This is a genomic window from Peribacillus saganii (genome assembly GCF_003429095.1).
Taxonomy (GTDB): Bacteria; Bacillota; Bacilli; order Bacillales; family DSM-1321; genus Peribacillus; species Peribacillus saganii.
Genome location: NZ_QVTE01000015.1, coordinates 115,343 through 163,964 on the forward strand (window position 1 = coordinate 115,343; position 48,622 = coordinate 163,964).

Below are 48,622 nucleotides of genomic sequence, written 5' to 3' on the forward strand. Positions count from 1 at the left end.
AGCGTCCTCCAGCTAACATGTTCATCGGTCAACTACTTCCGCTGCGGAACATTCTCCTTGATTTAGCTCTCCCGCCGGTCATTCCTACATTGATAAAAGAAACAGCAGCTCACGTATTATCCAATATTTATTTTGATTGTAGGAATGCCAGCTTCTTGCTCAAAAGCATATCCAAACCGATACAGATTCGCCTCATCCAACTGTTTTCCGATTAATTGAACACCAATTGGCATGCCTGAAGCTGAGAAGCCGCACGGAATTTGCAAACTTGGAAATCCATTTAAATTTGTTGGACCGTTCAGACGGTTCATTGCTGAGCGGGCATGTTCCGGATAGCCATCTACCATTACTTCCCGTTGGTCAATATCGGGAGGCAGCACAGGAACTGTCGGAATTAATATGATATCTACCTGTTCAAGAATTTGGTTAAATTCATGAATAGCTACCTGTTTCATCTGTATGGCTTTAACATAATCCAATGCTATTGGTGTTAAACCGCTTAATAATCGTTCTTTCACTTCCGCATCATACAACTCCGGGGTGTCGGTAAGAGTTGATTCATGAATAGCATAGGCTTCACATCTAACGATCATTTGATGTGCCAAAGATATTTCCTGCAGCTGGGGTATATCTACCGGACGAATTTCAGCACCAAGGCTTTTAAAGACTTCAATCGCATGGTTCACCTGGTTCCTTACTTCCGAGTCCACTCTCTCAAAATAGAATGAGGAAGGAATGCCTATTACACTTCCTTTTATTCCTTTACCTAACAGTCTGGTGAAGTCTTCCTGATCTGTTTTGATAGAATAATAATCTTGACTATCATACCCAGACAAAGCATTTAGGAGTATCGCGTTGTCTTTTACACTTCTTGTCAATGGCCCTATATGATCAAGCGTCCAGCTAGTAGGATATAATCCGTATTTGCTCACCCGTCCAAAAGTTGGTTTCATCCCAACAATCCCGCAAACTGACGCAGGGATTCTCACTGATCCCCCTGTATCCGTACCCAAAGCGCCGTAACATAAGCCAGACGCAACAGCTGCAGCAGACCCGCTGCTTGAGCCGCCAGTCATTTTTGATAGATTGTATGGATTCCTAACTGGACCAAAATGAGAGCGGTCCCCGGTAGGCCCATAGGCAAATTCATGTGTGTTTTGTTTTCCGATGATGGTCGCACCTGCCTGCTTTAGCTTTTCGACAACGGTTGCATTGTAATCCGGGACAAAATCTTTGAACAATTGCGAACCCATCGTTGTGTTAATGTTTTTAGTATAAATAACATCCTTCACACCAAGTGGAATCCCATGAAGGGGTCCTCTCCAGTTTCCATTAGAGATTTCTTGTTCAGCCTGTTCTGCATCCTCTACCGCTTGTTCTGCCAATACCGTTATATAGGCATTTATTTTTGGATTCACCTGTGATATGCGTTCGATTATCTGCCTCGTGACTTCCACAGGCGAGATTTGTTTTTCAGATATGGCATTGGACAATCTGGATAAGTCCCATTGAAGTATTTCATCTTTATAGGATGCTTTCACTTGTCGTTTCCCCTTTCTTATTCCGAGTAATGATCGTGTTTCCTGGCTTTACGAACATCATAGCGACCATGCCTATTACTGTGGCTACAACAGCAGCAGTAAACATCGAAGGATAACCGTAACTGACAACCAAAAAGCCTGTTAAAGTAGGAGCGATTATGGTAGCCAAATTACAAATGAAGTGTGAGATTCCGCCGAAGGTACCGGCAAGGTTTGGTTCAGTATCAAGAATGACAGACCAATATACGGAATTTGGCAAAAAGTTGAATGCGTTTCCAAGACTCATCCAAAACATCACCCCAACTATACTGTCTGCGGTAGGTATTAACAGGAAGCAAACAGCGGTCAGGAATAGGGATACCACCGCCAGTCCGGAACGGGCAATACGCAAATTTCCTGTTTTCCTTCTCAAATAATCTGATAGCTTTCCGCCTAAGATTACAGTAAAACAGGCGCCTATCCATGGGATCATACCTAAATACCATAGAGAACCAAGGGCAAAGTTATGCACATCCTGAAGATATTTCGGTGTCCAGGTCAAAAGAAGGAAGGTAATATATTGCAGAGCAAAATATCCAATCGCGTTACAGACCAAGGTTGGATTATGGAAAAAGTGATACCATTTTTTTGTGTTTACCGAACCTTCCTGCACCAATTTTTCATTAGGAAGCAGGTCATCTTTTGAACGGATAAGTTTCAATTCTTCCTTTGATACCCTTGGATTATCTTCAGGCAGGTTAGTAAAAACTTTTGACCAGATTATTACCCATATAAGTCCAATTGCACCTAAAATAATAAACATCATCCGCCAATTTGTGATGGATAATAATCCTACCGCTATAGGGGCTGTCAACAATGCACCCAAAGGACTGCCTAACAGACCCAAAGAGGCTGAAAACCCTCGCTCTTTCGTTGCTGCCCAATTGGCATTTGTACGATTAATCGTGGAAAATGTCGGCCCTTCCGCCAAACCGAATAAGATACGAAATACTGCGAAACCGGCCAAAGCCGAACCCCCAAAAAGCATCATTCCGATTTCACCCGCAAAGGCAGTGGCAATTTCAAAAATCGACCATGCTGTTCCTATAATGATCCATACAAACTTTGGTCCTTTTAAATCTGCTAACAGGCCGCCAAAAAAAGAACCAAACAGATAGCCATAGCCAAAAAAGCCAAGTACCGCTCCCCAGGAAACAGCATCAAATCCAAATTCTGCGATCATTTCCTGCTGGGCGTAAGACAGGGCCCCGCGGTCAACATAATTAATAACCGTCATAAACACAATCATTCCCATGATAAAGAAACGATAATTCTTCATTGCTATCTTCCTCCCCCGAATTACTTCGACTAGTAAAATTATTGTGATATGGCTCTAATTTTTCTAGGAAAGTCATAGCAAACAAGTTCAAACACTCACAAATTTCTCATTAACAATAAGTTTCTTTCAGTTTGACGGTCTCCTATTCCCTGAAAGTAAGCTTATAAATAGAAGTAATCCCCTTTATTTTGCTGTTTGCAATCATAATTTGAACTGGGGTATACGGAACTGTACTATCTTGGTGTGAGAGTCGGGGGGATTTCTTCCCCCCTTCTTCACGACTTATATAGAATACATCTTAACTATTCAATACTTTCGAACCTTCCCTTAGTTGCTTAGTTGCTTTTTCGTCAATTGTTAAATCATCACGAATAACGACTTTGTATATTTCCTCAGCTTTTTCTTTAGAAGTAAAGTCATCCAGGACATCTTCCAGGACGTCTTGAGGATCTCTTTCATGCGGGTTTCCATAACCGCCGGCACAAGGAGTTCGAATTTCCAGAACATCACCTTTCCGGATTTTAAAATTTGTAAGTTTAGCATGTAGGTTTTGTTCAGCATCAGTATTAGGATTCAATGTCATAGATCCGGTTAAGCCGTCCTGTCCTCCATAAACACCTCGTGGCGGATCTGTATGTCTATCACCTTCACCTGTGAACAAGCTATCTGTTATGAACTCCCACGTTCTAACAATGCCAATTCCCCCACGCCATTTTCCTGCTGAAGCACCCTCTTCCCGGAGCTCATATCTGTTACATCTCATCGGAAGTCTCATTTCCAATTCTTCAATGGGGTTATTTCTAGTGTTTGCCACAAGATTATCGACACTATCTAACCCATCTTTTCCGTAGCGTCCTCCATAGGAACCTTCATTTACTTCGATATACACCCAATAATCTCCAGAGTCTTCTTTTATACCGGCATATGAATTAAAGTGAACATGAGCTGCATTACCGGCAGTAGTCTTATCCGGCAGGACCTCAGAGAGAGCTAAATTTATTTGATCTGCCAGCCGCTGAACTTGATTAATACGAGCTGTACAGGCTGCAGGAGCTTTTGGATTCCACATGCTTCCAAGCGGTGCTTCCACTTTTATAGGTTTAAATATCCCGCTGTTTTGTGGAATAAATACTTCTGAAACTGCTTCATCCAGCAAAATGGCGCGTACAATTGTATAAGTTGCCGGTAGTGTCGAACCTGAGAAAGGAACATTATAAGCGGTTTCGACTTGATCCGAACTTCCCGTTAGGTCAACGATTAAATCACTTCCATTAATTTTCACACTTGTTTCAATCCGTAACCGTTCCCCGTAATTTCTGCCATCATCATCGAGCCATCCTGTAGGGGCTTTATACTCACCATCTGGAATCTTTGAAATTTCTTTTCTGATCATTTCTTCCGAATAATCCATCCACCGTTTTTGAGCGGCCAATACAGTTTGTAAACCATACCGTTCAATCAGCTCGAGGTACCGTCTTTTACCTAATTTGGCGGATGCAATCATGGCTTCGACGTCACCTTTATTTTCCTTTGGTGTCCGTACATTTTCAAAAATATGCCGCCAGATTTCCTCGTTTTTTTCGCCTTTGTTATATAATTTAATAGCATTATAGTGCTTTCCTTCTGCATAAACATCGACCACATCGACCATTAAACCTGGAGACATACCGCCAGCATCAAGGACATGTCCGGTATTAGCCGCAAATGCCACAAGCTCACCGTCATAAAAAATAGGGATAATAATAGCCAGATCTGGAGTATGTGATGCTCCATAATAAGGGTTATTGTGGAGAATGATATCTCCATCGTTGATATTATCGCCTAAAAAGTGGCGGACCCCATCAATATATCCTGGCAGAGATCCGATATGCATAGGGGTAGAATCACTTTCACATATTTCATTTCCATCAACATCAAACAATCCGGCACCGAGATCCTCGGACTCACGAATAATACTGGAATAAGCCATCCGGTAGAGTACTAGCGCCATTTCTTTGGCGATTGAATTAAACGAACCTGCAATAACCCCAAGTGTAACCGGATCAATATTTTCATATGCATTTTTATCAGTCATGTAAATCTCCTTTCTTTTTTAAAAGTGTTGTAGTGTGGTTCATCTCAAATTTAAAATTTTGGATTGGTAATCTTTTTTATTTAGTTATCGATGCTATTAAATCTTTCGAATTTTTTACAGAAAGTGCTTCGGTCATATCGATCACAATGTTTCCGTATTCGTCAAAGGAAGCTGTACAGTCTGGAGGCAGAAGTGTTGTGCTATCCTTCTGCTGAATAACGGCAGGTCCTAAAATATTGGTTCCGACAGGTATATCTTCACGATTGATAAACCTGGTATCCTGTTTTTGAAGCTTATCCTGAACCCAGAAATAAACTGGATATGATGGATAGCTGCTTACAGAAAAATTAGGTTTTCCTTGATCCACAAATGATTGTTCTTTATCGGATTGAACAAGACCGATCCCAATAACACGAACATTAATGGCAACCACTTCCTGATCAGGGAATTGACTTGCATATTCACGCTCATGCACTTGATGAAAACGTTCGATTACTTCCTTTACCCACGCTTCATTGATTTCACCTTTTGGTGCATCAACCCGCAGCTCATATCCCTGCCCTGCATAGCGGCAATCACATACTCGCTGCAGCACGATTTGTTCATCTGAAAGCCCGTCCTCTTTTAACGTTTTCAAAGAATCCTGCTCAAGCTTTTCAATAACATCACGTATCGAAGAGATATCAGGATTTGTCAGGCTTCCCCATAGCGTATGAACCTTTTCATAAGCTATATCAGTGGATAAAAGTCCCGCTGCAGCCGTTATTCCCGGGTATGGAGGAACAACAACATTTGGTATATTTAATTCCATAGCGATATCACAGGCAAATAAAGGACCAGCACCGCCAGCTGCAACCAATGTAAAGTCCCGAGGATCATACCCTTTCCGGACACTATTCATTTCGATTGCGTTGACCATGTTATGTGTCATGATCTTTAGCGCCCCTGCTGCAGCTTCCAAAGCTGTCATATTTAGCTTCGAGGCAATATGTTCATCAAATGCTTTTTCCGATAACTCCGGCTTAATTTGCATGGAACCTGCTAAACGGCTTTCTGGATGAATACGCCCAAGTAGTACATTCGCGTCTGTAGAAGTTGGAACTGTGCCCCCGCGATTGTAACAGGCTGGACCAGGATCAGCTCCTGCACTTTGAGGCCCTACCCGGAAAATACCACCTTCATCGACATAGGCAATGGACCCGCCACCTGCCCCAATTGTATCGATGTCGACCATTGGAACCATGGCATTATATTGGCCAATGCGAGTATCCAATAAATGGCGCATCCTCATTTCCCCATTAGGAGCTACACCGATATCTGCCGATGTTCCGCCAATATCAAGCGTAATGATATTATCAAAGTTCGCATTTTTGGCTGCCTTAATTCCGCCAATCAATCCTGCAACAGGTCCAGACAGCAGCAGGCTTATAGGCTTTTCAGCGGCTACTTGGGCAGTAGCAATACCGCCATTTGACTGCATCAAATTAATACTCGTCTTGATGCCCATCTTTTTTAATACATCTTCTAAGCGATTAATATAGCGGCTTGTTTTAGGTCCGATAAATGCATTCAAAGCGACCGTGCTAAAGCGCTCATACTCTCGGTATTGAGGCAGGATTTCGTTACTGATGGAAAGGTAGGCCTCCGGAAACTCTTCTTGAATAATTTCTTTTACGCGGTTTTCATGTTGGGGGTTTTTAAATGAATATAAAAAGCAGACTGCTATGGCACTAACGTTTGCTTCTTTCAATTTACGCACTTGCTGGCGTGTTGCTTCTTCATCTAATGGGGTAAGTATTTCACCGGCTGCCGAAATTCTTTCAGGCACAACCAAACGATTGCGGCGTCTTACAAGCGGATACTTCTGCCAAGGCAGATCTTGATACAAGGAAAAATTAAAAGGCCGTTTATGACGTGCAATGTGCAATATATCTCTAAAGCCCTCAGTCGTAATCAATCCAACTTCTGCACCGTTATGTTCCAATACAATATTTGTTGCAACAGTGGTACCATGGAAAAACTGATCAATTTCAAAGGGTTTGATACCTGCCATTTCACAGATTTCAGTCACACCATTAATTACTGCTTCTGACGGATCTGAAGGTGTTGAAGGCACCTTATGTATCCAAGACTGATCGCTTTCCTCATTTAATAAAATTAAATCAGTAAATGTTCCTCCAACATCGACACCTAAACGTATCATTTTATTCCTCCTTCACTCTTTGTTTTTTAAACTCACATTTTTATATAATGCAATTCATGTGCCAAATCTGAGGATGTTTCTATTTCTGCAAGAAATTTACTGAGATATCTTTGCTGTATTAGTTGTTAGCGCTATATTTTTTCTTTTTAACTACTAACAATAGTATCTAAGAGTTGCTATTTTAGGTATTTAATTATTACAATAATCATAATTGTTAGTCAATTTGGAATAAAAGGGGCGAAATGAATGTCTTCTATACCAAGTTTAACAGATACTGCACTTAAGGAAGCAACCAGTTCAACCGGTATTTCCTATCAGTTCTATAATGCTGGTAAAGATCCTATCATTGACTCAATCGACGATGAAATTCGTGAATGGTATGAAAATCAAAAGGAAGAAATTAATGATTATTTATACTATGTCTATGAAACAAAAAATTTTTGGCAAGGTATAATCGTTCATAGGAAAAATATTGATATGCAAGTAACCGTTAGAATGATTCCTATTTTTCTTAAGCAAAATTTCGAAGGTCTATTCGTTATCTATTCCAAGTCAGAAAATATCGTTTCTGAAGAATATAAGGATATGGCAACAGACTTAAAGGTATTATTTGATTCTTCCTATGATGTACTTTTTGTTTCAGATGCGAATGGTAATGCTTTAAGGGTAAGTTCCGCATGTGAACGATTATGGGGAAAAAGCAAAGAAGACTTTTTAAGGCAAAATGTTTATGAATTAGAAAACGAGAAAGTCTTTTATCCTTCCATAACAAGGATGGTTCTTCAGGAAAAACGAAAGATATCGGCCATTCAAAAAACTTCAACAGGAAAGACACTCCTAGTAGTTGGAACTCCCGTTAAAGATAAGAATGGAAATGTTGTTCGAGTTGTGAATGCCTCCAGAGATATAACAGAAATCAATAAATTACAAGAAGAGTTAATAGCGGCCCGTGCCATTGCTGAAAGGTATCAAAAGGAACTGGAAGAAGTAAAAAGAGACTATTCAAGTCCGAAAAAGCTTATTTTTTCAAGTAAGACCATGGAAAGAATAGCTGAACAGACGAAAATGGTTGCAAGATATAATAGCTCGGTTCTCATTACAGGCGAATCCGGTGTTGGTAAAGAGATTATTGCTTCCATGATTCATGAATTCAGTAATCGTTCGGAGCAGCCATTTATCAAAATCAATTGCGGTGCTCTCCCTGAAAGTTTATTAGAGTCTGAGCTGTTCGGTTATGTAAAGGGTACCTTCACAGGGGCTGATAAAGATGGCAAAAAGGGCTTATTTCTCGCTGCAAACAAGGGAACGATACTTTTAGATGAAATTACGGAAATGCCTCTCTCTCTTCAGGTAAAGCTGCTGCGTGTATTACAAGAATCAGAGATACGCCCAATTGGCAGTGTGAATTCTAAAAAGATCAACGTTCGAATTATTGCTTCTACTAATCGAAATATTGAAACCCTGATAAAAGAAGGAAATTTTCGGGAGGATTTATACTATCGGTTAAAAGTCATTCCTATTGAAATCCCCCCTCTTCGTGATAGAAAAGAAGACATTCCACTATTGGTAGAATACTTTACACAGGAATTTAATAAAGAATACAAAGTCCGGAAAAAAGTTTCTAAGGAAGCTATACACATAATACGGAAAGAGCCCTGGAAAGGGAATATCCGCGAGTTAAAAAACTTTGTTGAACGCTTGCTTATTATGTCAAAGAATGATGAAGTTGAAAAACAGGATGTTATGGAGATACTAACCGATGATTCACAAGAACAGCTGCCAATCAATATTTACTTTGATGACCAGATCAACCTGTATGAAACATTAGAATCAGTGGAATGCGAAATTCTAAAACGGGCTGCAATGAAATATACTACCACAACAGAAATAGCTGCAGCTCTAAGTGTCAATCAATCAACCATCAGTAAAAAGCTAAGAAAGTATAATATCCAATATAGAAATCAAAAATAGGCTATTTTGAATCCCGTAATGACTAGAGCTGTGATCCGGTAACGTAACGAGGTGGATGGAAGGGTCTATTCCTTTCTTATCCACCTGAATGGTTTATTCTGTTCTTGTTCTCTTAATTGCAGATTCCATTTCATATTTCTCGAAAGAACCTCCACTTTGGACCAGCACAAAAAGAAGAGCCGCCAGATGACAGCTCCAATCTATAACTCTCGTGATTTAATTTAAAACATATATACAACTAACCAATGTTTGTGTAATTACAAATTTTCCAAGTTTTTTACTTTGTTCGGATTATAAGTTTGCAGCCACTTTTCTGCCTGGATAATCATCCAGCTGCCAAATTTATTTAAAAACTCTACTATTTCTTCAGGGTTATCTGTTGGATCAATAGCATATTGAAGTGCTTGCCTCATTTCATGTTCTTTCTCTGGAAAATACTTAGCGAATAATGTATAGGCGGGATACAAGTCCCTTGTATAAAGATTTTCCTCCACGATTACAAGAGCAAGTCCTGCTCTGACCAAAATTTTCATTATCCAAACACAACAATCTTTTATATCTTCACCGTCTTCATTGTCTGCAAGATCTTCCTTTGCTCAATTTGGTTTCTCAGGTGTATTAAATGCTCATTACCAATTGTTTTATCAGCTCTAAAGCCAGGAATCTGCGATATGAGGTCCTCTCCATGTACGCACACACTTTGGGTTTTAATGATAAATGGAATAATTGAAAATGCAGCAGTTTCAATAATATCTTTTATCTGATAGAAACTGAATTCCACACCCTTTACAGCACTGAACTTATTGTTTATTTCTCGTTCTGCTTTATCCGCCCATTTCAAGTCAATATCTTTAGGTTTTTTATTGGTAATGGCTATGGTATCTAAGTCTGAAACACCTTTTATACCTAATCCGCGAGGTACCGAACCCCTAATATAAATACTATGCAAATCTAATCCTAAATGAGTTTGATACATCTCTACTACTTCTTCAATTATCATAAGAAAATCAGATTCGACTTTCGTTAAACTGGCATCATTCAGTATATATGCATTTTTATCTGATTCACAAAAACGGCCAATGTTTTTAATATGTGTCATTGGTTTCCCCCTTTAACTTAAAATCTTATAATCGGTTTATATACTCTTCCCTTGAATAGTTTAAAATGCTGTTTTTTTTAAAGGTATAAATTTCTTTACCTACAGAAACTTCTGGCAGCTAATCATAAACCTAGGACCTGTCGGTGATCCCCTTCGGTATGTCGCTGTGAAGTTCTTTTCTTTCAGCCATCTTGTCTACCGCATTAAAAAAATGGCCTTTTAATATTTTATATAATCCATATTAACTTCAAGAACTAATGTTTTCTTGCAATACTTTAATGTTAAAATATACCCGTTTTTCTTCGCTGCATCACAGGCTTGCTGCCAGAATGGCATGATAAAGATTTCCCCTTTTTCCCATACCCTTTCCCCCTTTTCTGTATGGTAATTGTAAGGTAAAAAAGCTGACCATCACAGATTTTTGTTGAAATTTTACTGGATGTCTATTTGTAAGGCGTCGGCTCCTGAGAGGTTAGCAAAGTCGGCTCATTCACATTTCTTATCCCGCTTATTGCAATCCTATTTAGTTCCATTTTGCTAAAAGAAGATATTACGCTAAACTTATTAGTTGCTCTAATCTTAATAGTAGTAAGTATTTTGTTTGTTAACATTAAACTAAAAACACAGACTGTATCTGACTCAGTTTATAATAATGAAGATTAAAAGATTATATATGATTTATCATCGTAATCGGGTTAGCTGTATCGTCATTCTCACAGTTTAAGAGCGATAATGCCAACCTTTACTGAACCATTTATTAATTTTGCAAGCTAACAAAATAGTGTAATAGTTTGATGAAAGAAGATTGATACCAATATCTGGTACAAGATAAAGACTTCCCCCACATCAAAAAAACGACCGATAATTCAATTTTGAATTTTCGAGTCGTTTTTTTATGTTTATAAGAAAACTTTAAATTGGATTCAGCTGCCCTTTCTTTATCTTTCACAGGCAAAATTGTCTTTGTCCCGGTCCATTTTGGACTGATACGCTGCATGGCTAGCTGGCACACCATCCGGATAAACTTCTCTTAATTCGGTACAGTTTTGGAAGAATTCCGGTGTTGGTTCAGGCTTTGGAGCTGGAGCCGGTGTTGGTTCAGGCTTTGGAGATGGAGCCGGTTTGGTTTCAGGCGTTGGAGCTGGCACCTGGGTTGGTTTAGCTGCTGGAACCGCAACTGCTTTTGGCTCTTCATTATAATGGAAACCATGATCATGATCCACATGTGCATAGCCAGGGATACTCCAGACTCCAATCTTTTTGCTTCTTGCTTTCTCCTGGGCTGCATGGAATTGATCCAGCATCGTTAAATCATTATATAGGTAAGCTGTAGCAGCCAAGCCTTCCTCAAGGACCATTTCCTGATAGGTTTTATCCCCCACCCATACATAAGCCAGAACACGGCCGTATTTGTCTGTTTTCTCTTTTCCGACCTGAATTCCTACGGTTTTATTTTTAAGAGTTTCTGTGGCAAATTGTGACGCTTCCGGTCCAAATTTCTCAACAGGCTTATTTGGATGCTTGGTTTCCGGTGTATCGATCAATAACATACGGATTTCTTTTTGCTCCCCATCCATCATGACTTCAATGGTATCACCATCTATTACGCGAACCACTTTTGCCGGGACTCCGTGTGATACTTGTGAAACGGGGGCAGCAGTTTGTGTTTGCGCTGGTGTTTCCGTGTTAGCTTTCTCATCATTAGCTGGGGCGGATTCCGTTCCTTCAGATACAGATTTTTCATCCTTTTTCTCTTCTTTTTCAGCTTCTTCAGCCTTCTCTTTTATTTCTTCTTTTGTTTCATCGGCCACCTGATCCTCTGGAGGATTCTTAACCCCATCCACCGTGGCCATCACTACAAAAACAATAAAGGACGCAACTGCGATTAAAAAGTCACGTTTTGCTTTTTTCCGTTTGAACAATGAAATGATACCTTTCACTAAAAATACAAGAAACAATAAAAAACCGATGATCCCTAAAAACATAAACATTCTTTTTTTCTCCAATCCCTTATTTCTTACAGGCTGATTAATTGCCACAAATAAGTTATCATTAGCCTATTAAATTGGTTATTTCTTTAACAACAAAACTATGTAGCCAATTAAAGAGTGTAACAAAAAATTAAATCGAAATCCCTGGAAGTTTATGGGAGAAATTTGTTTTTCAATATATTGTAGATAACAAAAATGCCAGGAATCATCCCTTTTCGGGAACGTTCCTGGCATTGCTTTACCATATTTACTTGATTTCCTGCTCGTGATGCAGGTGAGGCAATTTTTTTTCCTCACCTTTTTTCGCCTTTGGTCCCTGGTTTTCAGGGCGGACCAAGTCATATACCGCTGTTCCCACAATCTCGGCAACGTCCTGAAGCTTTTCTTTACTGATTTTATCAATTGTATCATCCGGAGTGTGGTACCAAGGCTCCAGTGGTCTATGGATAAAGGATGCTGCCGGAATTCCAACTTCAGTGAATGACACATGGTCGCTGCTTCCACCCAGTTCAAGAGGCGTTGCTTCACCATTTAAGCGGGCACTTGATTCCTGGGCTGCATCTGACACGATATTAGGATTACCGTCAGCCACGTTGATCACAAGGTCCCCTGCATCCCTGCTGCCCACCATATCGAGATTAAAGTAGCCGACGAAACGATTCTTTTCCTCTTCTGAAAGCTGGCTTGCATAATACTCTGATCCAATCAACCCGAGCTCTTCAGCTCCAAATGTAATGAATCTCAGCTCTGTATTAGTCGGCAAATCCTTCAATACACGGGCAAGCTCGAGTGTCATTGCTGTCCCGGAAGCATCATCATTCGCTCCAGGTGCTCCCTGTACAGAATCATGGTGTGCTCCAATCGCGACAATGCCGTTAGTGGCTTTGTTTTTATTGGTGGGTGCCTTTGTAGCGATAACATTATGGGAAGTCTTCATGCCTCCCTCAGCACCTTCAATATTAATAGTTGCTGTCCGGGATTCTCCTTTGCTTAAAGACTCAGTAAGAGCCTGTCCCACTTCCTGAGTAACACCAACAACAGGAACATAGTCATCATTTGGAACACCCAGTGTACCATTGATTACCCCTTCTGCATTGTTAAAAATGATGACTCCCTTGGCACCTGCTTTGGCAGCATTTAATACCTTATCAGCAAACGATATGGAACCTCGCTGTATAAGAGCAATTTTACCTCTTAAGTCTTTATCAGCAATATCAGCAATATCAGCATCCGTACCTAAACCAACATAAACCAGATCACCGGTAACATTCCCATCCATACCATAAGTAAAAGATCTTGGGTCAAGCTCGCCCGAATAATCGCTTATCTTCAATTCAACAGTTTCTGGTGCAGTATAGCCATAAAACTCGAATTCCTGAAGCTCCGTTTTGTAGCCATACGATTCGAATTGCTCTTTCACAAACTGAATCGCATTTTGCTCTGCCGCTGTTCCTGCTACACGCGGAGTCTGTGAGAGATATTCAATATTGTTATAAATATTATCGACATTGATATTGTTAATGACTTTGTTGTCAAACACTTTAAATGGCTGCGAGTGCTGTGATTCCACAGCCTTTGCATATATAGCTTGTGTCCCTAGAGAACTGAACGCTAATCCTGCAGCTAAGGTGAAGGTTAGTAACGACTTCTTCTTTTTCATCAAATACCTCCTAAAATAGTAAAATAGTTATTACAGTAATAGATTACAAATTTCTGAAAATATAAATAAGTTAATATCTTCCTATTTTAATATAAGAAAATAGAATCATTGTTTGATAATTACCAATCAAAAAAGACCCATCCAATCAGCAGCTGGAGCGGGTCTTCTTTCGATCTGGCTAAGGCACTAGTTGAAACAGATATATCATGGAAGTTTTAACGCACCTTAGGATTTTATCGAGATGATATATTGCTTCTTATCTTCAACAAGTAGACTATCTTGGAAACGCGGGGATTTCAGGATTTCGTTATTTAATTTGTTCAGCAAGGTAAAGATTTTTTCCCGCTCGTTTTCATTTACGGAAAATTCCAATCCGTACTCATAAATATGGTCGGCCCATTCACCTTGCCAAACGATATGCCCTTCCACTTTGAAGGGTTGCCCTAGAATTTCTGTCATGATCTTCAATGTGATATCAGGCTGGACAGGCATTTTGATATGAGAAAGAAAATGAACGCCTCCAGGGCCGATATTATCCACTACTATTTTTGTCTGCCCCAATGAGATGGTTTTCCCCTTGATTTTTGTGATGGTCATATCCGCTAACAAAGGGTGCGGAAGGTTGATCCGAAAAAATCGCCTTCTATTTTCCACTGGCGGTGCAGAGGATTTCGACGTATCAGGATATGCGATGCCTTCGTTTAAAATCCGCTGGAATTCGGACTCACCTACAGGTTTGCTGAATAAATACCCTTGGAGTTCGTCGCAATCCAATTCGCGTAATCGCCTTAGTTGCTCTGTCGTTTCCACCCCCTCGGCAACTACCTTCATTTGTAATCCATGAGCCATTTGGATAATGGACTTCGTCAGGATATCATCCTGTTTGTTTGCCGTTATATTCTGGATGAAGGAACGGTCGATTTTGATGAAATCAAAGTTAAAATGTTTTAAATGGGTGATGGAAGAAAATCCTGTGCCGAAATCGTCCAAAGAAAGTTTGATACCAAGATCCTTGACGAGTTTAGCTGTTTTTTGCACCACCTCTTCATTTTGCATGATTGCGTTTTCGGTGATTTCAAATTCCAGAAGCTTTGGGTCCAAACCGGTTTCTTTCACAATCAGAGTCAGATCAGAAATCCAGTTGCTTTTTAAAAAACTTTTGGAAGATATATTTATTGATATCGGGATGACTCGATTTCTCTCCCACTTTTTCATTTGTTTACACACATTGAGAATAACCCAGTTTCCAATGTCGATGATCAATCCGGATTCCTCTGCTAAAGGGATGAATTCACCGGGAGAAACAAGCCCCCACTCTGGATGCTCCCACCTTATTAAAGCTTCTGCGCTGACTACTTTATTTGTCTTTACATCTACACGCGGCTGATAGTGGATACGGAATTGATCATTCGCCAAGGCGTGCCGTAGGTCTTTTTCAAGCAGGAAGGATTTATAGGTTTCAATATTCTGTGAAGGCAGATAAATTTGATAGTTATCCCTGCCGAGTTCCTTGGCCCGATATAAGGCGGCATCTGCATTTCGTAACAATGTCTCCGCATCGATACCGTCTGACGGATAAGTACTGATGCCAATACTTGTGGTGATGAATAACTCATAATCCTGGATCAAAAACGGCTTTTTCACTTCATTGACGATCCATTTGGCGAAGTGAATCAATTCTTCGACACTGTTATAATTCGTGATGAGCATGGTGAATTCATCTCCGCTCATTCTGTACACGAAGTTTTCGCCCGCAAGCTTCTCAAGCCGTCTTGATATATGTTTCAATAGCTCATCGCCGACGGAATGTCCCAAAGAGTCATTGATGCGTTTAAACCCATCCATATCCAAATACACGACGGAAAATTCGGTTCCATTATCTTTTGACCGTTTGATTAAGGATGATAATTCCAGATCAAATGACCGCCTATTAGGCAAATCGGTGAGGTAATCGTGATGGGCTAAATAAACCATTTTTTCTTCGGCATTTTTTTTATCGGTGACGTCTGTCAAAATACCTGTAAGCCTTATGACTTCGCCTATATCATTTGTAATGGGGATCGTATCCTCATGAATCCAGCGTATGTCTCCATTTTTATGGATAATCCGATATTCGTGGTGCAAGGACTTGCCAGTTATCAGCATGTCCTGCAAGGCATTATACTGCGGTACATCTTCCGGAATGATGATTTGTTCCCACTTCATTCGCTTTTTAATGAACTCTTCCGACGAAAAACCGCAAATCTGTTCTACTCCCGCTGAGATAAATCTGAATTTGCCTGCGATCACGTCTTTTGACCAGACACCGGCATTAATATTACTATAAACGTTTTTAAACTGTTCCTCGCTTTGTTTTAATTGTTCCTCCGCCACTTTTTTGTCTGTGATGTCATGCACAACACCGATTAACCGGCAAGGCTCATTATTTTCATCCAATACGACATCGGCCTTTTCAAGAATGTTACGTTCCCTGCCATCCTGCCTAATCATCCTATACTCGATTTGATAGCTGCTTTTATTTATCAATGCCTGTTTGACCGTTTTATCCATCCGATGTCTATCCTCAGGATGAATCATGGCGATAAATTTGTCATAAGTAGGAACAAAATATCCATCTGAATTATTAATCCCCATAATCCGGTATATCTGTTTGGACCAAAAAATCTTTCCATTCCGAAGGTCCGAATCCCAGCTCCCAATATTGGCGGTCATCTGTGCCAGATTTAGCTCGTTTTTCACATTTTTCAAAGCCGCTTCTTTCAGCTTTAACTCGCTGATGTCCTTTGTAATGGCCAAAGCCCCTATAACCTTATCGGAGGCTTTAATGGGTATGCAGGTGACGCTTGCTTGAACTTCATAACCGTCCTTATGTAAAAGAGCAGCATCGTAAGAGACAGACATTCCATTAAGAGTTTTGTTAAAGTTTTGAGTTGTGACTTTGAGGTCTGCTTCAGTGAAAAAATCATTGAACTTCCCCACTATCTCTTCAGAGTTATACCCAAGCATGCCAGTCATCTTGTTGACAGAAATGACATGGCCGGACACATCGATAATACAAATCATTTCCGGATGATTATCAAATACATGAAGGAAGGTTTCCCGGCTATAAAGTGCTTTCATGATATTTTGGTCCATCTCATAGGCATTTTTTTGTTTTTTTCTTTGATTGACATTGAAAAAAGGCATCAATACACCCCTATCCAACCTATTTAGTCTGGAGAAAATAGGTTAGTTCTTTACTTTTTTATCGTCAGGATGCCATACATTTAAATAAATGCAACGTATAATTGGGCCGAATATACTAAAACAACAGTAGAAGAATGTATTTCTTATGTCCTGTTTATTAACATTTAACATCTGAATTCCTCTGAGATCAGGTTATAAGATTTAAAAAATGGGAGTAAATGTGTCGATATGGAATAACAGCATGTCTGCTGCGTGAGACGATGCTCTGTCAACCGAGTGACTTCATGATTTGCACATGCTGCAGCCCAACTGCAGGCATGGAAGAAAGATGCGTAATTTTATTTAAGAATTTGTTAAACGAGCAAACAAGTTACTAAAATAAGAGAATTAGCGGACAGTTGTGTTTCACAAAAATTCTTTAAAAGCTTGTAACCTTACCTTTGTTACTGGGTTAAATGCATCTTTAATTAAAGAGAGAAGATAAAAAAGAGATGACAGGCTGGAATAAATGAGCATTTATCTTGCTTTATAAATTTCTAAAGGCGTATCATTGTTTGGTATGTATTCAAGGAGGCACATCAATGAAATCACTATCTCGAACAAACACAGCTTTACTTCTCACATTCCTGGTGATCACGTGGGGCATTAATTGGCCATTATCCAAGATGGCACTAAGCTATGCACCACCATTATTATTTGCAGGAATTAGAACTATTTTGGGCGGATTTATATTACTTATTTTTGCTCTTCCAAGATATAAGAGTCTTCGCTTTAAAGAAACATGGCATTTCTACCTAATTTCAGCTATTCTTAACATCATTCTTTTTTACGGTCTTCAAACGGTTGGCCTTGGTTTTGCTCCAGCAGGATTGTTTTCGGCCATTGTATTTATAGAGCCAGTATTACTTGGAATTTTTTGTTGGATCTGGCTGGGAGAATCGATGTATCGGTTAAAAATTATTGGTTTAATCCTCGGTTTCGCAGGCGTAGCCATTATAAGTGCAAGCGGATTTACCGGAGATATATCGGTTATTGGGATTTTATTAGCCCTTGGCTCTGCATTAGCATGGGGATTAGGCACGGTCTATGTAAAGAAGACAGGTGACCGAGTTGATTCGATTTGGATGGTTACAATCCAGCTTCTTATGGGCGGTCTTTTTTTAATAACTGTAGGATCAAGTGTTGAGAGCTGGTCAACTATTCAGTGGGAACTGCCGTTTATTACAAACCTTTTATTCATTTCAACCTTTGTAATAGCCTTTGGATGGCTGGCATTTTTCACCCTTGTCGGATCTGGAGAAGCGAGCAAAGTCGGCTCCTTCACATTTCTTATCCCGCTGATCGCAATCCTATTCAGTTCTATTTTGTTAAAAGAAGCTATTACACTAAATTTAATAGTTGGTCTGATATTTATAGTTATTAGTATATTGTTTGTTAATATTAAACTAAAAACGCAGGCAGTACCTGACTCAGTCAACACTAATGTTTAAAAAACTTCTAATCTCGCCGTGTTAGCAGTATGGTCATTTTCACACTTTTCTAAAGTAAACTACAATAATTAACAAAAAAGAAACCGTTTCTTACCACATCAGCTTTGATGAGGTAAGAAGGTTTCTTTTCTATTTTTATTTATTCATTATCCCGATAATCGTTATGGACATAACTTTCGTCTGGAGCAGCTAGTATACACTAAGGCGAATAAACCATGAAGGTATTATTTCACTTAATGAAACTATAAATTTCCCTATATTTATTTGGGGTAACGCCGACCTCTTTTTTAAAAACTTTGATAAAATACTTCACATCATTAAATCCACAAATGCTGCTGATATCATGAATGGTTTTTTGGGTTTCCAAGAGTGCCTTTTTAGCTGCTTCCAATCTTTTAAGGGTTACAAAATGAATATAATTTATGCCTATTTCGTTTTTAAAAATCACACTTAAATAGGCAGCTGTTATGCCCAATCTTTTTGCCACATCCTGCAATGACAAAAATGAATTGGTATAATCCTGTTCAATAATAGCTACTGCTTTTCTCGTAAGATCGGATACTGTTCCTTGCCAGTCAGCACTTATCATTTCCAGAAGCGGACTGATTATGGTTTCCAGTACAGAATTAAGTTCTTTATCATTTCTTGCCTTTTTTAGCATGTAAAGAGTATTTCCTGAAGTATTCGCTGCGAATTTGCTTAAAAAAAGATAATACTGAAAAACAAGGCCCCATTTCTGTTCAAATGTGGTGTATCCTTGCAGTAGCTGTTTCATCTTATCATACACTGTTTTGACGTTACCCTCTTGCAGCAGCTGAATCCATTGTTTTTCTTGTTCTTTATGTAAAAGAATGGGCTGTATATCATCTTGGTGAAGTGAAAACTCCTGATAACGTTTCTGGAAATTGTATTCTGCTTCTTTATAAGCGTCGTAAAAATGAAATGAAGCTGAGTCATATTTCCAACTCATCCCGATCATTGATTTCGTCTCTAGTTGACTGAATTCATGCTTTAAAAACAAATCAGCAAAAGATTCCGTCTGAAAACCCAACACGTAAATATGATTATTCAAGTAAGAAAGAGCATACCAATCACGTACATATTCTTGAGAAGATAATGTTTCAGCTGGAATCGGGTTTACTGTGAAAAGCACGATAAATTTCGAAAAAGGCAGCTGGATATCCGGGTTTCGATTTTCTTCCATTAACAGATTCTCATATAACGTATTTTCAATTAATATCTTATGGAATTTACGCAGTCCTACTCTTTCATTTTCCAGCTCTTCCAAGAGAGTGCATATAATTCTTTCTAAGTCGGCTGGATCGATTGGTTTTAACAAATAATCAGCGATTCCGTGTCTTATCGCTTGCTGCGCGTAAGTAAATTCGTTATACCCTGTAATAATGATTACCTTGGGCATCTGTTCAATCACTTCAGGCAATTTATGTATAAATTCCATTCCATTCATTACCGGCATCATGATATCTGTAAGTATAATATCAGGCTGACAACTGTCCAATGCCTGCAATGCCTCCAGGCCATTCCCGGCAATCCCAACTATTTCGATATCCAGCTCTTCCCAGGGAAGGATATTTTCCAGGCCTTTTGCGATCCAAGGCTCATCTTCAACAATCATCAACTTATACATTGGAATTCCCTTCCTCCTTAATGAATGGCAATGTCACAATAACGGATAACCCGCTAGGTACATTCGGTCTTAGCTGCAAACCAAACTTTTCGCCAAAAGCCATACGAATCCGCGAATTGACATTGTAAATTCCAATTTTTTGCTTTTTGAGTTCACCTTCTTCTAACGACCAATCCCATGAAGCCATCGCGTTATTGATTTCCGTTAACTTCTCTGCATCCATTCCTCTGCCATTGTCCTTTACTTCAATCACTGCATTGCCATCTTTCCGAGCAGCACGAATGAAAATGATGCCATTGCTGGCCATGTTTTGAAACGCATGTACAAAGCAATTTTCAATAATCGGCTGCAGACTTAGCTTCACCATTTTACAATCCATGATTTCCGGATCATAGTCACTTTGCTTTTGTATGTTCCCATTAAAACGGATAAGCTGTACGTTCAGATAATTTTCAACATGATTGATTTCATCTCGAATATGAACGTATTTATTATCCATATTAGAATTGTACCGAAACATTTTTGATAATGACATGCTTAATTCAGAGATGATCGGCACCTTCTCAACTCTGGCAATTGAATTTATCGTTTCTAACGTATTATATAAAAAATGAGGGTTGATTTGAGATTGTAGAGCAAGGAATTTCGCTTCGTTGGTTTTAATTCGGAATAAATACTCATAATGCATGTGTGATTTCAATTTTTCTACGATCTTATTAAAACTGAGAGTGATTTGCCAGATCTCATCTTTTATGAATACTTTCTTCTGTATTTCAATGTCAAAGTTCCCAATTTCAATTTTTTGCATGGTTCTTGTTAATTTATGTATCGGTGACGTGAGATGATTAGATAGCACAAAAATTAAGAACACAACTAATATAATGCTGACTGTAATAAGAGCGACCATCAGTTTTTCGACGTATTCGATTTTCTTGAATATATTGTCAGTTGGTGTGAAAACCACTAGATACCATTCTGTCATCGGATTAAACGAATAGATTGCCAATCTCTCCACTTGCAAATAACTCGCAAGATAATTTCCACTCCCTGCTTTGCTGTCAATAGCTTTTGCATGCAGCTTTTTACCAGCCATATGCGAATTCGTAGAGTAAATGACCTTCCCCTTGCGATCAGAAAGTATGATTTCGCTTCCTTGCCCTATTACCGAATTTGCCAATGAATAATAAATCATCTTGCGCTGCTCCTTTGAACCTTCAGTGTCGATTTCGGTATCTTTAAATAACGTAAGCATATTATTCGCCTGGGTTACAATTTCCTGATTAGACTCAATAATATTAGTACGCAGTTTTTGAACCAAAAATTGATAGGCTATGGTATCAACTACCAGAATGGGGATAATTGTCAGGATTGAATAGAGAATAATATATTTGTACTTGATGCTTATAAACAAGGAACATACCCCTTTTGATGGAAAATCAACATATTATGTTTTTTTAGCATGGAAATTTAATATTTTATGTAATTCATCTGTAATCTCTCTTTTATATGTAAATATTTCTGTCCTTTGCTACTAGTATTCAGGTAATCCTTTATCTCGAAACTGCTGAATATTTTCATTTGTAACATATGGAGTTCCTGGCAGAACTGGATCCTTTGTTAAATCAATGATCTTATTGACTTCTTTACCTTCAAATGATGCAAAGACCGCTTCGATTGCACGTTGAACTTCTTTATACGGAAGCATGATGGTACTCATTTCAATGAGCCCGTCCTCAAGTGCTTGGAAAGCCCATTGGTCTCCCCCGAAATCGTAAATCTTAATATTATTCCGATTTGCCGCTCTAACTGCTTCAGCAGTACCAACCGTCACTCCTGAATAATTAGAGAATATCACCTTTAGATCCGGATTTGATTGGACAATGTTTTGAGTGACTTCAAAGCTTTGGTTCGAAGTGTAATCGGTTTCAAAGAAACCTATCAATTTCCATTGCGGGTACTCCTGGAGCATCTGAGCAAATGCTTTCCTCATATTGATTGCATTTGAACTTGTTTCCGGACCTGAAATAGCTGCTATTTTGCCGCCTTCCGGGTTATCTGTAAAAATCTTGCGTACAATGCCTTCATACACATCATATTGTTGTCCGCTTACAAAAGTTACTGTTCCTTTATGCCAATCTTTGGCACCACACATGGTGGAATTGATAACTGCAATTGTGATCCCCTTGTTAATAGCATCCTTTGTGACAAGATCGCACAATTTTTCACCATCAGTAGATTGTACAACAAATGCATCATATTTATTTGCCTCAATTGCCGTTTGAACCTGATAATATTGTTTCGCCGGATCTAACTGCCCATCAAATATGTCGATATCTGCCCCAAAATTCAATGCGGTTTCTTCAGCAGCTGAAATGCCTGCCTGCAGATAGGTATTGCTCGCACCCGCCGAGAAATAGGCAATGCGCGGCTTATCTGCTTTAAAATTCTTTTTAGCCGCAGGTTGACCGGTATGAGTTGTCTCCGAAGAATTAACCTTTGTTGCTTCAAATGCTTTTCCTGAACTAAAATTACAGGCTGTCAGGAATAAACTAAAGATTAAAACAATTAACGATACTTTTCTACTCATTATCCTATTCCCCTTATCAAATATCGTTTAATTGGTTATGTTAAATATCTCTATTAACAATTGTACGGATAAGAAGTTTGAATTAACAGGCTTTTTTATAAATTGTTGGTACCAATTTTTGTTGAGCGGTATGATTAACGATTTAATAAAAATAGAGTGCGAAATCCAATACGATTTCTCACTCTATTTACTAATTTATATTCTATTTTTATGGTGTTATGCTATTTTCCAGTTAATTATCCCTTCTTGATTAAAATCATGAGATATGCTAATCGAATGGATCCATTATTTTGAATGCTATCTCCTAAGTAGTCGGGCTCAAAACCTTGTTTCTCGCTATTGCATCATAAGGCGGATATTTCGCGTACATACCTTCTTTGCGGGTTCTGTCATTAAATGTTGTGGCTGCGCCTGTTTTACGATTTACATAAAGTTCTTCAATATCGACGATTCCAGAAATTACAGTATTTTGGTTCGTACCCGCCTCTGCTACAACGCCATTAAAAGGAAATGCAATGTCACAAGGGCTTAAGATAGAAGCTCGCCCATACCCCTCTGCCGGGAAAGGAAGGCTTGGATCCCCAACTGTTGGACAATGAACAAAATACACCTGGTTTTCAATTGCACGTGCTTGAGAGCAATGCCGTACACGCCAGAAGCCTGCCTCAGTAAATGTATATGAAGGGCAGAAGATAATCTCTGCTCCCTTCATACTAAGAATACGTGAGATTTCAGGAATTTCAGATTCATAACAAATCGCTATTCCAATCTTTGCAGGGCCAATATCGAAAACTTCTAATTCGTCCCCTTCACATGTTTGCCAGTTGCCCTCAGCAGGGAAAATATGCGTTTTCTTATGTTCAACATAACTGCCGTCTTTATCGAAAACGTAACAAATATTATAATACTTGTCTCCGCGGCGTTCCAGATGGGAGCCTGCAATAATCACCTGCTGACGTTCAATGGCAAGGTTTTTAAATAAGTTCTTGTAATCCTCAGTATATTCTGAAACTTTAACAATATCCTTTACTTCGAAATTATCAGAACCTGCGAAACTATTGACAAGACCTAACGTAACAAGCTCCGGAAAGAGTACATAATCTGAATCTGCAGGGACTTGAGCAATGATTTCCTCAACCTGGTTTGCAAACTCCCTGAAACTTGCAACCGGTTTTAATTTTAACTGGCACGCTGAAATTTTGGCTTTAGTCATCGTTTATCACTCCATTTGTTTAAATTCTAAAAGAAAACTGTTGTAGAGAACCATACTCCGCAATAAAATATTCTGCATACCATTTTTACGTATTAAGGAACGAACCTTAGAAATAACTTTCTAGAGGCTCGCGTTCTTGGTATATTTATAAAATTAAGCTAAGACTTCTGCAGCAGCTTCCTTATGGACTGGATTTTCCTCGAAATTATCATAGATTTCACCCAATGTGCAGAACCATGCTCCGCGAGATTCCATGTGTTGAATTAATTTTTCTAATCTTGTAATCATGTGTGCACGGCCAATCGTTTGAGGATGTGTAGTTAGAACAACGCATGCACCTTCTTCATGATCAACAGCATAGTCAAAAATATCTTTCCAACGCTGGAACAGAACATCCGGATCCGCCAATCCATCCATAGATCCAAACACAAGTTCTTGTGTAGGGAAATCATCTAAATACCAAGAAACCGGAATTTCTAATATTCTACTTGGCTTTCCATATTCACTTGCTTTGTCCATGTGCGGAACAATTGGACGTGGGCGATATGGATGCAAATCATTTCCCATTAGGCTGCTGTCATATTCAAATCCATGCTTCTCTAAAATCGATAATGTATTTGGGCTGTAATCCCACGCTGGTGATCTATAGCCTCGTGGTCTGACACCCAGCCTGGCCAATGACTCAAATCCTTTAATCATGATCGCCTCTTCTTCTTCATAGCTCATAGGCGTTGGATTCTCATGGGCATATCCATGATGCGTGACTTCGTGCCCGCGTTCTACCACTTCTTTACAAATATCAAAAAAAGTATCAACTGTATGGCCTGGGATACACCAATTTCCTTTAATATTATACTTGTCCATTAATTTTAATAATCTTGGGGCGCCAACTTCTGCACCAAATTCACCTCTATGCATATATGATGGCGAAAATTTGTTCATAGATCCCATCCAAACAGAATGCGCGTCAAAATCTGCACCAAGGTTAACAGCTACTTTTTTCCCTGCAGGCAATTTAATTTTTCCAGAAATTTGTCTCATGAAAATTACTCCCCTCGATATAAAATTTAGTACTTCTAAAATTGATTATAAACACTAATGTAAGCGCTTTATATTCTATTTTTTTTAGAGGGGTGTACTTTTTTTATATTTTAATAGTTTAACTTTCTATGAGTGAAAACGGTAATTAAGTTATAATATCTGAAAAGTCATATGAACAACTTAGCCTTTATATGAGTTAATTCATTATTTTTGATGATTGCAATAAAGATGTAACGAAAATTGCACAGTTAGTAAAAGAATGAAAATCAATTGTCCGTGTTTGCTTCTTGTCCCTCCATGCAGAAAGTATTTTAACCGCCATGTCATCTCTTAACTGAGCCTGTAGCAGTTCCTGCTCAATATCTATTTCCCAGCCATTATTAAAAGGTGCCAGCCATTCTCTGCTGATAGCCGCCAGAAAATCCAGCTTATTGGCTACATTTCCATCACAGGTTGCATAAACATCCTTATTATCATTTCGGTCAGGTGTAGCCGTAATTCCCAATAAAAAAGCAGGCTTAAAGTAATCGAGAACACGTTTATAGGAGTCTGCTGCAGCATGGTGAAACTCATCAACAATAATTAAATCGAACTCTGCAGGATGAAAAGAATGCAAATGTTTTTGGGAGCTAAGGGTATATATAGATGCGAAAATAGTGTCCGCATTTTCTTCCTTTACTTTCCCATAATAGATACCGTACGTTTTCGCAGGCACAATCATTTGAAAGGAACGCTTTTTGCCTGGTACAATATTTCTTCCCGATGAGCAATAAACAGTATCCGCTTGAATTTCTCCGCAAAGGAACCTGCCAAGTACGTTTTACCAAGACCAGTTGCCATTACAACTAATTCTTTGCTGTAGCCCTCTTCCAGTGTCTTATTCAGTTCTTCTAAGGCTTCCGGCTGGGCAAATCATTTTTTTGACATTTTCAAATTTGTTACACTGAAACATCCCTTTAAGAGGGAATTCCGGTGCTTTTCGTAGATTGAAACTGGAAATTGGCTATGCCCATTTTCTCTTATTTTTGACACACATGCAGAACAGCGGCATTGACCTGAATATTTAAAAAATTTGTTAGCTTAGAGGTTACATCAGGCTCGTAAGAAGATGGCTGCTAGCATTGGGGCGAAGCAAAATGAAATTATTTTTACCAGCGGCGGAATTGAAGCAGATAATATGGCCCTTTTTGGCGTTTCCGAAAGCTATCAAAAAAATGGAAAGCATATTATCACATCTCAAATCGAACACCATGCCGCTTCTGCAGCTCTTTGTCCTGATTCGATCTGTTCTTGAGTTGCATCAGAAGATAAAACAATATGTGGATAATACGTAATTTTAACTTTTTACTTTCGAGCACAAACACAAGAGTTGCTGTATAACAAGTTGTCACAGATGAAACAAGTACCTCTTTTGGATTTGCTCCATCCCCGCTTCCTTCTATGGATGCAGGGATTGCAATTTTTGTTTCATGGAAGTTTGCATTAAGCGTTCCATTCCCTTTTACTCCGTCATTCCAAACAGCGTTCACATTTACTTTCATATTAGCCATGTTAATACTTTTCAAAAAAAATATATTGGATAAACCAAAATTTTTCACGAAAAATCAATTTCCAAGCACTTTGTAATTTAATTTAAAAAATCTATTTATAATTGGTATAAGTTTTAATGTACTCCATCAACAAGCTAATTGATGGAGTTTAACTTGGAAGAAAGCTCATTAAACCATGCTTCATCCCCCGTTAATAATGCCAAGTCTATTAGAAATAGAATTTGTTCCTTGTTTACCACCTTAGAAAGTGGCAGTTTCCTAAAATTTTTACTTAATATAGGAATTGTTTTGCCAACCGTTCCACGATTGTCACTCTTAGCAACTGTTACTTTAACAACTCCATCGAGAATACTCTGTGACTCAATAAAACCAATTATTAATTCCCCATCCCCTGATTTTCCCTTAATCCAATCACCTGTTTTCAAAACGGAATTACCATTCGTCAACATCCTTTTTCACCTTCTTAAGTTATTTAGTATTTTATGAATATAATTAAGAAAGAACCTTTTTTTAGCAACAGTCATCGATCACCCAGATGAATCTGTAATGTTTTTTATTACATTTAATAAAAAGAAGTCCACGGCCATCAGTCACAGCCGCTGTTTTGTTCTTGATTTACAAGATCGACAACTTCTTTAATTGTATAGTTCTTTAAATATTCACCCAAATGTTCTTCCGCACCTAAGAAAATTGTAAATAATACTCTTTTCATATTCGCTCCCACAATACACTTTTCATTTGAATCAGGACACTTAGGCTGCAAAGCACCTTCAGAGGTTATCATATATATATCCCAAAGATTAACTTCACTCAGCTCTAGATTAAAAATAAATCCGCCGCCGGTTCCTTCTTTTGATTTAATAAATCCATGTTTTTTTAACAGGCTTAGCACTTTACGAATACGTACTGGGTGGACACCAGCACTCTCTGAGATACCATCACTTGTTGACATACGGTCCGGCTGCAACGCAAGATAAGTTAAACTATGAATGGCAAGCGTAAAATCACTATTCATGGACTGCCTCCTTAGAAATCAACACAGGTACTCACCTTTTTGCTTTACATATAGCTTCTGCATCTTTTTTAAAACTATCAACATAGTGTAATAATAATTGTTACAGTTTATCTTGTCAAGTATCTAATTAGAAGTGTTGTCAACTCTTAACCATGAATAAGGAATTCCAAGCGTCCTGTTAAGCTTTAAGAATCACGTTCTCTTCCTTAAAGGTGCGTAAACAAATTTGCGTGTTTTGAGATTTTTGTAAAAGTAAGTTTAAAAATCCCATTGTTTTTTAACTTGTTCTTCTGCTAGCTGTTTAATTTTTTCCCATGTCATTTCTTTATTTACAATGACATTTGTTTGATAATTTTTATTTTTAAAATTAACTGTAAAGAATACTTCAATCATCACTTTCTTCCTCCTTCCGAAATAATATTAATTGGTCACTTTTTGCCATTCGACGTTTGAAAACGTGCGAAGCAATAAACTGCGGATCTCTTCTTAAAATTGGATATAATGGGAGGAGCCTAAAGGGGAAAGCATGTGAAGAAATCTACTTTAGGACTCTGCTGACAAATCAGAGTTTGAGAAGGGACATTGGCAGGTTCTCCTAGGCAAAGAGTAAATATCCTTTGTCCCCATTCATTTTATATAATATCCAAAGGTATTTTTCTTGTTGGTTTTGGAAATACCTCGTCAAGTCTGTTCAGATCTTCTATGGTCAATTGAATTGTAGCAGCTTGAGCATTGGCTAAAACATGTTCTTCCTTAACAGCTTTTGGGATAGCAATTACGTTGTTCGAACGGATGGTCCACGCAAGAGCAATTTGTAATGGCTGCACATTGTATTTTTCTGCAATCTCAATGATGGTTGGATCGCTTAGTAATTGTCTTCTTAAGCTCCCTCCCTGGGCCAGGGGACTATAGGCCATAATTGGCATGTTATGTTCCTGATGCCATGGCAGAAGGTCATAATCAATTCCTCTAGAACCTAGATGATATAACACTTGATTTGTCACACATTTTTTTCCGTTAGCGGTATTCCACAACTCTTTCATATCATCTGTATCAAAATTAGAAACTCCCCATCTTACAATTTTACCATCCTTGCGCAGTCTCTCCATTCCTTCAATCGTTTCTGCCAAAGGAACACGACCTCTCCAGTGTAAAAGATACAAATCCAGATGATCTGTTCCTAGTCGTTTTAGACTATTTTCACATGCGGTTTCAATCGAATCTAACCCGGCATGATGAGGATATACTTTCGATACTAAAAAAACTTTATCTCTGCGCCCCTTGATTGCCTCACCAACTAAACGTTCGGAATCGCCATTTCCGTACATTTCAGCCGTATCGATCAGCTTCATGCCTAGTTCTATTCCAAGCTGCAAAGCTTTGATTTCTTTGTTTTTCGTTTGAGGATTTTCACCCATGTACCATGTTCCTTGACCAATGCTTGGAAGAAAAGTTCCATCTGGTAAAGTTACTACACGTTTTTCAAGTGAATCCTTAAAACTCGATATTTTTTCTTGGTCACGTGCACTCATTTTCATCATTCCTTTCAAATCTCACCTTGTTTTTCTTGAACTGCAATGCTTCAATTATTGCCATTTATTGAAAAATTCGATTATTTAAGGCTCTTTTCGTAAACTTTGTTGTTATAAGAACCGTATACTCTGCAATTACCTTATTCCCACAGCATCTTTGTTAGTACTTTTGCGAATAGACGCCACGAAACCAATGTTCATTCGGTTTTACGTTTAGTACGTTAAGCAACATTCATTGCGAAAACAGCCTTACTTAAAAAATGAATGTGGCTATACATTGTTGTAGTATAGCCACAAAAATAACATAATAATGCACACTTACACCAAGTGAGCCCCGCCATCAATAAGAAGAGCAGTACCAGTTGTAAAACCATTTTTCACTAAGTACACGTAGGCCTCAGCAATGTCTTCAGGCTGTGCCACGCGATTAACAGGTAGCTGCTGTGCAATATTGCTGTATAAATTTTGTCTTTGCTCGTCAGGCATCCCTCCGTAGAGTGGGGTGTCTACAATACCAGGTGAAACAACATTTACCCGTATAGGGGCCAGGTCTACTGAAAGCCCCCTAACCAATCCATCGATCGCTGAATTGATCGAAGCAAGTGTACTTGCCCCCTGTGGTGGACGGATTCCATAAACACCAGAGGTCAATGTGATAGAACTGGTATCATTTAAGTACGGGATCGCAGCACGAACAGTTAAGTATTGGCCCCAAAACTTACTATCAAACGCTTCTCTAACATCTGCAACAGGTAATTCACTAAAATGACCCATTGCACCTTCACCTGCCGTAACGACAAGGTGATCAAAATTCCCTACCATTTTAAAAAAGTCAGCTAGTTTTTCTTCACTGCGAAAGTCAATATTGTATGCTTCCACATTAGCACCAAGTAGATTCTTTGCCTCCGATAGTTTTGCATCAGAACGACTTGCAATAATGACTTGAGCAGATTCATCAAGAAATGCCTTAGCTGCGGATAATCCGATACCAGAAGTACCACCTATTACGACCACACGTTTTCCTTTTAATAACATTGTATGAACCCTCCTTAAAAAATTCTTTTTAGGTTTTATCTGAAAACAATATTACATACTTCTTTTAGTGATAATAATATAAACCAACGCTTCATTATTTTACTTTGCTAATAGTTTTAGAGCTTCACGATTGAATGCCGGGATATCATCTGGAATACGGCTAGTCACAATATTATTGCTTACCACAACTTCTTCATCTTTGTAGTTAGCCCCTGCATTTTTTAAATCATTACGAATAGATTTGAAACCAGTTATGTCGACGCCTTTTAATAGGTCTGTATCGATCAATACTTGTGGTCCATGGCAAATGGCAAATACAGGTTTACCTTCTTGGATAAATTCTTTTGCGAATTGACCAAAGCGGTCATCTTCACGTAGTAAATCAGGGGAGAAACCACCTGGGATAAGCAAAGCATCAAAGTCTGCAGGATTAACTTCATCTATGGCTTTATCAATTTTTACGGTTGCGCCTTTTTTACCAGTTACTTCATTTCCTGCATGTTTATCAATTGTAATCACTTGATGACCAGCTTCTTTGAATGCTTCTGCAGGTTCTGTAAATTCAACATCCTCAAATAAATTGGTGATAAGTGCAGCAATTTTTTTGCCCAAACTAAAAACCCTCCTTGAATTGAAAAAACTTATTATTCTCACAAAAAATGCTTATATTTAATGGATGCAGCGGGTTCGAAATTTAATTCCGAACCACACTCTATCCAACTAAAATGTAGACCTAGCGTAATGCTTTAACAAGGGCTTTTCCAAACTCTTCCGCACCTTGTGGACCATCGCCAGTAATAATATCACTATGGGCAACAACGTGTTGTTCAACATATTTAACGTCAACAGCTATCAATTCGTTCATTTGAACATCTACTGGATAGCAAGTTGCTTCTCTTCCAGAAAGCAAACCAGTTTTAGCAACTGTAACAGCCCCTGCACAAATTCCTGTTACAAGAACTTTCTCATTGTAAGCTTGCTTCAAAAAGCCTTGTAATTCTTGATTTCCCCATAGATGATCATTTGTACCAGATCCTCCAATTACCGAAACAACATCAAATTCTGTGGGCGATACGTCTGAAAAGATAACCGAAGCAGTTGCTTTCCCATCATAGTCACCAGTAATTTCACCTGCCACGGTGCTGGCAATAGTTACTTCGACTCCTGCATTTTCAAGCTCTTCTTTTGGTTTGAATAACTCATCTTCATTAAAACGCTCTGGCGGTATAATTAAGAGTGCTTTTTTACTCATTATTTTTTCCTCCTCAAAAAGAAAAAGATTTGTTGCTAACACTTTTTCATATATTCGTACTTTTACCTGTGACTGTTAACAATTTCAGCTAAAATTTCAGCGAGCTGTGCAAATTCTAGTGTATTGCGAAAAGCAACAGCTGGAGAACTTCCAACGTGCAAGCGGTGAAAGGTCTGGCAATGAGAATGGTTTATATACTCAGATATAAATTCATCCTCTTATTCTGAAAGTCTGTATTACATATGCTTTGAAATTATTTCCGTCAAAGCTTCTTTTGGATGAAACCCGATAACCTTATCTACTTCCACTCCGTCTTTGAAAAGAATCAGCGTTGGTATGCTCATGACTCCAAATTCCCCTGCTGTTCCTGCATTTTCATCTACATTAAGCTTGAAAATGCTAACTTTGTCACCCATTTCACCATCGATTTCCTCCAATACAGGTGCAATCATTTTACAAGGACCACACCATGGTGCCCAAAAATCCGCTAAAACTAATCCCTCTTTAATTTCAGTGCCAAATGTTTGATCTGTTACGTGTGAAATAGCCATAATAATATCCTCCAATTCATTCTTATAATTTTAATAAAAGTATTTTTTAATGTTTACCAAAAATACAAAATTGCCCCCTTTTAATGTAATATCAAAAGTTACAGTTTGTTTTAGCAAAACCTACTGTAATAAAATAGTTTACAGTATAGACATTACGAAGCAATGCTCTGGAAAATGTCCCTAACAACTAAACTATTTTAAAAGCCGCTTTTCAAATTGATTCCTTCCTGTTAAAAAGGAATTACTGTAATATTAATATTTACAGTTTATGAAGTCAAGAAAAATTTACTCGATATTATCATAACCCCCTCAATATAAGCCACGATCTTATTTGGAATGTATCAGTGGAATGTTTACTACTAGTTCTTCAAGCGCAATTTTAGTTGTTTCCTCACATAAAAAAGGCAGCAGAATCGCCGCCTTAAATTTAAAACACTGTTTTATTTAAAAGGTCTAAAAATAAATTACTACATCTTTGAATGAATCAGTTTATTTCAAAGAAACCTTACCTTGAATTTCAATTTTAACATCTGCTTTTTTCAATAAATTTCCGACTTCACACCCTTTATCTGCTGCTTCCGTCGCTCTTTGTGCGGATTGAATTTGTTCTTCTGTTGCATCTTTAGATAAAACGATGTGAGGATAATGGATAATTTTATATTCATTATCAGAAATATTTGCCTCTGAGTTCACTGTAAGCTCAGCAACAGGCAGGTTTCTGCTTGCAAGTACAAACGTAAGACTTGCTGTATAACAAGCAGTTACCGAAGAAACAAGAATCTCTTTTGGATTTGCTCCGTTGCCACTACCCCCTAAAAATGCAGGAATAGCGATTTTTGTATCAAGATACTCCGCTTTAAGGGTTCCATTCCCTTTTACTCCACCATCCCAAACAGCATTCACATTTATTTTCATATCAGCCATGTTAAACACTCCCTCAAAAAATAAATTATATTTATATCATGTTCGTTCACGTATGTTTTTTATTCTACAGGTATCGCAAGTAGTTCACGAAAGATGAAAATTACGTTTCATATTTGATCATTTCACTTTTACTATTAGACGTAGAACAGTCATTCAATAGAATCTTTGCCAGGATACTCTTGCCAATCTTCTCCCTGCGTTTTATATAATAATGGACCTCCATTTATGGAACATCCTTTTGGTCTTGATGTGAATTTAAATTCAATAGGAAATTGCCTGGAATACTTTTTTGAATCTGGTGAATTGTATAGGGTAGCACAAAAGTTATAGATAGCATGTCCTTGACCAAGTATTTCATTTACCCTTCCATCTAAAACATCATCTTCAACAGAAGTTTCTTCCCCTATCCTTTTAATGTCTTGATTTTTCAAAGCTATTTACCAACCCAAACCATTTAAAAGATGGGCAAAATAATCCTCATCTCTCCGCCACCTGTTCTCTAAGCTAATTTGTGCAGTTCCTGTAAAGCCGTTTCCTAACCCTGTCTAAAGCATAAGATTTGATTTTGAAGTATAAAGAAAAATAATATAGAGATATTGCAAATTATCAATATCCTTTTGACGATTTATGGATTTATTTGACGTATCTTGCTGCCTATACGAAGCACATTGCGTGAGTGACAGGAAGTGTGGTTCTCCCTTTGCGCCACCCAGTCAGGGTAGCCAAGGAAGCTGCATCAATCGATCAATTATTTCCAGTTCGATTGATTATGGAAGTGGCATCAGGGGACAGGGAAAAAGGACTTTACAGCTTAAGGGATATCTAAGCAAGAAAGCGGTCCGAGTATAGAAATGGAGATTTTTTAGTTAAGAAAGAACCGAGGTTTAAACAGCTACCCCAACGCTGTAGCGATAACCTAAAGAGGAAAGGAAATGTCTATCCTCCTTCTTCTATATAATTTTTTAATTTCTAAGTACTACCATCACTCCTGTTGTATCAGCAGTCTAGAGGTGAGACTATTTTTATAAAGACGTAAAAGACACTTTTCCAGTGGTCTCGGACCGTCCTGCAGTCTAATAAATATATTTTTTTACATACCGAGACGTCGGAACCGTCCCGGTGTCTCTTTGAGCCCTTCCTTAATTTCGCGGGTAAAGATACCAATCAATAAAGCGCGCTTTCCCCGATGAACAGGCACTCTATACATCATACTCCCATAGCCCAAGCCTTCCTTTAGCCGGAATGAAGCTGTCCAGCATCTTCATATTCCTGACTTCCCAGACATACCCTCCCACTTCATAATCTCCGAGCAAAAAGTCATTGCCTGATACGATTCTTCCATCCTCCAACACGGCCGATGTCTCGTTGTTTTCCATCACTCTCAAACAATTTTCAAGCTGGCAGACAGCAATGATCACGCCAGTTGGAAGATCATCGGTATTGTACCTATGCTTTGAAAGCAGAGACTTGATCGCCCCAAGGCTGCAGACCGCTTTATCGACTTTTTTGCTGGTATGAATCGCAAGAGGGCCGCGATATTTCGTACTCCACGACCTCGTTTCATATTGAGCCTCGCGCAAGACAAACAGACTTGCCCAAGGCTGAATCATCGACAAAACCTTCACTCCAACCACCCTCTGCCTCAACAACTATTTTGTCTATAGCATCTCCTGGCAATCCCCCAATTAAACGGGGACGGTCATACTGTCTCAAAAAAAATTACATTTTTTAGCTATTCATGAATTATGATTATTTCAAATGGAGATCCAGCTTTTCCTAAAAAAATGAATGAATATATAAAAGAATCCTTTTATGAAAAATTAAATATTATTAAAGACCAGTATATTATCGATATACCACATGAATATATAACAGCCTTTATTTCATCTGCATTTTTTGGTCATTTGAGAATGTTAAATTTTATGAAACAAATAATAAGACAAAATCTGAAAAGCAGATAGAATTCCAATTTTTGCAGAGTTTAGGATACATTTTATAACTTAGCAGCTTAAGCAGGTGTAAAGCCCACTCTTTATCTTTGTCAAAAAAAGTGCAGGAAAAATCCCCGCTGTTAATTAATGTTTGATTACGGCCATAGGAATGGAAACCTTCTGCCATGTTTTTTACCGCCGATTGCCACAAGATTTACCACTTGTTTCCAACACGTTTACCATTGGAAGAATGTCAAGAAAACCACAGATTTACAATGTTAAGGATATTGAGAGATAAAAAAATCTAAATCCTCTGCATTTGTACCGAGGAATTAGACTAATGATCTTCCAAAATCGCGTCCGATTCTGGAACAAGGATATTAGGTTTATTGGATTTCCTATTGATTCATTACAGAGAATCCAACCCATTAGAACAAGAAACTGCATAAAAAAGCACCTATGTAAGAGGAAAATTAAGTTTGTCCTATTTATTTTTTACTTTCTTCTCATTCCAAGGAGTCGCGGGCCTTGTTTCAGGATATCCATTTAGCTCAAGATACTGTTTCCTCTCATCTGTATAATGCCACCAGCTTTTTTCGCTACCAGGATGCTTAGCGTGATGGACTATACATCGCAAGGTATCCTCTACACAGGGATCTTCCCAATATCCGAAATGTTCCTCCAATCGATTAGTTAAATCAGCACCTTCTTCATTTTTTATCTCTTCCAAAGAATAATAACCCATTTCAGTAACCCATTGAGCCAACTTTGGTCCAATAGAAGGAATTGCTTGGAATTGAGCTAATGCACGTAGATATTTGGCACGCTCGAAAGAAGATTGTAGACATTCAGATAAATGAGATGCATCCATATCAGCGTTCTCATATAATTTTACTTTGCACCTTCTTAAAATTAATCTTTCTTCAGATGTTAAAGGCAGTTTTGAAGATGATTTTCATATTATTTCATCCTAACTTATTCACTTAATAATTATCTTTAGGTAATGACACTTTTCTGTATAACTATAACTATAATATTTTTTATAGTTCTTCTTCAATTTTTTATATGTGCATACTATTTCGTAATAATTACGATTTAAAAAATATACTAAACCGTAGTAATTACGATTTATAATATGTTCTAATTAGTAATAATTACGATTTAATACCTAGAGTAATCTGATATTTTACGATTTTCATATGAAATGCAAACAAATAAAGAGCACCAAGCAATCCCCTGACTAAAAGCATTGGGATTCCCTTTTTAGAAAAGGCAACTTGGGACTTAACCATCAAAAAATAAATCATTGCAGTACCTATAATACTTCTAAAAAACATAACTTCTGCTGAGGGGATATTTAAACTAACAGCTTTCACAAGTGCATTCATGATACTGAACACCAGCGACGACAAGACCGCCAGCAGTATACCGTTCTTCATTTTTCTTCTCCACTCTTTTGACGTTTTTTACAAATTAATGTATCCTCCTTCTTATTTAAAACTACTAACTCCTTACTATCATAAAACGTTATCGTTTCGATTTACATTAATGATTATATTTCTTCTTTTCCGTTTTGTAAACCATTTTCAGATTTCATAAATGTCGTTAAAGTTGTTATCTAAGTTCATAATATTTAATAAAAGTATAAAAATGCTTGTGAGATTTAATAATAATAAATCATTGACAAATTTAAAAACAGAACCTTTGAATTAATGGTTCTGTTTTAATTTTCAATCTATGATTTTACTAATTCAACTGGTCCATGATCATCACAATGACCATTATGGACATGATGTAATCTTCCATTTACTAAATAGTCCATATGATCACCATGAGGAACCATTTCATGTCCACAATCACTTTCGTGGTTACAACCGCATTCGATTTGTTTACATACATAAGGATTCTGATCACTTACTGGAATTTTACAGTCATCCCAATGACCATTGTGTTCATGGTGAAGATGACCATTATGTACATAATCAATATGATCACCATGTTGTATTTTCGTATGACCACAAGCCATACTGTGTTGATGCGTATGCTCTGAAGCTGAATGAGCATGGTGTTCCATTTTATTTCACCTCCTTGTTTATTCTTTTAGAAGTATTCCCTCGAAAAAATAAAAAAACCCTTAGGATGGTTACTAAGGGTCATAAAAATTGATTATTTCGTTTCACGATGTAATGTACGTTTTTTTAAGCGTGGGCTGTATTTCATTAGCTCAATTCTGTCAGGATTGTTTCTTTTGTTTTTCGTTGTAATATAATTGCGATCTCCTGTTTCAGTACATGCTAACGTAATTTTTACTCTCATTATTTCTTCCTCCTACATTTTTTATTTGTTTGATTTTATTCAGTAACCACAAATGCTGGAAGTGGGTCATTAAATTTAGACCAGTCGGTGTTCATTTCTTCATCTGTTAACAAACATTTATCTAATGAAGTCTCGATTTCTTCACGGTTCATGTCAACCCCGATGAAAACAAGCTCTATCATCCGATCTCCAAATTCTTTATCCCATTTTTCCAGCAACTCCGGTTCTTCCTTTAGAATTTGCTCCCTTTCTTCTTCGGAATAAGCAGCGATCCATTCCCCAGCACCTTGAATGATGATGGAAGGTCCTGCTTGTGACAACAAACCTGTTATATTATTTCGAGTAGCTAGCCAAAAGAACCCTTTTGCTCGAACAATATCTACTGGCCAATCCTCAAGCCAGTGCATCCATCTTTCCGGATGGAATGGTCTTCTGCGGCGATACACAAAGGACGATATCCCATACTCCTCCGTTTCCGGAGTATGTTCCTCGTTTAATTCCTTGATCCATCCCGCCCCTTGACTGGCTTTTTCAAAGTCAAAAAGATTTGTATCCAGAATTTCACTTAATGGTACTTGTGAAAAGGCGCTTTCAATAATCCTCGCTTCTGGGTTTAGTTTATGTAATACCGTTTTCAGCTCAAGAACAGAATCCCTATCCACTAAATCAATCTTGTTTAATACTAAAACATCGGCAAATTCAATTTGATCTATTAATAAGTCGACTACTTCACGAGTATCGGTTACATCATTGGCCTGCTTTCGATCCAACAAGCTTTCTCCAGAAGAAAAATCTTGCCAAAAACGATTGGCATCAACTACTGTCACCATCGTGTCCAGCTTACAAAATTCAGATAAATCGATTCCTAAAGTTTCATCTGTATAAGTAAACGTCTGTGCAACCGGAATAGGCTCAGAAATCCCGGTAGATTCAATCACGATATAGTCTATATCCCCTGAATGAACAAGCTTTTCCACTTCAATGATCAAGTCTTCTCTTAACGTACAACAAATACATCCATTTTGCAGTTCAACTAGCTTTTCATCAGTTCTGGAAAAACCACCTTGTTTAACCATAGAAGCATCAATATTTACTTCGCTCATGTCATTAACGATGACTGCGATTTTCTTATTTTCACGATTCGTTAAGATATGATTTAATAACGTTGTTTTACCTGAACCTAAATATCCACTTAAAACTGTAACTGGTATCTTTTTTGACATTTCCATTTCCCCTTTTTGTAAATCAAAATCATTACGATTTATATCCTATAAACTATTTACGATTCTTTCAGCAGCCTGTCTTGCACCGGAAATATTCCTTGCGATAGGTCCTATTTCAAGCTCCGCAAGCGGTCCTGAAACATATAAATGAGGACACCATTGCAATGCTTTGTTAATAATCGGATATCCACATTTCGCACAGTTTAAATCCTGCTCTTTAATTAATTTTTCTATCCAGCTCTTACCTGGTAGCGAGGGTAAAAAACCAGTTGCTAACATGACTGTTTGTACTGTCAGTTCCTTGTCCTCGATTTTTAGTATGATTTCATTATCATTAGAAAAAGAAGCAGTTTCAACTTCGCCATTTACAATAGATATTTTGTTTTCGTTTTCAAGCCTTTTTAATTTATGAAACAATTCACTTGGTAAAGACCCTTTATTTCTAGCCTGTTGTATAATACTTCGGCGCTCTTCATATTTTTTGATTTTGTGAAAGGAAGCTAGGTGCTTCGGACCTAACCAGCCAGGATCACTGTCAAAATCATGAACTCTAAAAGGATGGCGTTTTACTAAAGTTACCTTTCCGGGAAACATATTCGACAACTTTATGCATAAATGTGCTGCGGTAATCCCGCCCCCAATAATTGCCATGGTAGGTTCAACAGTTTGTAAATTAGGCAAATGCTCATCAAAGATATGAAAAACTTGATTTGGCAGCTTAGACTTCATTTTTTCAGCCCAATTGGGAATATTTAATTGGTCATTAATACTAATGGAAATAACAATATTATGTCCTTGAAATACCTCCCCTTTACTCGTCATAACCTTCCATATTCCTTGGTCTTTTTTGATATCGTTTACGAAACCTTGGTGCCAAGACTTTTTAAGATCTACTTCTTTCAAAACGGAATCACAGTGTTCGTTAAATAATTTAAGAGCTGGACGCTTGTATTTTCCATACAGTTCCATTTTGCTTCTTTGTTCGTTTCGCACATACTTTTGAAGACTAAATGGATCTACATCAATGTGGTGAACACCCGGAGACCGTAAATACTCCATTCCGATTCGTTCAGTGTTATTTTTCCATCTGTACAATGGTTCACTGTTAGGATCAATAATACATAATTTTTCAGGCGCTGCTATTCCTTTTTTAATTAAAAAAGAAGCGACAGTACATCCATGGATTCCGCCTCCGATTACAATCCAATCGTACAAAATCATTACCCCTTTATTAAATCGTAATGGTTACGATTAAAATCTTATAAAAATTTTATCTTAAAATCAAGTTTTTTTAGATAAGTTTTTATTAGGTATACTCTTTGGAAAAGGATCATAGGTAAAAGGTGCTCATAAATCATTTACAATCTCATATACTTGTTTTAGAATTTAAAACGGAACAATTACGATTTATTTTTCAGTAAAAAATAAGTACAAGATTATTTTGATAGGAGTTAACAAGCATGAAATTCAGTAAATTACTTTCTACTTCCGTTTTAACACTTAGCCTTATTCTTGCAGGCTGCGAAAACTCTGAAACTGTCCAAACAGAACAAAACGAAACTGAAAAATTAACAATCTATACAACGATTTATCCTCTTGAAAATTTTACGAAAAAAATTGGCGGAGACTATGTTGATGTGAAAAGTATTTACCCTCCAAATGTAGATGCCCACTCATTTGAGCCTTCTCCAAAAGACATGATTGCTCTTGCAGAATCTGATTTGTTTATTCACACAGGAGTTGGAATTGATGGGTTTGCAGAAAAAGCTGCTGAATCATTGGAAAAAGAAAGTGTCACTATTTTAGAAGCCGGAAAAGGGATTGAACTATTAGAATCCTCTCATAACGAGGAACATCATCATGAAGCGGAAAGTACTGAAGCAGAGGAACATGACCATGAAGGCGAAAGCGTTGAAGCTGAAGGCACTGAAGCTAAAGCTGGAGACCATGAGCATGAAGGCGAAAGCACTGAAGCTGAAGGCCACGAACATGAAGAAGAAAATCTTAACCACGGTAATTATGATCCTCACGTATGGTTAGACCCTATTCGATCAATCGAACTAGCTAAAAATATTAAAAATACTTTGAGTGAATTAGAACCAGAACATGCTTCAGAATTTGAGAGCAATTTTATACAATTAAAAGATGAATTAGAAAAACTTGACCAGGAATTTAAGACTACAATTGAAAATTCTAAAACGAATTATTTATTAGTTGCTCATGAAGCCTATGGATATTGGGAAGAACGTTATGGTATTGAACAAATTGCCATAGCCGGATTATCTCCGACACAGGAACCATCACAAAAAGAGTTACAACATATCATTGAAGAATCAACAGAACACAATATTCATTATGTTATTTTCGAACAGAGTGTTTCACCAAAAGTGGCAAAAATTATTCAAGAGGAATTAGGAGCAGAATCGTTAACTCTCCATAATCTTGAATCCATCACGGAGGAAAACATTAAGCAGAAAGATGACTATTTCAGTATTATGCGAATGAATTTACAAACCATTAAGACCGCTTTAAATGATTAATCATTTAAATAAATTCCTATAATGAATGTATACCAATCATATCCTTCCACTGATTGTGGAGGGATTTTTTTTAATAGCTCTTTGACAAGACTAAAGTTTAATACTTATTTAAAACGTTAACTAATCATACTTTATTAATAGTATCTATATATTTAATAGAGGAAATACTGTAAGGGCTATTATTAGGAGGTTAATATGAAGAAGATTATTCATATGATAGATATTACAGGCTTAGCAATTGTGGGTTTAACTCTTCTGCTTTTTTCATATAGTACAGGCTATAGTGGCACTTTTACTATTCCACCATCTTTGTTGAATTTGAATACTATTTTTCTAAGTATATTAATAGAGGCTCTCCCCTTTGTGCTAATAGGAGTTCTGATTGCTGGAATAATTCAAATCTTTGTAACCGAAGAACATATTCAAAGATGGATTCCCAAAAATAAAGTAATGGCCGTCGTTATGAGTTGTATTGTTGGAGCCCTTTTTCCTGCATGTGAATGTGGAATTGTTCCAATTGTTCGCAGGCTTATATCAAAGGGGGTACCGCTTCATGCCGCCATGGGCTTTATGTTAACGGGTCCCCTCATTAACCCAATTGTCATTGCCTCTACCTACATGGCGTTTGGAAATAACTTTAAAATTGCTGGACTCCGTATGGGATTAGGGTTTTTAATCGCCATTTTGGTGGCTTTGGCAGTAAGCTTCCTTTTTAAAGGCAGCCAATTAAAAGCATCAGTTAATATTGAGACAGCTCATTCACACGTTCACACTGAAAAAAAGTCATTTACGAACCGATTTTGGTCGATGCTAATTCATTCGATTGATGAATTTTTTGATATGGCGAAATTTCTTGTCATGGGTGCTTTTTTAGCAGCATTGGTCCAAACCTATATGCCAGCTAAGGCGCTATTGGAGACAGGTAATGGACCAGTCACTTCTTTACTTGTTATGATGGCCTTGGCTTATGTTTTATCCTTATGTTCTGAAGCTGATGCCTTTATCGGTGCTTCCTTCAGCAGTATTTTCCCTACCTCATCGATTTTGGGCTTCTTAATTTTCGGACCGATGATTGATTTAAAAAATACGATTATGATGCTAAGCGTTTTCCGAGTTAAGTTTGTAATGGGAATGCTGGCATTGGTTATTTCAACGATTTTTTTCACGATCATGCTGCTGCAAAGCTTTCTATAAGGGGGAAAAAACGTGAAATTTTCTTATCAGCAGGCTGTTAGAGCATTGATATTATTAGCGTTTTCCGCAATGCTCTTCAAGCTGCACTTTACCGGAGACATTACCAAGTTTATCAATCCTAAATATGTCGGTTTAAGTCAGTCCGCTTCCGTCATTTTTTTAATCTTGTTTTTTATTCAAATTACAAGAATCTGGAGTGTTAAAGAACATAGCCACGAGCATTGTTACCATGAAGACCATGCATGTGGGCATGACCATGGGGATGCAGCTTTTAATAGTAAGAAACTAATATCGTATATGATTATTATAGTTCCGTTGTTAACGGGGTTCTTGCTTCCTGCAAAGGTTCTGGATTCCTCGATTGCAGCTAAAAAAGGAGGTATGACGGTATTATCCAGCCAAAAATCTCCTCAAAAAGATACAAGTACTCCTGAAGCAATAGATACGGATGACAATATTACACAAGGTGAAGAAACTGCGATTGATGATAATCCAGTGGACCCTGGTTTATCCGCAGATCAGAAAGAAATTTCACAGGAACAATTTGATCAGCTTATCCAAAAGCTTGAGACAACTCCTAGTATCGAAATGACTGACTATGTTTATGACGCCTACTACGAGGAAATCAGTAAAGATATTAATAAATTCAAAGGAAGAAAAATTAAATTAAATGGATTTGTTTATAAAGAGGATGGATTCAAAGAAAATCAGCTTGTTCTTTCAAGATTTCTGATTACTCATTGTGTTGCAGATGCCGGCATCATCGGATTCCTCTCAGAGTTGACGAATGCTTCTAGTATTGAACAGGACACATGGATCGAGGCCAATGGTGTGTTGGATGTTACGAACTATAATGGGATGGAACTTCCTTACATCAAAATTACCGAGTGGAAAAAAATCAGTACACCAAAGGAACCTTATCTTTATCCAATCAGTGTGAAACTCTTATAAAAATAACTGGATGGTGCTTCTGGCACCATCCAGTTTTCAATACCTCATATAGATACGGTTCACCGTAACCTATCTAAATGCAAAAAAACAAAAAGAGGGATTATCCCCCTTCATTTACTACTTAACATTTCTGCTATCTTTATAGTCTGTAGTTCTTTTTGAACAATGCTTATTGACGTAATACTGCCCCTGGATCGTTTTTCTATTTCATTAGGCATCTTTTGAATCTTCTCTTTAGAAGCATCTAAATCTTTTTCTAAAGTTTCTTTTATATCTGATCCATCAGAATTTCCTTCATTTTCCTTCCAAAACTGAAGTGTATTTACTGTCTTTTTTCCTGCTTCCTGTAATGAATTAAAAAGGGATTCAGCTTTATTTACTGTAATTAAAACACCTGAAGATAGATCTAGAACTTTATTGGCTTCTATAGTAGTATTACTTAACTTTTCAATCTGATAAATCAAGTTTGAATTTAACACTTCTTCAATTTCAAATAATTTTTCAGTGCTTTTTTCTTTTTGATATTCTTCGAATAATGAACTTAACTTTTGATGAGAATCATTCATCTCTTGTTGAATAACTGTTAAGTTATCCAAACTCACTAACATCCTGTCAATTTCAGCCAGTTTAAGCTGTGCAGATGTTAATTTGGTACTTATGTTACCTACTCCAGGAATGTCAACAAGATTGTTCACCCCTTTAAAGACGGTAATTCCTTTCTATCTTTATGTAGAGTGGAGTAGACAATGAAGCTACAAGGCTAGTTATACTTTGTCTAATAGGATTCCAATTTAAGGGATTTATTGTTTGTTGTTCCATCCTTTTTCTTTTTGTTAGTGGCTCTCTTGTTAGCAATCAAAGTAATAATTAGGGCAGATAGCAACGGAACCGCCATGGCAATGATAAATCCAATGGAGTTATTCGACATAAAAGGTGCCGTAAAAGATGGAACATAAGCTGTACCCCGTACATCAAAGAAACCGACCATTGCTCCTCCAAGACCCGCCGATAATACTGCGCCTATAAATACTGCCTTATTTGAGAACATAAAAGGGTAAGCAGCTTCCACAAAGGTACCGAATCCCATATTGATCATAAATCCTGGCGTTGCAACTGCGGCTTCACCTTTATCCCTTGGAGAAAGAATATTTGCAAGCGTTATTCCAGCTGATACCATGACCAAACCGACCATATCCACGGCTCCTAAAAAGCTGTTTCCTGTTTTCTCCATCTCAAGAAGCACAATTGGGAGGATTGCTGCGTGGTAGACACCACCCAAGATTGCAGGCCAGATAAGCAATCCTGCAACCGTGCCTGCAAGGACGGGATTAAATGACACTGCCAATTCAATTATTTCCTTAATCAAGTTACCCGCCTTCAACGCCACCGGTCCGATAAAGTAGAAAACAATTAAACCTGAAATTAAACCGGATATCCCGCCTGCCACAATATTGACAGTTGTCATCGGAAAGCGCCATTGTATACATTTTCCGAATAGATAATGAACCAGAATACCCGCTCCAATTCCTCCAATGATCCCGCCAATGATACCGCCATTCACAGACAGAACTCCTGCGATAACACCTGACAGGATAGATACTTCATCTAATTCAGATACTTGCTTAGCCGCAATGACAGCCATCATCACTGGCAGAGCTTTCAGCAAGAGGTCTGTAACTTCACCAAGCCCTTCTAACGCCGGGATTTTGCTTAAAGCCAATACCAAGGCCATCGCAATAAAACCTGGCAAAGATGAAATCATGATTCCTCTAATATTAATATTTTTAAACACATTGCCGCTTGCAATTTCTTCCTTATGGCCTGATCCTCCGATTTGAGGGTTGTACTTAATACCCCAGTGCTTACAAAGGCATGATATAAACGAAACTGCTCTGGTTCTGTTGGTAGTACCTGTGGTACCAGATGACGCTATCACATTGCCTCCTTTAGATGTAATCATAGCCATTGAAGTTCCGCCAGTACCAACTATGGGTATGTTTGTTTCAATAGCTGCCTTAATGGTATGTAGATTAGTCCCTTCCGGATCCACACTCATTGCGATGATTCCATCCACTTCATTATTCCTGATCCGGTCTGCCAAATATGAATCTACTTTGGAGGCTTCAATATTAGCATCCTTTAGATTGCCATTGAAAATCTCAACGGGCTGATGTTTTTCCAAACGATAAATTGAGGCCCTGGTGTGATCATTTGCTGTGTCCATTGATTCACCTGCTGTCACGAAAAGCAATCTTCAGCTTCCAATTCGGCAGCCTTAATTTGAATTAGAATTTCGTCTAACAGCTTCCTTGGACTTGCACCGCCTAAATTAAATAAGTTGCCTCCACTACTGCCAATGATTAATATTTTTTTCAATATAATCCCTCTTTTTTCATCTTAATATCTATCCGCTTCTCTCTATGAACTTTATTATACTTTATATGAATAAAGTGGCAAAGGAGTAAAGAAATGACACAACATTAAAATCTGTCCTTGCATTTTATAAATTCTCATTCTGTCTCAATATCTAAGATTTCTCTTTTATACTGAGACTAATCCTATATGTTTCAAAAACTGCCGCGAATTTAAACTTTAAAAAACGACAAATTATATACGCTCAATCTATTTTAATGTCCCCTTCTGATGAGTAACACAATTCTCTACACCATTAAGACATAAAACTCTTTACTGCCTTTTAATCTCCGGGGAATATAGATATTTTATGTCATTTTCCATAATAAATTGATTTTGTGGTAAAAAACCAGAAAGTATAGAAAATCGTTGTCATTATTATATGACACGATTTTCTATACTTTCTTCTTTGAATCGTTTATATGATAATTTTTGTAATGTATGTTAACTAGTTACCTTCCGATTTTATAGTATTACAATTACTTAAATATCTAAACAAGTGTCCGGGAAACGCAGGGCATGACTTGTACAACTCATCCGTGTCATATTCACGAATAAAAGATCGATTATTTTCCAAAAAGTTCTCAGGTAATTGTCTTTTCTTTTATGTATAATGAAAACTGTATTTATATTTACATGTGAAGGACGTATGGGACAAGAAGTTATAAGCTGAATATTACAGCTTTTTAGCAGTTTTATTCTTACTTATTCTATCTGGATGTAATACGCAGCAGGTAAGTAGCGAGAAACCTAAAAAAAGCGACTAGGGAAACCATCAACCACAAACAAGAAGTAATAGGATCGACGCATGAACACCTTGTCACATAAATAGCGGGTAGCTGGAAAGCCCTAGAATATGGACGGAAATGCTTTAAAGCAGATGCACCTCCTGCTAATGATTCTGCGGAGTCAAACTGATGAACAAGTGCGGATCAGGGCCCGATAATTCCATATTTATCATGAATATCTATTAGTAAGTTAGTAACCAGATATTATTACTTAAGGAGTTGATATATTATGACATGGGCTATTGCAATTGCGATTATTGGAATTATTATTAAACTTTTAACGGCTCTTCCAAGTGTAGGTGTGGAATGGCTTGAAAGTAAATTTGCACTTCATCCTAAACTTAATCCAATTGATGTTACTGTAACGTTTAAGGGAAAGAGCTTAGAAGAAGAAGACAAACTAAGATTTATTGCCTATTTTAATGAAGCTTCATTTTTAAAAAAATATTTTATGATTAAAGGTAATGAAAAATTTTTTCTAGAACCTGAGACTAATGTTATTCCATTTGTTATCAACCTAAAAAAAGGAAAAAAAGATGTAAATTTCTTTGTTTATAGTTATGATGACCACGTTGATGTAGTAAAGCAGTACAAGAAGAATGTTAATGCTTATAGTCTTAGTTCTGATTCTTTACAAAAATTCACTGTATCAACAAGGGATTTAGTATCAATGTAATAAAAGAACTGGCTTGATGATGTGAGAAAGGCTACTCTAATTTGGTCGGTAGTCTTCATTCCGCATTTGTGTGAAGGGCTGTTTATTATACTAAATTGAGGGACACATATTCTTATATATTTAGATGTAGGAGATGAAAGAAGGCTTTAAACGAAAAGGCAGCACTTTAAAAGGTTTTAATTGAAGTCGATGAAAATAGGAATATAGAACCCAGCAAAGAGGCATTTTCCTCCTACATTATGTATTAGTTTACATCACACTATCAAAAACGCCGCATCTCTCAGTTGATCGGCGATTGCTTCAATCCCCTTCGTTCGGCCCAAAACATGGTGTAACAACAAAACTTCTGCCATCGTTTTTCCCTCCAATTTAATGAATTTCATATATCTAAGTTTCGACAAGAAAGCCTGTTTCACCTGCCAGAACTTTACCATTTGGAAAGGTCTACCTAATAAAACCTATCCCCCTTGTTTATTCACTAATCCTGCCCCGTTAGTTTAAACAATTCAAGGCCATCAGGGTCTTGAAACTGTACATAGGTTTCGCCAAAGCGTTGTAAGGATTTGAACTCCACTCCAAACTTTGCAAGACGTCTTTCCCAGAAAGGGCGGGAGCCAGGAGGAACCATATAACTTGTCACTCCTACCTGACCCATGCCAATCCGGCCCTTTATTTGTTTCGCCCATGGGAAGAACGTGATGACACTGCCGGGGTGTCCGGTGCCATTCCCAAAATAAAGATGGTATACTTCCGGACGGTCGAAATGATGGTTTTTTTACCAACCGTTACCCCAGTACCCCTGCATAAAAGTCAATGTTTCTCTTTGCGTCATTCACCATCGAGGTAATATGATGGATGCCTGCTGTTTTCTGCATGTCTATCTCCCCTTTCCTGGACTAGTTATTTTGGTCGTTCGATGGCAAAAATGTCGCCTATTTTTGCATAATTCTGTCCTGCAAGCCTGCTTACGGCAGCTATTCCGTTCGGATCGATCCTTCCGTTTTCATATATGTCATCATCAATGTGGAAGTGGACAACCTTCCCTATCAACAGATCGCAGCCAGGTGAATCTGTGCCTCCCAGTTGAATGGCATGTTCCAGTGTACATTCCATCCGGATTTTCGCTTCTTTTACACCTGGGACGGAAACCTTTACGCTTTCTACCGGCTTCAAGTTTGCCTGTTCGACTTCACTTTGGTCCGGAGGCAGGGAAGCAGCTGTCTCATTTATTTTCTCGACATTCTGTTCATCGACGATATGGACGACAAATTCCTTTGTATCCAGGATGTTCTTCGCCGTATCCTTCATTGTTCCATTTTTCCGTTGGACCGATAAAGAAATCATCGGCGGATTGGACGAAACGATATTAAAATAACTAAAGGGGGCACCGTTCAGAACTCCTTCTTCAGAAAGCGATGTGACGAAAGCAATGGGCCTAGGTATGATGCTTCCTATCAGGAACTTATAATTTTCTCGTTCTGTATTGGTAGAAGGGTCAATGGAAAGCACAGACATCATTCCTTTTTTAGTTAGTCTAATTCCCTTACTTCAATCGGAATTAAAGTTCGTTCTAGACGCTCTCTGTATTGTTCAAAGGCGGCTAATCCTTTCTAGATCAGTCGAGTAGAAGGGAACCTCTCTACCTTTTGGTAGATTGTGTTCCTCCCCCTCACAGAACCGTGCTTGCACTATTAATGCACACGGCTCCTC

At 37.9% G+C, this 48,622-nt stretch carries 43 protein-coding genes and 4 pseudogenes; 9 read left to right on the forward strand and 38 right to left on the reverse strand.

All coding sequences use genetic code 11. The annotated features are described in order from the left end of the window. Positions 1-116: 116 nt before the first annotated feature. The 4 genes from D0469_RS06415 to D0469_RS06430 all read right to left on the reverse strand — a co-directional run bounded on the left by D0469_RS06415 (position 117) and on the right by D0469_RS06430 (position 7,136). Complete coding sequence (locus tag D0469_RS06415) at positions 117-1,541, reverse strand: amidase (RefSeq protein WP_233522963.1); 1,425 nt, start codon at positions 1,539-1,541, stop codon at positions 117-119. After that, the gene (locus tag D0469_RS06420) at positions 1,525-2,859 is read right to left on the reverse strand and encodes an MFS transporter (RefSeq protein ID WP_117325811.1); all 1,335 of its coding nucleotides are present in this window, start codon (positions 2,857-2,859) and stop codon (positions 1,525-1,527) included. Before D0469_RS06420 ends, D0469_RS06415 begins: the two co-directional genes overlap by 17 nt. A 298-nt stretch (positions 2,860-3,157) precedes the next feature. Beyond that, positions 3,158-4,933 (reverse strand): hydantoinase B/oxoprolinase family protein, encoded by a 1,776-nt coding sequence (locus tag D0469_RS06425; protein ID WP_117325812.1) that lies wholly within the window; start codon positions 4,931-4,933, stop codon positions 3,158-3,160. A gap of 76 nt (positions 4,934-5,009) precedes the next feature. Then, positions 5,010-7,136, reverse strand: a complete 2,127-nt coding sequence (locus D0469_RS06430; RefSeq protein ID WP_117325813.1) for a hydantoinase/oxoprolinase family protein — start codon at positions 7,134-7,136, stop codon at positions 5,010-5,012. Positions 7,137-7,382: 246 nt separating this feature from the next. Between D0469_RS06430 and D0469_RS06435 the strand changes: the two genes are divergently transcribed. Continuing rightward, a complete protein-coding gene (locus D0469_RS06435; protein ID WP_117325814.1) occupies positions 7,383-9,107 on the forward strand; it encodes a sigma-54 interaction domain-containing protein in 1,725 nt (574 codons plus the stop codon). 257 nt (positions 9,108-9,364) lie between these two features. Here D0469_RS06435 and D0469_RS06440 read toward each other — a convergent pair. Then, positions 9,365-10,206: pseudogene (locus tag D0469_RS06440) on the reverse strand (nucleotidyltransferase). Between the two features lie 468 nt (positions 10,207-10,674). Between D0469_RS06440 and D0469_RS06445 the strand changes: the two are divergent. Continuing rightward, a pseudogene (locus tag D0469_RS06445) lies at positions 10,675-10,869 on the forward strand (EamA family transporter); the annotation flags it as partial. A 275-nt stretch (positions 10,870-11,144) separates the two neighbouring features. On the opposite strand, the gene D0469_RS20995 reads toward D0469_RS06445, so the two are convergent. The 3 genes from D0469_RS20995 to D0469_RS06465 all read right to left on the reverse strand — a co-directional run bounded on the left by D0469_RS20995 (position 11,145) and on the right by D0469_RS06465 (position 17,043). Continuing rightward, positions 11,145-12,197 carry a thermonuclease family protein gene (locus D0469_RS20995; protein WP_158553371.1) on the reverse strand — a complete coding sequence of 351 codons (1,053 nt, stop codon included), beginning with the start codon at positions 12,195-12,197 and terminating at the stop codon, positions 11,145-11,147. 247 nt (positions 12,198-12,444) lie between these two features. Next, entirely contained in the window at positions 12,445-13,857 is a 1,413-nt protein-coding gene (locus tag D0469_RS21970) for a M20/M25/M40 family metallo-hydrolase (protein WP_117325818.1), read from the reverse strand. Between the two features lie 225 nt (positions 13,858-14,082). Next, complete coding sequence (locus D0469_RS06465; RefSeq protein WP_117325819.1) at positions 14,083-17,043, reverse strand: EAL domain-containing protein; 2,961 nt, start codon at positions 17,041-17,043, stop codon at positions 14,083-14,085. 581 nt (positions 17,044-17,624) lie between these two features. On the opposite strand from D0469_RS06465, the gene D0469_RS06470 reads away from it, so the two are divergent. Further along, the gene (locus tag D0469_RS06470; RefSeq protein ID WP_117325820.1) at positions 17,625-18,533 is read left to right on the forward strand and encodes a DMT family transporter; all 909 of its coding nucleotides are present in this window, start codon (positions 17,625-17,627) and stop codon (positions 18,531-18,533) included. A 229-nt stretch (positions 18,534-18,762) separates the two neighbouring features. Here the strand turns inward: D0469_RS06470 and D0469_RS06475 are convergent, their stop codons facing one another. The 7 genes from D0469_RS06475 to D0469_RS22090 all read right to left on the reverse strand — a co-directional run bounded on the left by D0469_RS06475 (position 18,763) and on the right by D0469_RS22090 (position 25,907). Further along, positions 18,763-20,181 (reverse strand): response regulator transcription factor, encoded by a 1,419-nt coding sequence (locus tag D0469_RS06475; RefSeq protein ID WP_117325821.1) that lies wholly within the window; start codon positions 20,179-20,181, stop codon positions 18,763-18,765. Further along, positions 20,174-21,592 (reverse strand): sensor histidine kinase, encoded by a 1,419-nt coding sequence (locus D0469_RS06480; RefSeq protein ID WP_117325822.1) that lies wholly within the window; start codon positions 21,590-21,592, stop codon positions 20,174-20,176. The genes D0469_RS06475 and D0469_RS06480 overlap by 8 nt, the downstream gene beginning before the upstream one ends. Before the next feature lie 120 nt (positions 21,593-21,712). Next, positions 21,713-22,768 (reverse strand): sugar ABC transporter substrate-binding protein, encoded by a 1,056-nt coding sequence (locus D0469_RS06485; protein WP_117325823.1) that lies wholly within the window; start codon positions 22,766-22,768, stop codon positions 21,713-21,715. A 304-nt stretch (positions 22,769-23,072) separates the two neighbouring features. Next, positions 23,073-23,981, reverse strand: coding sequence for a nitrilase-related carbon-nitrogen hydrolase (locus D0469_RS06490; RefSeq protein ID WP_117325824.1), 909 nt, complete (start codon positions 23,979-23,981; stop codon positions 23,073-23,075). A 153-nt stretch (positions 23,982-24,134) separates the two neighbouring features. Continuing rightward, positions 24,135-25,022, reverse strand: coding sequence for a polysaccharide deacetylase family protein (locus tag D0469_RS06495; RefSeq protein ID WP_117325825.1), 888 nt, complete (start codon positions 25,020-25,022; stop codon positions 24,135-24,137). Positions 25,023-25,218: 196 nt separating this feature from the next. Next, entirely contained in the window at positions 25,219-25,743 is a 525-nt protein-coding gene (locus tag D0469_RS06500; RefSeq protein WP_407675729.1) for a DEAD/DEAH box helicase family protein, read from the reverse strand. Beyond that, positions 25,740-25,907 (reverse strand): DEAD/DEAH box helicase family protein, encoded by a 168-nt coding sequence (locus D0469_RS22090; RefSeq protein ID WP_407675732.1) that lies wholly within the window; start codon positions 25,905-25,907, stop codon positions 25,740-25,742. Before D0469_RS22090 ends, D0469_RS06500 begins: the two co-directional genes overlap by 4 nt. Before the next feature lie 202 nt (positions 25,908-26,109). Here D0469_RS22090 and D0469_RS06505 point away from each other — a divergent pair. Further along, a pseudogene (locus tag D0469_RS06505) lies at positions 26,110-26,277 on the forward strand (aminotransferase class V-fold PLP-dependent enzyme); the annotation flags it as partial. On the opposite strand, the gene D0469_RS06510 reads toward D0469_RS06505, so the two are convergent. From D0469_RS06510 to D0469_RS06560, 11 genes are all read right to left on the reverse strand, one after another. Continuing rightward, positions 26,252-26,572, reverse strand: a complete 321-nt coding sequence (locus tag D0469_RS06510; RefSeq protein ID WP_158553372.1) for an OsmC family protein — start codon at positions 26,570-26,572, stop codon at positions 26,252-26,254. The pseudogene D0469_RS06505 and the gene D0469_RS06510 overlap by 26 nt on opposite strands. A gap of 134 nt (positions 26,573-26,706) precedes the next feature. After that, positions 26,707-27,021, reverse strand: a complete 315-nt coding sequence (locus tag D0469_RS06515) for an IDEAL domain-containing protein (protein WP_117325828.1) — start codon at positions 27,019-27,021, stop codon at positions 26,707-26,709. 137 nt (positions 27,022-27,158) lie between these two features. Beyond that, the gene (locus D0469_RS06520) at positions 27,159-27,587 is read right to left on the reverse strand and encodes an RrF2 family transcriptional regulator (protein WP_117325829.1); all 429 of its coding nucleotides are present in this window, start codon (positions 27,585-27,587) and stop codon (positions 27,159-27,161) included. 258 nt (positions 27,588-27,845) lie between these two features. Further along, entirely contained in the window at positions 27,846-27,980 is a 135-nt protein-coding gene (locus D0469_RS06525) for a BA3454 family stress response protein (protein WP_117325830.1), read from the reverse strand. Between the two features lie 239 nt (positions 27,981-28,219). Further along, a complete protein-coding gene (locus D0469_RS06530; protein WP_117325856.1) occupies positions 28,220-29,119 on the reverse strand; it encodes an aldo/keto reductase in 900 nt (299 codons plus the stop codon). Between the two features lie 318 nt (positions 29,120-29,437). Further along, on the reverse strand, positions 29,438-30,154 hold the full coding sequence (locus tag D0469_RS06535) for an SDR family oxidoreductase (protein ID WP_117325831.1): 717 nt from the start codon (positions 30,152-30,154) through the stop codon (positions 29,438-29,440). A gap of 99 nt (positions 30,155-30,253) precedes the next feature. Beyond that, positions 30,254-30,766, reverse strand: a complete 513-nt coding sequence (locus D0469_RS06540) for a type 1 glutamine amidotransferase domain-containing protein (RefSeq protein ID WP_117325832.1) — start codon at positions 30,764-30,766, stop codon at positions 30,254-30,256. A gap of 121 nt (positions 30,767-30,887) precedes the next feature. After that, the gene (locus D0469_RS06545; protein ID WP_117325833.1) at positions 30,888-31,406 is read right to left on the reverse strand and encodes a DJ-1/PfpI family protein; all 519 of its coding nucleotides are present in this window, start codon (positions 31,404-31,406) and stop codon (positions 30,888-30,890) included. Between the two features lie 236 nt (positions 31,407-31,642). Beyond that, positions 31,643-31,957, reverse strand: a complete 315-nt coding sequence (gene trxA / locus D0469_RS06550) for a thioredoxin (protein ID WP_117325834.1) — start codon at positions 31,955-31,957, stop codon at positions 31,643-31,645. 489 nt (positions 31,958-32,446) lie between these two features. Next, positions 32,447-32,881 (reverse strand): OsmC family protein, encoded by a 435-nt coding sequence (locus D0469_RS06555; protein ID WP_117325835.1) that lies wholly within the window; start codon positions 32,879-32,881, stop codon positions 32,447-32,449. A gap of 149 nt (positions 32,882-33,030) precedes the next feature. Beyond that, positions 33,031-33,312 (reverse strand): hypothetical protein, encoded by a 282-nt coding sequence (locus D0469_RS06560; protein WP_117325836.1) that lies wholly within the window; start codon positions 33,310-33,312, stop codon positions 33,031-33,033. Positions 33,313-33,569: 257 nt separating this feature from the next. Here D0469_RS06560 and D0469_RS22095 point away from each other — a divergent pair, with 257 nt between their 5' ends. Further along, positions 33,570-33,707, forward strand: coding sequence for a hypothetical protein (locus D0469_RS22095; protein ID WP_407675730.1), 138 nt, complete (start codon positions 33,570-33,572; stop codon positions 33,705-33,707). A gap of 373 nt (positions 33,708-34,080) precedes the next feature. On the opposite strand, the gene D0469_RS06570 is transcribed toward D0469_RS22095, so the two are convergent. From D0469_RS06570 to D0469_RS06605, 7 genes are all read right to left on the reverse strand, one after another. Next, the gene (locus D0469_RS06570) at positions 34,081-34,506 is read right to left on the reverse strand and encodes an ASCH domain-containing protein (RefSeq protein WP_117325857.1); all 426 of its coding nucleotides are present in this window, start codon (positions 34,504-34,506) and stop codon (positions 34,081-34,083) included. Between the two features lie 790 nt (positions 34,507-35,296). Beyond that, positions 35,297-35,683: a helix-hairpin-helix domain-containing protein gene (locus D0469_RS06580; RefSeq protein ID WP_117325838.1), complete on the reverse strand. Its 387-nt coding sequence runs from the start codon at positions 35,681-35,683 to the stop codon at positions 35,297-35,299. A gap of 283 nt (positions 35,684-35,966) precedes the next feature. Next, positions 35,967-36,251, reverse strand: a complete 285-nt coding sequence (locus D0469_RS06585; protein WP_117325839.1) for an EamA family transporter — start codon at positions 36,249-36,251, stop codon at positions 35,967-35,969. Between the two features lie 296 nt (positions 36,252-36,547). Further along, positions 36,548-36,886: a hypothetical protein gene (locus D0469_RS06590; protein WP_117325840.1), complete on the reverse strand. Its 339-nt coding sequence runs from the start codon at positions 36,884-36,886 to the stop codon at positions 36,548-36,550. Positions 36,887-36,978: 92 nt separating this feature from the next. Next, on the reverse strand, positions 36,979-37,128 hold the full coding sequence (rpmG, locus tag D0469_RS06595; RefSeq protein ID WP_117325841.1) for a 50S ribosomal protein L33: 150 nt from the start codon (positions 37,126-37,128) through the stop codon (positions 36,979-36,981). A gap of 35 nt (positions 37,129-37,163) precedes the next feature. Further along, a complete protein-coding gene (locus D0469_RS06600) occupies positions 37,164-38,351 on the reverse strand; it encodes a GTP-binding protein (RefSeq protein ID WP_117325842.1) in 1,188 nt (395 codons plus the stop codon). 45 nt (positions 38,352-38,396) lie between these two features. Beyond that, a complete protein-coding gene (locus tag D0469_RS06605) occupies positions 38,397-39,572 on the reverse strand; it encodes an FAD/NAD(P)-binding protein (RefSeq protein WP_233522965.1) in 1,176 nt (391 codons plus the stop codon). Positions 39,573-39,811: 239 nt separating this feature from the next. On the opposite strand from D0469_RS06605, the gene D0469_RS06610 reads away from it, so the two are divergent. From D0469_RS06610 to D0469_RS06620, 3 genes are all read left to right on the forward strand, one after another. After that, the gene (locus D0469_RS06610) at positions 39,812-40,891 is read left to right on the forward strand and encodes a metal ABC transporter solute-binding protein, Zn/Mn family (protein WP_117325843.1); all 1,080 of its coding nucleotides are present in this window, start codon (positions 39,812-39,814) and stop codon (positions 40,889-40,891) included. Positions 40,892-41,086: 195 nt separating this feature from the next. Then, a complete protein-coding gene (locus D0469_RS06615) occupies positions 41,087-42,085 on the forward strand; it encodes a permease (RefSeq protein ID WP_117325844.1) in 999 nt (332 codons plus the stop codon). A 12-nt stretch (positions 42,086-42,097) separates the two neighbouring features. Further along, a complete protein-coding gene (locus tag D0469_RS06620) occupies positions 42,098-43,036 on the forward strand; it encodes a TIGR03943 family putative permease subunit (RefSeq protein ID WP_117325845.1) in 939 nt (312 codons plus the stop codon). 110 nt (positions 43,037-43,146) lie between these two features. Here the strand turns inward: D0469_RS06620 and D0469_RS06625 are convergent, their stop codons facing one another. From D0469_RS06625 to D0469_RS21545, 3 genes are all read right to left on the reverse strand, one after another. Further along, positions 43,147-43,632 (reverse strand): hypothetical protein, encoded by a 486-nt coding sequence (locus D0469_RS06625; RefSeq protein WP_158553373.1) that lies wholly within the window; start codon positions 43,630-43,632, stop codon positions 43,147-43,149. 179 nt (positions 43,633-43,811) lie between these two features. Further along, positions 43,812-45,260: a PTS sugar transporter gene (locus D0469_RS06630; protein WP_233522966.1), complete on the reverse strand. Its 1,449-nt coding sequence runs from the start codon at positions 45,258-45,260 to the stop codon at positions 43,812-43,814. Positions 45,261-45,274: 14 nt separating this feature from the next. Beyond that, entirely contained in the window at positions 45,275-45,412 is a 138-nt protein-coding gene (locus D0469_RS21545) for a hypothetical protein (protein ID WP_233522967.1), read from the reverse strand. Positions 45,413-46,465: 1,053 nt separating this feature from the next. Here D0469_RS21545 and D0469_RS06635 point away from each other — a divergent pair. Beyond that, a complete protein-coding gene (locus D0469_RS06635) occupies positions 46,466-46,912 on the forward strand; it encodes a YfmQ family protein (protein ID WP_117325847.1) in 447 nt (148 codons plus the stop codon). A 502-nt stretch (positions 46,913-47,414) separates the two neighbouring features. Here D0469_RS06635 and D0469_RS06645 read toward each other — a convergent pair. Beyond that, positions 47,415-47,787: pseudogene (locus D0469_RS06645) on the reverse strand (VOC family protein); the annotation flags it as partial. Between the two features lie 25 nt (positions 47,788-47,812). Further along, complete coding sequence (locus D0469_RS06650; protein ID WP_117325848.1) at positions 47,813-48,421, reverse strand: flavin reductase family protein; 609 nt, start codon at positions 48,419-48,421, stop codon at positions 47,813-47,815. Between the last annotated feature and the right edge of the window lie 201 nt (positions 48,422-48,622).

Excerpts from the sequence above, each read along its gene's own strand:
- D0469_RS06420 (WP_117325811.1), bottom strand. The coding sequence starts at position 2,859 with ATGAAGAATTATCGTTTCTTTATCATGGGAATGATTGTGTTTATGACG.
- D0469_RS06425 (WP_117325812.1), bottom strand. The coding sequence starts at position 4,933 with ATGACTGATAAAAATGCATATGAAAATATTGATCCGGTTACACTTGGG.
- D0469_RS06430 (WP_117325813.1), bottom strand. The coding sequence starts at position 7,136 with ATGATACGTTTAGGTGTCGATGTTGGAGGAACATTTACTGATTTAATT.
- D0469_RS06435 (WP_117325814.1), top strand. The coding sequence starts at position 7,383 with ATGTCTTCTATACCAAGTTTAACAGATACTGCACTTAAGGAAGCAACC.
- D0469_RS20995 (WP_158553371.1), bottom strand. The coding sequence starts at position 12,197 with ATGTTTATGTTTTTAGGGATCATCGGTTTTTTATTGTTTCTTGTATTT.
- D0469_RS21970 (WP_117325818.1), bottom strand. The coding sequence starts at position 13,857 with ATGAAAAAGAAGAAGTCGTTACTAACCTTCACCTTAGCTGCAGGATTA.
- D0469_RS06465 (WP_117325819.1), bottom strand. The coding sequence starts at position 17,043 with ATGCCTTTTTTCAATGTCAATCAAAGAAAAAAACAAAAAAATGCCTAT.
- D0469_RS06470 (WP_117325820.1), top strand. The coding sequence starts at position 17,625 with ATGAAATCACTATCTCGAACAAACACAGCTTTACTTCTCACATTCCTG.
- D0469_RS06475 (WP_117325821.1), bottom strand. The coding sequence starts at position 20,181 with ATGTATAAGTTGATGATTGTTGAAGATGAGCCTTGGATCGCAAAAGGC.
- D0469_RS06485 (WP_117325823.1), bottom strand. The coding sequence starts at position 22,768 with ATGAGTAGAAAAGTATCGTTAATTGTTTTAATCTTTAGTTTATTCCTG.
- D0469_RS06490 (WP_117325824.1), bottom strand. The coding sequence starts at position 23,981 with ATGACTAAAGCCAAAATTTCAGCGTGCCAGTTAAAATTAAAACCGGTT.
- D0469_RS06495 (WP_117325825.1), bottom strand. The coding sequence starts at position 25,022 with ATGAGACAAATTTCTGGAAAAATTAAATTGCCTGCAGGGAAAAAAGTA.
- D0469_RS06500 (WP_407675729.1), bottom strand. The coding sequence starts at position 25,743 with ATGATTGTGCCTGCGAAAACGTACGGTATCTATTATGGGAAAGTAAAG.
- D0469_RS06510 (WP_158553372.1), bottom strand. The coding sequence starts at position 26,572 with ATGGCTAATATGAAAGTAAATGTGAACGCTGTTTGGAATGACGGAGTA.
- D0469_RS06515 (WP_117325828.1), bottom strand. The coding sequence starts at position 27,021 with ATGTTGACGAATGGTAATTCCGTTTTGAAAACAGGTGATTGGATTAAG.
- D0469_RS06520 (WP_117325829.1), bottom strand. The coding sequence starts at position 27,587 with ATGAATAGTGATTTTACGCTTGCCATTCATAGTTTAACTTATCTTGCG.
- D0469_RS06525 (WP_117325830.1), bottom strand. The coding sequence starts at position 27,980 with ATGATTGAAGTATTCTTTACAGTTAATTTTAAAAATAAAAATTATCAA.
- D0469_RS06530 (WP_117325856.1), bottom strand. The coding sequence starts at position 29,119 with ATGAGTGCACGTGACCAAGAAAAAATATCGAGTTTTAAGGATTCACTT.
- D0469_RS06535 (WP_117325831.1), bottom strand. The coding sequence starts at position 30,154 with ATGTTATTAAAAGGAAAACGTGTGGTCGTAATAGGTGGTACTTCTGGT.
- D0469_RS06545 (WP_117325833.1), bottom strand. The coding sequence starts at position 31,406 with ATGAGTAAAAAAGCACTCTTAATTATACCGCCAGAGCGTTTTAATGAA.
- trxA (WP_117325834.1), bottom strand. The coding sequence starts at position 31,957 with ATGGCTATTTCACACGTAACAGATCAAACATTTGGCACTGAAATTAAA.
- D0469_RS06555 (WP_117325835.1), bottom strand. The coding sequence starts at position 32,881 with ATGGCTGATATGAAAATAAATGTGAATGCTGTTTGGGATGGTGGAGTA.
- D0469_RS06580 (WP_117325838.1), bottom strand. The coding sequence starts at position 35,683 with ATGGATGCATCTCATTTATCTGAATGTCTACAATCTTCTTTCGAGCGT.
- D0469_RS06585 (WP_117325839.1), bottom strand. The coding sequence starts at position 36,251 with ATGAAGAACGGTATACTGCTGGCGGTCTTGTCGTCGCTGGTGTTCAGT.
- D0469_RS06590 (WP_117325840.1), bottom strand. The coding sequence starts at position 36,886 with ATGGAACACCATGCTCATTCAGCTTCAGAGCATACGCATCAACACAGT.
- rpmG (WP_117325841.1), bottom strand. The coding sequence starts at position 37,128 with ATGAGAGTAAAAATTACGTTAGCATGTACTGAAACAGGAGATCGCAAT.
- D0469_RS06600 (WP_117325842.1), bottom strand. The coding sequence starts at position 38,351 with ATGTCAAAAAAGATACCAGTTACAGTTTTAAGTGGATATTTAGGTTCA.
- D0469_RS06605 (WP_233522965.1), bottom strand. The coding sequence starts at position 39,572 with ATGATTTTGTACGATTGGATTGTAATCGGAGGCGGAATCCATGGATGT.
- D0469_RS06610 (WP_117325843.1), top strand. The coding sequence starts at position 39,812 with ATGAAATTCAGTAAATTACTTTCTACTTCCGTTTTAACACTTAGCCTT.
- D0469_RS06615 (WP_117325844.1), top strand. The coding sequence starts at position 41,087 with ATGAAGAAGATTATTCATATGATAGATATTACAGGCTTAGCAATTGTG.
- D0469_RS06630 (WP_233522966.1), bottom strand. The coding sequence starts at position 45,260 with ATGGACACAGCAAATGATCACACCAGGGCCTCAATTTATCGTTTGGAA.
- D0469_RS06635 (WP_117325847.1), top strand. The coding sequence starts at position 46,466 with ATGACATGGGCTATTGCAATTGCGATTATTGGAATTATTATTAAACTT.